Source organism: Bradyrhizobium sp. 18BD (genome assembly GCF_054185225.1).
In genome coordinates, this window is record NZ_JAVAYL010000022.1 from 1 (window position 1) to 57,473 (window position 57,473).

49 protein-coding genes (1 of these 49 running past the window's edge) are annotated in these 57,473 nt (G+C 64.9%); 23 read left to right on the forward strand and 26 right to left on the reverse strand.

Features of this window, described 5'->3' with window-relative positions; all coding sequences use genetic code 11:
- The 6 genes from RAD16_RS32065 to RAD16_RS32090 form a co-directional block, all read left to right on the forward strand.
- Positions 1–1,739 (forward strand): hybrid sensor histidine kinase/response regulator (locus RAD16_RS32065; protein WP_458161829.1); only part of this gene is annotated, 1,739 nt, incomplete at its 5' end.
- Positions 1,740–1,760: 21 nt separating this feature from the next.
- Complete coding sequence (locus RAD16_RS32070) at positions 1,761–2,234, forward strand: chemotaxis protein CheW (protein WP_458161830.1); 474 nt, start codon at positions 1,761–1,763, stop codon at positions 2,232–2,234.
- 31 nt (positions 2,235–2,265) lie between these two features.
- Complete coding sequence (locus RAD16_RS32075) at positions 2,266–2,652, forward strand: response regulator (RefSeq protein ID WP_326896592.1); 387 nt, start codon at positions 2,266–2,268, stop codon at positions 2,650–2,652.
- Positions 2,653–2,713: 61 nt separating this feature from the next.
- The gene (locus RAD16_RS32080) at positions 2,714–3,595 is read left to right on the forward strand and encodes a CheR family methyltransferase (RefSeq protein ID WP_458161831.1); all 882 of its coding nucleotides are present in this window, start codon (positions 2,714–2,716) and stop codon (positions 3,593–3,595) included.
- Positions 3,596–3,597: 2 nt separating this feature from the next.
- Positions 3,598–3,915 (forward strand): PilZ domain-containing protein, encoded by a 318-nt coding sequence (locus tag RAD16_RS32085; protein WP_326896590.1) that lies wholly within the window; start codon positions 3,598–3,600, stop codon positions 3,913–3,915.
- 127 nt (positions 3,916–4,042) lie between these two features.
- Complete coding sequence (locus RAD16_RS32090) at positions 4,043–4,546, forward strand: response regulator (protein ID WP_458161832.1); 504 nt, start codon at positions 4,043–4,045, stop codon at positions 4,544–4,546.
- A 54-nt stretch (positions 4,547–4,600) separates the two neighbouring features.
- On the opposite strand, the gene RAD16_RS32095 is transcribed toward RAD16_RS32090, so the two are convergent.
- Positions 4,601–4,930 carry a hypothetical protein gene (locus RAD16_RS32095; protein WP_458161833.1) on the reverse strand — a complete coding sequence of 110 codons (330 nt, stop codon included), beginning with the start codon at positions 4,928–4,930 and terminating at the stop codon, positions 4,601–4,603.
- A gap of 149 nt (positions 4,931–5,079) precedes the next feature.
- Between RAD16_RS32095 and RAD16_RS32100 the strand changes: the two genes are divergently transcribed.
- Entirely contained in the window at positions 5,080–5,715 is a 636-nt protein-coding gene (locus RAD16_RS32100) for a response regulator transcription factor (protein ID WP_458161834.1), read from the forward strand.
- A gap of 97 nt (positions 5,716–5,812) precedes the next feature.
- Here the strand turns inward: RAD16_RS32100 and RAD16_RS32105 are convergent, their stop codons facing one another.
- The 3 genes from RAD16_RS32105 to RAD16_RS32115 form a co-directional block, all read right to left on the reverse strand.
- A complete protein-coding gene (locus tag RAD16_RS32105) occupies positions 5,813–9,313 on the reverse strand; it encodes a PAS domain S-box protein (protein ID WP_458161835.1) in 3,501 nt (1,166 codons plus the stop codon).
- A gap of 67 nt (positions 9,314–9,380) precedes the next feature.
- A complete protein-coding gene (locus RAD16_RS32110; protein ID WP_458161836.1) occupies positions 9,381–9,809 on the reverse strand; it encodes a response regulator in 429 nt (142 codons plus the stop codon).
- 206 nt (positions 9,810–10,015) lie between these two features.
- Positions 10,016–10,732 carry a GntR family transcriptional regulator gene (locus RAD16_RS32115; RefSeq protein WP_458161837.1) on the reverse strand — a complete coding sequence of 239 codons (717 nt, stop codon included), beginning with the start codon at positions 10,730–10,732 and terminating at the stop codon, positions 10,016–10,018.
- 90 nt (positions 10,733–10,822) lie between these two features.
- Here RAD16_RS32115 and RAD16_RS32120 point away from each other — a divergent pair, with 90 nt between their 5' ends.
- From RAD16_RS32120 to RAD16_RS32145, 6 genes are all read left to right on the forward strand, one after another.
- Positions 10,823–11,842: an ABC transporter substrate-binding protein gene (locus RAD16_RS32120; RefSeq protein ID WP_458161838.1), complete on the forward strand. Its 1,020-nt coding sequence runs from the start codon at positions 10,823–10,825 to the stop codon at positions 11,840–11,842.
- Positions 11,842–12,603: an ABC transporter ATP-binding protein gene (locus RAD16_RS32125; protein ID WP_458161840.1), complete on the forward strand. Its 762-nt coding sequence runs from the start codon at positions 11,842–11,844 to the stop codon at positions 12,601–12,603. Before RAD16_RS32120 ends, RAD16_RS32125 begins: the two co-directional genes overlap by 1 nt.
- 11 nt (positions 12,604–12,614) lie before the next feature.
- Entirely contained in the window at positions 12,615–13,475 is an 861-nt protein-coding gene (locus tag RAD16_RS32130; protein WP_458161841.1) for an ABC transporter permease, read from the forward strand.
- Positions 13,472–15,208 (forward strand): L-arabinonate dehydratase, encoded by a 1,737-nt coding sequence (araD, locus tag RAD16_RS32135; protein WP_458161842.1) that lies wholly within the window; start codon positions 13,472–13,474, stop codon positions 15,206–15,208. Before RAD16_RS32130 ends, araD begins: the two co-directional genes overlap by 4 nt.
- A 144-nt stretch (positions 15,209–15,352) precedes the next feature.
- Positions 15,353–16,072 carry a ribonuclease activity regulator RraA gene (locus RAD16_RS32140; RefSeq protein WP_458161843.1) on the forward strand — a complete coding sequence of 240 codons (720 nt, stop codon included), beginning with the start codon at positions 15,353–15,355 and terminating at the stop codon, positions 16,070–16,072.
- A gap of 75 nt (positions 16,073–16,147) precedes the next feature.
- Positions 16,148–17,239 carry an SMP-30/gluconolactonase/LRE family protein gene (locus tag RAD16_RS32145; RefSeq protein WP_458161844.1) on the forward strand — a complete coding sequence of 364 codons (1,092 nt, stop codon included), beginning with the start codon at positions 16,148–16,150 and terminating at the stop codon, positions 17,237–17,239.
- A 211-nt stretch (positions 17,240–17,450) separates the two neighbouring features.
- On the opposite strand, the gene RAD16_RS32150 is transcribed toward RAD16_RS32145, so the two are convergent.
- Positions 17,451–19,556 carry a S9 family peptidase gene (locus RAD16_RS32150; protein ID WP_458161845.1) on the reverse strand — a complete coding sequence of 702 codons (2,106 nt, stop codon included), beginning with the start codon at positions 19,554–19,556 and terminating at the stop codon, positions 17,451–17,453.
- A gap of 354 nt (positions 19,557–19,910) precedes the next feature.
- Between RAD16_RS32150 and RAD16_RS32155 the strand changes: the two genes are divergently transcribed.
- Together RAD16_RS32155 and RAD16_RS32160 are read left to right on the forward strand one after the other, a co-directional pair.
- Positions 19,911–21,347, forward strand: coding sequence for an MBOAT family O-acyltransferase (locus RAD16_RS32155; RefSeq protein WP_458161846.1), 1,437 nt, complete (start codon positions 19,911–19,913; stop codon positions 21,345–21,347).
- Complete coding sequence (locus tag RAD16_RS32160) at positions 21,347–22,459, forward strand: hypothetical protein (protein ID WP_458161847.1); 1,113 nt, start codon at positions 21,347–21,349, stop codon at positions 22,457–22,459. The genes RAD16_RS32155 and RAD16_RS32160 overlap by 1 nt, the downstream gene beginning before the upstream one ends.
- A 103-nt stretch (positions 22,460–22,562) precedes the next feature.
- Here the strand turns inward: RAD16_RS32160 and RAD16_RS32165 are convergent, their stop codons facing one another.
- The 3 genes from RAD16_RS32165 to RAD16_RS32175 form a co-directional block, all read right to left on the reverse strand.
- Positions 22,563–23,750, reverse strand: a complete 1,188-nt coding sequence (locus RAD16_RS32165; RefSeq protein WP_458161848.1) for a pyridoxal-phosphate-dependent aminotransferase family protein — start codon at positions 23,748–23,750, stop codon at positions 22,563–22,565.
- 107 nt (positions 23,751–23,857) lie between these two features.
- Positions 23,858–24,598 (reverse strand): thermonuclease family protein, encoded by a 741-nt coding sequence (locus RAD16_RS32170; RefSeq protein ID WP_458161849.1) that lies wholly within the window; start codon positions 24,596–24,598, stop codon positions 23,858–23,860.
- Positions 24,599–24,759: 161 nt separating this feature from the next.
- Entirely contained in the window at positions 24,760–26,490 is a 1,731-nt protein-coding gene (locus RAD16_RS32175) for a hypothetical protein (RefSeq protein WP_458161850.1), read from the reverse strand.
- Between the two features lie 423 nt (positions 26,491–26,913).
- Between RAD16_RS32175 and RAD16_RS32180 the strand changes: the two genes are divergently transcribed.
- Positions 26,914–27,762, forward strand: a complete 849-nt coding sequence (locus RAD16_RS32180; RefSeq protein WP_458161851.1) for a caspase family protein — start codon at positions 26,914–26,916, stop codon at positions 27,760–27,762.
- Positions 27,763–28,016: 254 nt separating this feature from the next.
- On the opposite strand, the gene RAD16_RS32185 is transcribed toward RAD16_RS32180, so the two are convergent.
- The 3 genes from RAD16_RS32185 to RAD16_RS32195 form a co-directional block, all read right to left on the reverse strand.
- Positions 28,017–28,901 carry an efflux RND transporter periplasmic adaptor subunit gene (locus RAD16_RS32185; protein WP_458161852.1) on the reverse strand — a complete coding sequence of 295 codons (885 nt, stop codon included), beginning with the start codon at positions 28,899–28,901 and terminating at the stop codon, positions 28,017–28,019.
- 187 nt (positions 28,902–29,088) lie between these two features.
- Entirely contained in the window at positions 29,089–30,204 is a 1,116-nt protein-coding gene (locus RAD16_RS32190; protein WP_458161853.1) for a lactonase family protein, read from the reverse strand.
- Positions 30,205–30,349: 145 nt separating this feature from the next.
- Positions 30,350–30,487, reverse strand: a complete 138-nt coding sequence (locus tag RAD16_RS32195) for a hypothetical protein (protein WP_458161854.1) — start codon at positions 30,485–30,487, stop codon at positions 30,350–30,352.
- 289 nt (positions 30,488–30,776) lie between these two features.
- Between RAD16_RS32195 and RAD16_RS32200 the strand changes: the two genes are divergently transcribed.
- Positions 30,777–30,899 carry a hypothetical protein gene (locus tag RAD16_RS32200; RefSeq protein ID WP_326896569.1) on the forward strand — a complete coding sequence of 41 codons (123 nt, stop codon included), beginning with the start codon at positions 30,777–30,779 and terminating at the stop codon, positions 30,897–30,899.
- A gap of 144 nt (positions 30,900–31,043) precedes the next feature.
- Here RAD16_RS32200 and RAD16_RS32205 read toward each other — a convergent pair whose 3' ends face one another.
- A complete protein-coding gene (locus RAD16_RS32205) occupies positions 31,044–32,741 on the reverse strand; it encodes a GMC family oxidoreductase (protein ID WP_458161855.1) in 1,698 nt (565 codons plus the stop codon).
- A 194-nt stretch (positions 32,742–32,935) separates the two neighbouring features.
- Complete coding sequence (locus RAD16_RS32210; RefSeq protein ID WP_458161856.1) at positions 32,936–33,817, reverse strand: SDR family oxidoreductase; 882 nt, start codon at positions 33,815–33,817, stop codon at positions 32,936–32,938.
- Positions 33,818–33,920: 103 nt separating this feature from the next.
- Here RAD16_RS32210 and RAD16_RS32215 point away from each other — a divergent pair, with 103 nt between their 5' ends.
- Positions 33,921–34,811, forward strand: a complete 891-nt coding sequence (locus RAD16_RS32215; protein ID WP_458161857.1) for a LysR family transcriptional regulator — start codon at positions 33,921–33,923, stop codon at positions 34,809–34,811.
- Between the two features lie 37 nt (positions 34,812–34,848).
- On the opposite strand, the gene RAD16_RS32220 is transcribed toward RAD16_RS32215, so the two are convergent.
- Together RAD16_RS32220 and RAD16_RS32225 are read right to left on the reverse strand one after the other, a co-directional pair.
- Positions 34,849–35,172 carry a hypothetical protein gene (locus RAD16_RS32220; RefSeq protein WP_458161859.1) on the reverse strand — a complete coding sequence of 108 codons (324 nt, stop codon included), beginning with the start codon at positions 35,170–35,172 and terminating at the stop codon, positions 34,849–34,851.
- 25 nt (positions 35,173–35,197) lie between these two features.
- Positions 35,198–35,428: a hypothetical protein gene (locus RAD16_RS32225; protein ID WP_458161860.1), complete on the reverse strand. Its 231-nt coding sequence runs from the start codon at positions 35,426–35,428 to the stop codon at positions 35,198–35,200.
- Between the two features lie 224 nt (positions 35,429–35,652).
- On the opposite strand from RAD16_RS32225, the gene RAD16_RS32230 reads away from it, so the two are divergent.
- Positions 35,653–36,183: an N-acetyltransferase family protein gene (locus RAD16_RS32230; protein WP_458161960.1), complete on the forward strand. Its 531-nt coding sequence runs from the start codon at positions 35,653–35,655 to the stop codon at positions 36,181–36,183.
- Positions 36,184–36,196: 13 nt separating this feature from the next.
- Here RAD16_RS32230 and RAD16_RS32235 read toward each other — a convergent pair whose 3' ends face one another.
- Both RAD16_RS32235 and RAD16_RS32240 read right to left on the reverse strand, forming a co-directional pair.
- On the reverse strand, positions 36,197–38,860 hold the full coding sequence (locus tag RAD16_RS32235) for a bifunctional diguanylate cyclase/phosphodiesterase (RefSeq protein WP_458161861.1): 2,664 nt from the start codon (positions 38,858–38,860) through the stop codon (positions 36,197–36,199).
- Positions 38,861–39,123: 263 nt separating this feature from the next.
- Positions 39,124–39,819, reverse strand: coding sequence for a hypothetical protein (locus tag RAD16_RS32240; RefSeq protein WP_458161862.1), 696 nt, complete (start codon positions 39,817–39,819; stop codon positions 39,124–39,126).
- A 192-nt stretch (positions 39,820–40,011) separates the two neighbouring features.
- Here RAD16_RS32240 and RAD16_RS32245 point away from each other — a divergent pair, with 192 nt between their 5' ends.
- Complete coding sequence (locus tag RAD16_RS32245; RefSeq protein WP_458161863.1) at positions 40,012–41,052, forward strand: LysM peptidoglycan-binding domain-containing protein; 1,041 nt, start codon at positions 40,012–40,014, stop codon at positions 41,050–41,052.
- Between the two features lie 154 nt (positions 41,053–41,206).
- A complete protein-coding gene (locus tag RAD16_RS32250; RefSeq protein ID WP_458161962.1) occupies positions 41,207–42,460 on the forward strand; it encodes a Spy/CpxP family protein refolding chaperone in 1,254 nt (417 codons plus the stop codon).
- Here RAD16_RS32250 and RAD16_RS32255 read toward each other — a convergent pair whose 3' ends face one another.
- The 3 genes from RAD16_RS32255 to RAD16_RS32265 form a co-directional block, all read right to left on the reverse strand.
- Positions 42,461–43,288, reverse strand: a complete 828-nt coding sequence (locus RAD16_RS32255; protein ID WP_458161864.1) for a hypothetical protein — start codon at positions 43,286–43,288, stop codon at positions 42,461–42,463.
- 250 nt (positions 43,289–43,538) lie between these two features.
- Positions 43,539–45,986: an adenylate/guanylate cyclase domain-containing protein gene (locus tag RAD16_RS32260; RefSeq protein ID WP_458161865.1), complete on the reverse strand. Its 2,448-nt coding sequence runs from the start codon at positions 45,984–45,986 to the stop codon at positions 43,539–43,541.
- Between the two features lie 237 nt (positions 45,987–46,223).
- Complete coding sequence (locus RAD16_RS32265) at positions 46,224–48,272, reverse strand: AsmA family protein (protein ID WP_458161866.1); 2,049 nt, start codon at positions 48,270–48,272, stop codon at positions 46,224–46,226.
- A gap of 235 nt (positions 48,273–48,507) precedes the next feature.
- Between RAD16_RS32265 and RAD16_RS32270 the strand changes: the two genes are divergently transcribed.
- The gene (locus tag RAD16_RS32270; RefSeq protein ID WP_458161868.1) at positions 48,508–49,182 is read left to right on the forward strand and encodes a Crp/Fnr family transcriptional regulator; all 675 of its coding nucleotides are present in this window, start codon (positions 48,508–48,510) and stop codon (positions 49,180–49,182) included.
- A 5-nt stretch (positions 49,183–49,187) separates the two neighbouring features.
- On the opposite strand, the gene RAD16_RS32275 is transcribed toward RAD16_RS32270, so the two are convergent.
- The 6 genes from RAD16_RS32275 to RAD16_RS32300 all read right to left on the reverse strand — a co-directional run bounded on the left by RAD16_RS32275 (position 49,188) and on the right by RAD16_RS32300 (position 56,384).
- Positions 49,188–49,460 (reverse strand): type II toxin-antitoxin system RelE/ParE family toxin, encoded by a 273-nt coding sequence (locus RAD16_RS32275; protein WP_458161869.1) that lies wholly within the window; start codon positions 49,458–49,460, stop codon positions 49,188–49,190.
- Positions 49,457–49,744 (reverse strand): hypothetical protein, encoded by a 288-nt coding sequence (locus RAD16_RS32280; protein WP_458161963.1) that lies wholly within the window; start codon positions 49,742–49,744, stop codon positions 49,457–49,459. The genes RAD16_RS32275 and RAD16_RS32280 overlap by 4 nt, the downstream gene beginning before the upstream one ends.
- 58 nt (positions 49,745–49,802) lie before the next feature.
- A complete protein-coding gene (locus RAD16_RS32285) occupies positions 49,803–52,949 on the reverse strand; it encodes an efflux RND transporter permease subunit (protein WP_458161870.1) in 3,147 nt (1,048 codons plus the stop codon).
- Entirely contained in the window at positions 52,949–53,878 is a 930-nt protein-coding gene (locus RAD16_RS32290; protein WP_458161871.1) for an efflux RND transporter periplasmic adaptor subunit, read from the reverse strand. The genes RAD16_RS32285 and RAD16_RS32290 overlap by 1 nt, the downstream gene beginning before the upstream one ends.
- 158 nt (positions 53,879–54,036) lie before the next feature.
- Complete coding sequence (locus RAD16_RS32295; RefSeq protein ID WP_458161872.1) at positions 54,037–54,708, reverse strand: OmpA family protein; 672 nt, start codon at positions 54,706–54,708, stop codon at positions 54,037–54,039.
- A 146-nt stretch (positions 54,709–54,854) separates the two neighbouring features.
- Positions 54,855–56,384 carry a caspase family protein gene (locus RAD16_RS32300; protein WP_458161873.1) on the reverse strand — a complete coding sequence of 510 codons (1,530 nt, stop codon included), beginning with the start codon at positions 56,382–56,384 and terminating at the stop codon, positions 54,855–54,857.
- A 366-nt stretch (positions 56,385–56,750) separates the two neighbouring features.
- Between RAD16_RS32300 and RAD16_RS32305 the strand changes: the two genes are divergently transcribed.
- On the forward strand, positions 56,751–57,473 hold the 5' portion of the coding sequence (locus RAD16_RS32305; protein ID WP_458161874.1) for an N-acyl homoserine lactonase family protein. The gene runs 84 nt beyond the window's last position; the window shows 723 of its 807 coding nt (coding positions 1–723); the start codon lies at positions 56,751–56,753; its stop codon lies beyond the right edge, outside the window.

A 57,473-nucleotide genomic window follows, 5' to 3' on the forward strand; every position in this document is an offset into this window, starting at 1 on the left:
TGATCAAGGACCCGCTCACCCACATGGTGCGCAACTCCGCCGATCATGGCCTCGAGACCCCCGCCGAGCGCGTCGCGTCCGGCAAGGGCGAGCAGGGCACCATTCGCCTCTCCGCCTATCACGAGGGCGGCCACATCATCATCTGCATCGCCGACAACGGCCGCGGCCTCAACACCGAGAGGATCAAGGCCAAGGCGATCTCCTCAGGTCTCGCCACCGAGGCCGAGCTCGAGAAGATGAGCGAAGCCCAGATCCACAAGTTCATCTTCGCGCCGGGCTTCTCGACCGCGGCCGCCATCACCTCGGTCTCCGGCCGCGGCGTCGGCATGGACGTGGTGCGCACCAATATCGACCAGATCGGCGGCACCATCGACATCAAGTCGGTGGCCGGTGAAGGCTCCTCCGTCACCATCAAGATCCCGCTGACCTTGGCCATCGTCTCGGCGCTGATCGTCGAAGCCGCCGGTGACCGCTTCGCGATCCCGCAGCTCTCGGTGGTCGAGCTGGTCCGTGCCCGCGCCAACAGCGAGCACCGCATCGAGCGCATCAAGGACACCGCGGTCCTGCGCCTGCGCAACAAGCTGCTGCCGCTGATCCACCTGAAGAAGCTCCTGAAGATCGACGACGGCGCGGCGAGCGATCCCGAGAACGGCTTCATCGTGGTCACCCAGGTCGGCAGCCAGACCTTCGGTATCGTCGTCGACGGCGTCTTCCATACGGAAGAGATCGTCGTGAAGCCGATGTCGACAAAACTCCGTCACATCGACATGTTCTCCGGCAACACCATTCTGGGCGATGGCGCGGTCATCATGATCATCGACCCCAACGGCATTGCCAAGGCACTCGGCGCCGCCGGTTCCTCGGCCCATGACATGGGCGACGACAACGGCGCGCACCATATCGGTTCGGGCGAGCAGACCACCTCGCTGCTGGTGTTCCGCGCCGGCTCGTCGCAGCCCAAGGCGGTCCCGCTTGGCCTCGTCACGCGCCTGGAAGAGCTCCCGGCCGACAAGATCGAGTTCAGTAACGGCCGCTACATGGTGCAGTACCGCGAGCAGCTGATGCCGCTGGTGGCCATGGACGGCGTCACCATCGCGAGCCAGGGCGCCCAGCCGATCCTGGTGTTCGCCGATGACGGCCGCTCCATGGGCCTCGTCGTCGACGAGATCATCGACATCGTCGAGGAACGCCTCAACATCGAGGTCGGCGGCTCCGCCTCCGGCATTCTCGGCTCGGCCGTGATCAAGGGCCAGGCGACCGAGGTGATCGACGTCGGCCACTTCCTGCCGATGGCGTTCGCCGACTGGTTCACCCGCAAGGAGATGAAGCCGTCGATGCACTCGCAGTCGGTGCTGCTGGTCGACGACTCTGCGTTCTTCCGCAACATGCTGGCTCCGGTGCTCAAGGCCGCCGGCTATCGCGTCCGCACCGCACCGACCGCGCAGGAGGGCCTCGCGGCGCTCCGTGCCCAGAGCTTCGACGTGGTCCTGACCGACATCGAGATGCCCGACATGAACGGGTTCGAGTTCGCGGAAGTGATCCGCTCCGACAGCAATCTCGGCGCGATGCCGATCATCGGCCTGTCGGCGCTGGTGTCGCCGGCGGCGATCGAGCGCGGCCGTCAGGCCGGCTTCCACGACTATGTCGCCAAGTTCGACCGTCCCGGTCTGATCGCAGCGCTGAAGGAGCAGACCGCGGGCGCCGCCGGCGCCTCCGAGCTGAGCCGGGCCGCGGCGTAAAGGGGACGAGGAGATAAATCGATGAGCAACAAGACGCAGTCCACCGAAGGCGCCATGGTCGAATACGTCACCGCGATGATCGGTGGCCAGCTGTTCGGCCTGCCGATCTCCCGCGTCCAGGACGTGTTCATGCCCGAGCGCGTCACCCGCGTGCCGCTGTCCTCGCGCGAGATCGCGGGCGTGCTGAACCTGCGCGGCCGCATCGTCACCGTGATCGACATGCGCGCGCGTCTCGGCCTGCCCAAGGCCGAGGACGGCAAGGCGCCGATGGCGGTCGGAGTCGACCTGCGCGGCGAATCCTATGGCCTGTTGATCGACCAGATCGGCGAGGTGCTGCGCCTGCCCGAGGCCGGCATGGAAGAGAACCCGGTCAACCTCGATCCCCGCATGGCCAAGCTCGCCGGCGGCGTCCACCGTCTCGACGGCCAGCTCATGGTCGTCCTCGACGTCGATCGCGTGCTCGAACTGAAGACCGAAGTGCAAATGGCTGCGTGAGCCAACGAAACATCGAAGCCGGAGAGCCAAAATGAAGACATGTTTGGTCGTCGATGATTCCAGCGTCGTGCGCAAGATCGCACGCCGGATTCTGGAAGGTTTGGAATTCCAGGTCACCGAGGCCGAGGACGGCTCGAAGGCGCTCGAGATCTGCCAGCGGCAGTTGCCCGATGCGGTGCTGCTCGACTGGAACATGCCCGTGATGGACGGCTTCGAGTTCATGGGCCATATGCGCCGCCTGCCCGGCGGCGACCAGCCGAAGGTGGTGTTCTGCACCACCGAGAACAACGTGGCTCATATTGCTCAGGCGCTCAGCGGCGGCGCTAACGAGTACATCATGAAGCCTTTCGACAAAGACATCATCGCCGACAAGTTTGCTGAAGTCGGCTTGCTCCCGGTCGGACAAGCCTTGGTCTGAGTGTGTCTGGCCGAACTGTTTTGGCCAGAGTGTTTCCAGTACAGCTCCCAAGAGGCTCTCCGTGACCCCGACCGAGTACGAGTATCTGCGTAAGTTTCTCAAGGACAATTCCGGTCTCGACCTCTCCGCAGACAAGCAATATCTGATCGAAAGCCGCCTGCTTCCGCTCGCGCGCAAGGCCGGGCTCTCCGGCATCACCGAGCTCGTGCAGAAGCTGCAAGGCGGCTCGCGCACGCTGATCACCGACGTGGTCGAAGCCATGACCACGAACGAGACCTTCTTCTTCCGCGACAAGGTCCCGTTCGATCATTTCCGCGACCACATCATGCCGGAGGTCATCAAGGCGCGTGCCGCCCGCCGCAGCGTGCGGATCTGGTGCGCCGCCGGCTCGACCGGGCAGGAACCCTATTCGCTGGCGATGTGCCTGAAGGAGATGGGCGCGGCGCTCACCGGCTGGCGCGTCGAGATCATCGCGACCGACCTGTCGCAGGAAGTGCTGGAGAAGGCCAAGGCCGGCGTCTACAGCCAGTTCGAGGTGCAGCGCGGCCTGCCGATCCAGATGCTGGTCAAATATTTCAAGCAGATCGGCGAGACCTGGCAGATCAATCCCGAATTGCGGGCGATGATCCAGCACCGCCAGCTCAACCTGCTGCACGATTTCGCCCAGCTCGGCACCTTCGACGTCATCTTCTGCCGCAACGTGCTGATCTATTTCGACCAGGACACCAAGATCAACATCTTCAACCGCCTGGCGCGCCAGATCGAGCCCGACGGCTTCCTGGTGCTGGGCGCAGCCGAAACCGTGGTCGGTCTGACCGATACGTTCCGCCCGATTCCGGAGCGTCGCGGCCTCTACAAGCCGAACGATCTGCGTGCAGCCGCGGCCAAGCCGGCCGGTATCGCCAGCGCGCTGCCGCGCATGGCGGTGATGGCGGGACGATAAGCATGGCAGAGGATGGAAAAGGCGCGGAGCGCGTCACGTTCAGCCGGGGCTATGATGTCTGCATCATGGCCATCGACGGGACGTGGCGGCGCGACTGCACGCTCAATGCGATTTCCGATACGGACGCCATTCTGACGGTCGAAGGCTCGATCCAGGGTTTGAACCTGAAGGAGTTCTTCCTGCTGCTGTCGTCCACTGGCCTTGCCTATCGCCGCTGCGAGCTGGTGCGCGTCAACGGCGCCGAGATGGACATCCAGTTCCTGCGCGGCAAGAACCGCAAGAAGCGCGGTGCCGCCGGCGGCCGCGACGAGGCGGCCTGAACGGCACTCTTTTCGCCGGGTTGCTTTATATTTGCTGAAACATCCGAGTGAATTTGCCGGCGCGGCTTTACGTCGCCTAAGCGCGAGCCGTGTATCAATTGCACGTCTCAATCCTCAGGATACGGCAATGCCCAGAAGTTCCCTCTCCCCCATCCCGTCAAACCTGCCCGACGTCGCCGAGCGGCGCGCGCTTCAGCTTCTGGTCGTCGACGACGACGCGACGCAGCGCAGCCTGATCGCGGTCGCCGCCAAGCAGGCCGGCCACGAAGTCACCGTGGCGCCGTCGGTGGCGGAAGCGATCGAGAAGCTCCGCGCCGCGCGCTTCGATTGCGTGACGCTCGATCTCGTGCTCGAGGATGGCGACGGCATCGATGTGCTGCGCGAGATGGCGGAGGCGAAATTCGCCGGTGCGGTGATCGTCATCAGCGGCATGGACGGCAAGCGCCGCAGCGCCGCGCGCAGCTTCGCCCGCTCGGTCGGGATCGAGCTCCAGAGCCTGCCCAAGCCGCTCGATCTCGCGGCCCTGCGCATCAGCCTCGCCAATCTCGGCAAGACCGCGATGGGACTGCCGGCGATTCACACCTGGGGTGGTGTCGCCACCGACGCAATCGTGGAACGGCATCGCACCTGAGGCGCGGAGCTGCCATGCAATCGGCCGCGGCAGATCAGCCGCGCCGATCGCTGCCTACACCGGGCTGCCGGGTTCCGACAATTGCTGCAGAGCGTGTCCGAGCTCCGCCCGGCAGGTGTTGAGGGCGGCGCTCGCCGTGGCATAACAGGGCGTGACGTCGTCGAGCACGACAATCTCGGTGGAACCCAAGTCGGCACTCAAGTCGGCACTCAAGATAGCGCTATCGTCTTCCAGCTCCAGATCGTCCGAGATCATGGCCGCGTCGATCAGACGCATACTGATCTCGATGCGCGCGATCAGAGAGCGAAGTTCGGCTGCAATCAACTGACGGCCGTCGGTGTCAGCCATCGCGGCGAGCGGGGGTGTGCCTGCGTAATTTAGCATGGATATTCTCCGTCTCCCGCAATAAGGCACCCAGCCGCTACTTGTGCGTTAAGTCCATGTCCCGTACAAATACGGGTGGGCCGAATCCGCGCCGAACGCCATAACAGTTGGCGCGGACGCGAGTCCTTCATGCCAACCGGACGTGGCACATGGCCGAACAAAGCTCTCGCGGTGAAATCTTCGCAGTCGACGACGACCCCGCCGTTCGCGACACCTTGTCGATGGTGTTGAAGGCGGCAGGTTATGAGGTGATCTGTTTCGCTGACGGCGCAGCGCTGCTGTCTGTCGCGCGCAATCGCACGCCGGCTGCGATCCTGCTCGACGTCCACATTCCCGGAAAGTCGGGTCTCGACATTCTGAGGGAGCTGCACGGCGAGGATTACCCGGCGCCGATCTTCATGATCTCCGGACAAGGCGACATCGCGATGGCGGTGAGCGCCATCAAGAATGGTGCGCTCGACTTCATCGAGAAGCCGTTCCGCGGCAGCGAGATCGTCGGCCGGCTCGACGAGGCGATCGGTGCCTATGCACGCCGACAGGCAGAGAGCGCGTCGCCGAAATTCGGCTCGCTGCACTTCCCCGGTCGCGAGCCGTTGACGCGCAGGGAGCGCGAGGTGCTCGAGCAGTTCGCCTCCGGTGCGTCCAACAAGGAAGCCGGCCGCACCCTCGGCATCAGCCCGCGCACCATCGAGGACCACCGCGCCAACATCATGAAGAAGCTCGGCGCGCGCAACGCGGCCGACCTGATCCGCATCGTGATGACCGCGGCCCAGCGGGCGTCGTAAGGCGTTCTTGTAGCCCGGGTGAGCGAAGCGACGCCCGGGTACGCTGCCGCGAAGTCCCGGATGTCGCTTCGCTCATCCGGGCTACGCGAGCTTCCTCTCAAGCATTCAGCGCCTTGCGGATGATCCGCGCCAGATCCGATTTGCGATAGGGCTTGGCCAGCAGTAGCACGCCCGAATCCAGCCGGCCGTGATGGATGATCGCGTTCTCGGTATAGCCTGATGTGTAGACCACCCTGAGATCGGGACGCGTCTTCAGCAGCTCGTCGGCAAGCTGCCGTCCGTTCATCTTGCCGGGCATGATGACGTCGGTGAACAGCAGGTCGAACGGCTTTCCGCTGGCGACGATGGCGACGGCCTCCGCGGCATTCGCTGCCTGCAAGGTGACGTAGCCGAGCGCATGCAGTTGCGCCAATACGTAGTCGCGCACCAGGCGATCGTCCTCGACCACCAGGATGGTCTCGTGTCCGCCCTCGATCGTCGCAGGCGTCACGCCCTCGCCCACCGGCGTCGCCGTCTTGCCGGGCGGCAGGTACATCTTGATCGTAGTGCCATGGCCTTCCTCGCTGTAGATCTTGATGTGTCCTGCGGACTGCTTGATGAAGCCGTAGACCATGGAGAGGCCGAGGCCGGTGCCCTTGCCCGGTCCCTTCGAGGTGAAGAACGGGTCGAACACCCTGGCCAGCATGTTGGACGGAATGCCGGTGCCGGTGTCGCTCACGGCGATCAGCACGTAATGGCCGGGCCGGATATCGTTGACGCTGGCATAGACCTCGTCGAGATAGGCGGCGCCCGTCTCGACGATCAGCTTGCCGCCACCGGGCATGGCATCGCGGGCATTGAGCGCGAGATTGAGGATCGCGGTGGTGAGCTGGTTGGGATCGACGATCGCAACGCAGTTCTCGTCCTCGAACACCGATTCGATCTGGATCTGCTCGCCGAGCGTCGGCCGCAGCAGCTTCGCGGTGTCGATGATCAGCGAGTTGATGTCGATCTCGCGCGGCTGCAGCGGCTGCTTGCGGGCAAAGGCGAGCAGATGCTGGGTCAGCTCGGCGCCGCGCCCGGCGGCCTCGTCGATCATCTTGGTGATCGCCGCAAGCTCCGGCTCCCTGGCGACTGCGTCCGCGAGGATCTCGATTGTTCCGGTGATGACGGTGAGGATGTTGTTGAAGTCGTGCGCCACGCCGCCGGTGAGCTGGCCGACCGCCTCCATCTTTTCGGCGTGGCGGATGCGCTCCTCCGACGCGATCTTGTCGGTGAGGTCGCGGTAGAACACGTTGAACAGGATACCCCCGCGGCGCCTCAGCGCCGTGACGCTCAGCTCGGCCTTGAACTCCTTGCCGTCGCGGCGCCGGACCATGAGCTCGCGGCGGCGGTTGAGCGTCTGGCCGTTCTGGGACACGAGGAAACGCTCGAGCCCGGCCTTGACCCTGTCGCGCTCGGCTTCGGCAACGATCAGGTCGATGGCGTTTCGGCCCAGCGCCTCCTCGCGTCGCCAGCCGAACAGCTCTTCGGCCCGCGAGCTCCAGTTCAGGATGATGCTGCGGTCGTCGGTCTGGACGAAGGCGTCGAGTGCGGTCTCGACGATGTTGCGCGCGAGCTGCTCGCTGTCGCGAAGCGATTCCGCCGCCAAGCGTGCCTCGGTCATGTCGCGGCCGACGAAGAAGAAGCGCTTGGCCTGATCGGACCAGTTGCCGAGCCATGACAGCCAGACTTCGCGGCCGTCCTTGTGGAGGCAGCGCGTGTCGGCGAGCTTGGGGTGCCCGCCGCGCCGGAGTGCGCGCATCTCCTCGCGGGATTGCTCGAGATGGGCGGGGTGGATGAAATCGACGCCGCTGCGGCCGATCATCTCCTCGGGACGGTAGCCGAGAATGACCTCGCTGCTCGGGCTGATCTGGACGATATGGCCGCGCGAATCCATGATCATGATCAGGTCTTCGGAGGCATCGAACAGCTGCCGTCGCTCCTCGAGTTGCTGCTGCAGCGCGCGCTCGGTTCGTCGTGCGTCGGTCAGCACCCGTGCCGTGCCGGACGCGCCGATGATCTCGCCCGCGGGGCCCCGGATCGGCGACAGGCTCACCGAGATCTCGATGGGAGTACCATCCTTGTGCAGCCGCACCGTCTCGAAGCGTTCGATCCGCTCACCCCTTGCAATCAGCGCAAGATAGCCCTTGCCTTCTTCGCGCCGATCGGGCGGCAGGATGATGGAGGCGGGTTGTCCGACCGCTTCTTCGGCGGAATAGCCATAAAGGCGCTCGGCCGCCGCATTCCACCCGATGATGATGCCCTCGAGCGTCTGCATGACGATCGAATCGTCGGACGACTCGACCGCTGCGCTGAACAGGCGCTCGCGGACCGCGAGTTGGTCGCGCGCGGCCTCGGTGCGACGGTGCTCCTCGACCTCGCGTTCGAGTGCCGATGTCTTTGCCTTGGTCTCCTCGACCATGCGGGCGAAGGCCCGTGCCAGCATGCCGGTCTCGCCGGATGCGTCGGTCGGGATGTCCGCAGGCTTGCCGCGTCCGATCGCCTCGACCGCCGCGGTGAGCCGTCCGATCGGACGGGTCAGCGACTGCGCCAGCAGCACCGCAAGCACGGCCGCGACCAGCACTGCGATGATGCCGATCGTGACGGTGTTCTTTTCGATGGCGACGGCCGGCGCCATGAACACGGCATTGGGAACAACGCGGATGATGGCGACCCACTGGCCCTCGGCCAGGATCGCGGGCGAGATCGCGGTGCCGCTCGGCTTGTCGTCGCTGCCCGGGACGACCCGGCTTGCACCCAGGGTCGATCCGGTCACGGCCGCAAAATACGGGAAGTCGTCCTGCCAGCGCGTCGGCGTCCCCAGTTGCGAGCCGAACTCGCGGGTGCGATCCGGATGCACGAGATAATCACCGTTGCGGCCGACGACATAGACCTGTTCGCCGCGCCGGCTCGTGATCCTGATGCGGTCGAACACCTGACGCAGGTCGACATTGATGACGACGATGCCGAACAGCCGGTGATCGGATCCGAATAGCGGTGCCGCGACGCGCAACGTCGGAACATAGGGCATCTGGATCACGCCCTCGTCGACGTTCAAATCGACCGGAGAGACGTAGACCTGATCTTCGGACAGCTTGATCGCATCCAGGAAAAAGCCGCGCTCGTCCTTGGTCTGCAGGACGCTGTCGGGAACGACGCGCACCGATCCGGTCGGGCCGGATCGGTCGACGCGCAGATATTCGCGGCCGTCGGCGTCGATGATGCGAAATTTCGCGTAGGTCGGATTGGCCCCGACATTGGCCAGGAGATACCCCTGCAGCCGCTCGCGCCAGGCTGTCTCGGACAGGTGGTCGGTTGGATCGACGCCGTTGTTGAAATGCGCATCGATCATGCCGCGCACGGCGGCATGGGCGCGGAACGTCACGATGTCGGCGCGCGCACCGTCGGTCTGGGTTTCGAGCTGGGACGCCAGCAGCCGCGATTGGGTCTCGATGCGCTCGAGCACGCGCGGCAGGAAGGCCTGCTCCAGGCTGTAATGGCTCAGCCATCCGACGGCGGAGACCGCACCCGCGACCAGCAGGATCATCGCGATGGCTAGCCGGGTTGCCAGCGTCATGTGGGCCCTGGCGCCGCGCCGAGGGCGGTCTCGAATGTCCTGCTACGCTGCAACATGAATTGCCCCGTCATCGGCCGCCGGCGCGGGCATCGGGTCGCGGCACGGATGATGATTGCGCCGATTTCAGGCAGCCGTCGACCGCGGCGAGCAGCGCCTCGGGGCCGAACGGCTTCTGCAGACTGGCGACCGCGCCGAGCTTGGTCGCCATCTTCAGGAAATCCGGCTCCGCGTAGGCGTCCGGCGTGATCGAGCGGCCGGAGATGACGATGATCGGAATGGCCGGGGCCAGCACCCGGATGTGGCGCATCGTTTCCAGCCCGTCCATGCCGGGCATGAAGATGTCGAGGAACAGCAGGTCGAATCGGCTGGTCTCGAACAGCGCCAGTCCCTGGCGGCCATCGCCTCCGACGGTGATGTGATGACCGGCCCGCTCCAGAATCAGCCGGATCGTGATCTGCACGGCCGGGTCGTCATCCACGATCAGGATGTTGGCCACGTGAAAAATCCTCCGGGTCGGATGGGATGTCCCGCAACCCAAATCAAAGACTGAAATGCGAAATTGTTGCGCGGATTCCGGCCTGCCCGCAAGCACTTCGCGTTTGACGCGATTGCCTTTTTCGGCCGAAGGGCGGATGGCGCGCTGCGACCATGGTTAAGCACGCTGGCGTGCACAAGGACGGGTGGGGCCGGTACCGGATGGGGCTAGTCGGTCAGGTATTCCGGGTGGTGGCTCCGGATCGCGTCCAGCTCGCTCAGGGTTCCGGACAGATGCTTGCGCAGATGCTGTTGTGCAGCATCGGCGTCTCCAGACTCGATCGCGCGCGTGATCAGCTTGTGGTGGCGCACGATGTTTTGGGCCTTGCCGGGTGAGGGGAGATGCAGCCGGCGCAGCCGGTCGATATGCCCGCTGCGGCTGCGCACCAGCGCCCAGAGCTCCTGCTTGCCGGCCGCCGCGTAGAGCTGGGCGTGGAAGTCGTTGTCGCCGGCCATGAAGGCTTCGAACTCGCCGGCTTTCGCGAATTGCTGCTGAAGGGCGATGGCGTGGTCGAGGCGGATGATCAGGGCTGCATCATGCTGTTCGGCGAGCAGCCGGACGATCTCCAGCTCCAGCGCCTGACGCAGGAAATGCGCCTGCTGCGCGCGGCTGATGTCGATCCGGCTGACCACGGTCGCATGCTGCGGAAAGACGTCGACCAGGCCCTCTTCCTCGAGCCGCATCAATGCATCGCGCACCGGTGTCGAGCTGATTCCGAACTGGCCGGCGAGCTCGGCGCGCGACAGCGGCGCGCCCGGCGGCAGCTCCAGGGCGATGATCGCATTGCGCAGGCGCTCGAACACCTGCGGCGCGGCCTGCCGGGCGCGATCGAGCCGTGATGCCGTTTTTGCGGGTGCACGTGGCGCGGAGGTGGCTGCTTCCATGTCGGGTCCCGCTTGCCTTTGATGCACTAATATATTAGTGCATCAGCTGGGTCAACGCAGCTCGACGCTGGCCGGAGGAAACACACAACAATGATCAAGCATCTTCGAAGCCGGCTCGCGGCTGCCACCCTGATCGCCGCAACCGCTCTCTCGGTCTCCGCCGCGCAGGCGCAGCAAAAGTCCGAGATCTCGCTGTCGCGCCAGCCCGGCATTTTCTACATGCCGAGCCACATCATGGAAAAGCAGAAGCTGATCGAGAAGCATGCAGCTTGCCTCGGCGTTCCCGGTGTCACCACCAAATGGGTCACCTTCTCCGGCGGCGGTGCGCAGACCGATGCACTGCTCGCGGGCGGCGTCGACATCCTCAACACCGGCACCGGCAATCTTCTTTTGCTGTGGGATCGCACCCGCGGCGGCGTGAAGGGTATCGTCGCGACCTCGGCGCAGCCGATGACGCTGATCAGCCGCGATGCCGACATCAAGTCCATTAGGGATTTCGGCCCCAGCGACAAGATCGCGGTGCCGACCGTGAAGGTCTCCACCCAGGCGATCGTGCTGCAGATCGCGGCCGCCGAGGCCTTCGGCGCCGATCAATGGTCGAAGCTCGATGCCAACACCGTGCAGCTCGGCCATCCCGACGCCTATGCGGCGCTCGCCAATTCCAAGCACGAGGTGCACAATCATTTCTCGATCCCGCCCTATACGTTCCTCGAATTGAAGAACGTGCCGGGCGCGCATGTCGTGCTGAATTCGCCCGATGTGATGGGCGGTCCGCTCAGCCAGGCGCAGTTCTTCACCACGACGAAATTCGCCGACGCCAATCCCAAGATCATCCAGGCCGTGCGCGATGCCACCAAGGAAGCGCAGGACCTGATCCGCAGCGACACCAAGCAGGCGGTCGAGATCTACAAGGAGATCACCGGCGACAAGACCTCGGTGGAGGAGCTGCTCGATCTCCTGAAAGAGCCCGGCATGATGGAATGGAATCTCGAGCCGCAGGGGACGATGAAGTTCGCCGCGCATCTGTTCAAGACCGGCACGCTGAAGAACCAGCCCAAGGCCTGGACCGATTACTATCTCCCCGTCGCGCACGACCTGAAGGGCAACTGATGGCGCTGCTCGACGTCAACGGCGTGACGCTGCGCTACAAGACCTCCAGCGCAGTCGTCACCGCCACCGAGAGAGTGAGTTTTACGGTCGACAAGTCCGACCGCTTCGTGTTGCTCGGCCCGTCCGGCTGCGGCAAGTCCACGCTGCTCAAGGCCGTCGGCGGGTACATGACCCCGAGCGAGGGGCGCATGACCATCGGCGATCGCGAGATCCACGGTCCCGGCGCCGATCGCATGATGATCTTCCAGGAGTTCGACCAGCTCCTGCCCTGGAAGAGCGTGCTCGCCAACGTGATGTTTCCGCTGCTGACTGCGCGAAAGCTGTCGCGCAAGGACGCGGAAATGCGAGCGCGATCCTATATAGAGAAGGTCGGCCTCACCCGCGTGGTCGACGCCTATCCGCATACGCTCTCCGGCGGCATGAAGCAGCGCGTCGCGATCGCGCGCGGCATGGCGATGGAGCCGGACATCCTGCTGATGGACGAGCCGTTCGCCGCGCTCGACGCGCTGACGCGCCGGACCTGCCAGGACGAGCTGCTCCAGCTCTGGAGCGAGACCAAGTTCACCGTGCTGTTCGTGACGCATTCGATCGCGGAGGCGATCCGCATCGGCAATCGCATCCTGCTGCTGTCGCCGCATCCCGGCCGGGTCAAGGCCGAGGTGATCGACGTCGACAAGGTCGGCAACGACGACGGCAGCGCCGGCCGGCTGGAGAAGGAGATCCACGATCTCCTGTTCGCCGGCGAAGCCACGGCGCATTGAGGGAAGATCTGATGGGCGAAGCAAGAATATTGCTGCGTGACGCGCCGGTCGCCGCGACCGGTGCGAGCGAAGTCGAGCGCAAGCTGAGCGTGCTTGAGCTGTTGTGGAACGACGGCTTTGTCCGCAAGGCCGTCATCATCCTGTTCCTCGCAGCGGTTTGGGAAGCCTACGGCGTCTATCTCGACAATCCCCTGCTGTTTCCGACCCTGCACGATACGATCGCGACGCTGTACGACCGCGTGAAGGACGGCACGATCCCGATGCGCGCCTGGACCTCGCTGAAAGTCTTGTTGATGGGCTATTCGGCCGGCATCGTGCTCGCCGCGATCTTCACCGTGCTCGCCATCTCCACCCGGATCGGCACCGATTTCCTCGAGACGGTGACAGCAATGTTCAACCCGCTGCCGGCCATCGCGCTGCTGCCGCTGGCGCTGATCTGGTTCGGGCTCGGCAACGGCAGTCTCGTTTTCGTGCTGATCCATTCGGTGTTGTGGCCGGTCGCGCTCAACACCCATTCCGGCTTCAAGAGCGTCTCCAACACGCTACGCATGGTCGGGCGCAATTACGGCCTGCGCGGGCTACCTTATGTGGCGAAAATCCTCATCCCCGCGGCGTTCGGCTCGATCCTCACGGGCCTCAAGATCGGCTGGGCCTTCGCCTGGCGCACCCTGATCGCGGCCGAGCTGGTGTTCGGCGTGTCCTCGGGGCAGGGTGGGCTCGGCTGGTTCATCTTCGAGAACCGCAATCTCCTCGACATACCCGCAGTGTTCGCAGGCCTCTTGACGGTGATTATCATCGGGCTCTTTGTCGAGAACCTGATCTTCCGCGCCATCGAGCGGAATACGGTCCAGAAATGGGGCACCCAATCATGACCAAGAAGAAAACACCCGACCAGCTTCGCAGCGCACGCTGGTTTGCGCCCGACGATCTCCGCTCGTTCGGTCACCGCTCGCGCACCATGCAGATGGGCTACGCGCCGGAGGAGTGGAAGGACCGCCCGATCATCGCGATCCTCAACACCTGGTCGGACGCCCAGCCCTGCCACATGCACTTCAAGTCGCGCGTCGAGGACGTCAAGCGCGGCATCCTGATGGCCGGCGGCCTGCCGCTGGAGCTGCCCGCGCTGTCGCTGTCGGAATCGCTGCTCAAGCCGACCACCATGCTCTACCGCAATCTGCTGGCGATGGACGCCGAGGAGCTGCTGCGTAGCCATCCGGTCGATGGCGTGGTGCTGATGGGCGGCTGCGACAAGACCACGCCAGCGCTGCTGCTGGGCGCGACCTCGATGAACATCCCCGCGATCTATCTGCCGGCGGGCCCGATGCTGCGCGGCAACTGGAAGGGCAAGACGCTCGGCTCCGGCTCCGACGGCTGGAAATATTGGGACGAGCGCCGCGCCGGAAAAATCTCCGACAAGGACTGGCTCGACATCGAAGCCGGCATCGCCCGCAGCTACGGCACCTGCATGACCATGGGCACGGCCTCGACCATGACCGCGATCGCTGAAGCGATCGGCATGACGCTGCCGGGCGCCTCCTCGATTCCGGCCGCCGACGCCAACCACATCCGCATGGCCTCTGAATGCGGCCGCCGCATCGTCGAGATGGTGTGGGAGGACCTGACGCCGAAGACGATCCAGACCCGCAAGGCGTTCGAGAACGCGATCGCCGTCGCGATGGCGATGGGCTGCTCGACCAACGCTATCATCCATCTGATCGCGCAGGCCCGCCGCGCCGGCCTCGACATCGGCCTCGACGATTTCGAGAAGGCGAGCCGCAAGGTGCCCGTGATCGCCAACGTCCGTCCGAGCGGCGATGCTTATCTGATGGAAGACTTCTTCTATGCCGGTGGCCTGCCGGCGCTGATGGGCCAGATCAAGCCGCATCTGCATCTCGACTGCATCACCGTCACCGGCCAGACGCTGGGCGAGAACATCGCCCATGCCGAAGTGCACAATGACGACGTGATCCGCTCGATCGACAATCCCATCTACAAGGAAGGCGCGCTCGCCGTGCTCAAGGGCAATCTCGCGCCCGACGGCAGCGTCATCAAGCCCTCCGCCTGCGCGCCGCGCTTCCTCAAGCACACCGGCCCCGCGCTGGTGTTCGACGATTATCCCTCGATGAAGAAGGCGGTCGACGATCCCAATCTCGACGTGACCGAAGACCACATCCTCATCCTGCGCAATGCCGGGCCGCAAGGCGGACCGGGCATGCCGGAATGGGGCATGCTGCCGATCCCGACCAAGCTCGTGAAGCAGGGCGTGCGCGACATGGTGCGCATCTCGGATGCGCGCATGAGCGGCACCAGCTACGGCGCCTGCATTCTGCACGTCTCGCCGGAGTCCTATATCGGCGGCCCGCTGGCGCTGGTGCAGAACGGCGATCGCATCACGCTCGACGTCGCCGCGCGCACCATCAATCTCGACGTCCCCGAGGCCGAGCTCGCAAAGCGCCGCGCCGCCTGGAAGCAGCCCGAGCGCCGCTTCGAGCGCGGCTATGGCTGGATGTTCACCAAGCACATCAAGCAGGCCAATGACGGCTGCGACTTCGACTTCCTCGAGACTGATTTCGGTGCGCCGATCGGCGAGCCGTCCATCTACTAACCGTCGTTCCGGGGCGCGCGCAGCGCGAGCCCGGAACCCATTTCACCGCGGTGCGTGCGGCCCGATGGATTCTCTGGTGCGCAATTGCGCACCATAGCCCATCGCTTCGCGATGCCCCGGAATGACGACAAGAGAGAGCACACGATGTCCAAACTTTCCGAAGCCACCCGCAACAAGCTCAAATCCGTCTCCACCGCCACCGTTGCCACCGCGCTGTTCAAGCGCGGCCTGCGCATCCAGATGATCCAGGATGTGCACCCACTCGGCGCGGACCAGCCGACCATGGTCGGCGAGGCCTTCACGCTGCGCTACATGCCGGCGCGCGAGGACCTCAACACCATCGACGTCTTCAAGGACCGCACGCATCCGCAGCGTAAGGCGGTCGAGGATTGCCCCGCAGGCGCCGTGCTGGTGATGGACAGTCGCAAGGACGCGCGCGCGGCCTCGGCCGGTGCGATCCTGGTGACGCGCCTGATGAAGCGCGGCGTCGCCGGCGTCGTCACCGACGGCGGTTTTCGCGATTCCGCCGAGATCGCCAAGCTCGGCATTCCCGCCTACCATCATCGCCCCTCGGCGCCGACCAATCTGACGCTGCATCAGGCGATCGAGATCAACGTGCCGATCGGCTGCGGCGATGCGCCGGTGTTTCCCGGCGATATCATCCTCGGCGATGCCGACGGCGTCATCGTCATCCCCGCGCATCTCGCCGATGAGATCGCCAACGAAACCTTCGAGATGACCGCGTTCGAGGACTTCGTCACTGAGGAGGTCGGCAAGGGCCGCGGCATTTTCGGACTCTATCCCGCCACCGATCCGCAGACGCTGACTGACTTCGCGGAATGGCGGAAGAAGAACGGCCGTTAAGGCTGAGACTAACGCACGTCAAGAGACGAGCCGGCGCATCAAGCGCCGGCCTTTTATCAAGCAGGGAGGACTACAATGAACTTCACGCGACGTAACCTCATGGCCGGCGCCGGCGCGGCGGCGGCTTCCGCGCTTCTTGCCCGCGCGGCCGGCGCCCAGTCGTTTCCGTTCACGCCCAACCAGCGCTATCCCGATCCCGCCGTCCAGATCCTCGATCCGAGCTTTGGCAAATACCGGCTCTATTCCTCGACGGTCGAGCAGGTCGCAACCGGCATGCGCTGGGCCGAAGGCCCCGCTTATTTCCCGGAAGGCGGCTACCTGCTGTTCTCCGACATTCCCAACAACCGGATCATGAAGTTCGACGAGAAGACCGGTCAGACCAGCGTGTTCCGCGCCAACGCCAACTACGCCAACGGCAATGCGCGCGACCGCCAGGGCCGCCTCGTCACCTGCGAGCATTCCGTCACCCGTCGCATCACCCGCACCGAGAAGGACGGCAAGATCACCGTGCTCGCCGACAAGTTCGAGGGCAAGCGGCTGAATGCGCCGAACGACATCGTGGTGAAGTCGGACGACAGCATCTGGTTCACCGATCCGCTGTTCGGCATCAATGGCGAGTGGGAAGGCAAGAAGGAGAAGGCCGAGCAGGCCACCACCAACGTCTACCGCATCGCCAAGGACGGCAAGATCAGCACCGTCCTCACCGATCTCGTCAATCCGAACGGCCTTGCCTTCTCGCCCGACGAGAAGAAGCTCTACATTGTCGAATGGAAGGGCACGCCCAACCGCAGCATCTGGAGCTACAATGTCGGCGACGACGGCTCGCTCAGCGGCAAGACCAAGCTGATCGACGCCGCCGACCAGGCCTCGCTCGACGGTTTCCGCGTCGACCGCGACGGCAATCTCTGGTGCGGCTGGGGCTCCAACGGCGCGCTGCAATCCGAGCCCACCGATGTCGGCGGCCGCAAGGTCTATCAGCTCAAGGGCAAGTCCGAGGATCTCGATGGCGTGATGGTGTTCAACGCCGACGGCAAGCCGCTCGCCTTCATCAAGCTGCCCGAGCGCTGCGCCAATCTCTGCTTCGGTGGCCCGAAGAACAACCGGCTCTACATGGCGAGCAGCCATTCGGTCTATGCGCTGTATGTGGAGGCGCACGGGGCGGTGTGAGGTGGGGCGATGCGTTGTGGGACGGTAACTCGTCCCACAACCTCCCCTGTCGTCCCGGACAAGCGAAGCGCAGATCCGGGACCCATAACCACAGGGAGGAGTTTGGCGAAGACCCGTAGTCAAGGAGTCCGCCGGTACTGCTCCCGCCTTTCACCGATAAATCACGCGGTATGGGTCCCTGCGTTCGCAGGGACGACAGCGGTGAGTGCCGCTACACCCCGGCCTCCGCCATCCCGGCCGCCCACAGCGCGAACGCGTAGACGATCGCGACTTCATCGAGCCGGTCGAACCGGCCCGATGCGCCGCCATGGCCCGCGCCCATGTTGGTGCGCAGCAGGACCGGGCCGCCGCCCTTCATGGTGGCGCGCAGGCGCGCGATCCACTTTGCCGGTTCCCAATATGTCACGCGCGGATCGGTCAATCCGCCCATCGCCAGGATCGCCGGATACGCCTTCGCTGCGACGTTGTCGTAGGGCGAGTAGGACAGGATGGTGCGAAAATCCCTCTCGCTCTCGATCGGGTTGCCCCATTCGGGCCATTCCGGCGGCGTCAGCGGCAGCGTGTCATCGAGCATGGTGTTGAGCACGTCGACGAACGGCACCTCGGCGACGATGCCGGCGAACAATTCGCCGGCGCGGTTCGCCACCGCACCCATCAGCATGCCGCCGGCCGAGCCGCCATGGCCGACGATGCGCTTGGCGCTGGTGTACTTCGCATCGATCAGCGCACGGGCGCTGGCCGAGAAATCATCGAACGAGTTCGTCTTCTTCTCGCGCTTGCCGTCGAGATACCAACCCCAGCCCTTGTCAGCGCCGCCGCGGATATGGGCGATGGCGTAGACAAAACCGCGGTCGACCAGCGACAGGCGGTTGGCGCTGAACGAAGCCGGCATCGCCATCCCGTAGGAGCCGTAGCCGTAGAGCAGCAGCGGGGCCGAACCATCGAGCTTGAGGCCGCGACGATAGAGGATCGATACCGGCACCTCGGCGCCGTCATGGGCCTTCGCCATGATGCGCGTGGTGACGTAGTCGGCGGCGTTGTGACCGGAGGGAATCTCCTGGCGCTTGCGCAGGGTGCGCGAGCGCTTGACCATGTCGTAGTCGTAGACTTCCGACGGCGTCGTCATCGACGAATAGGCAAAGCGCAGATTCGTCGTCTCGAATTCGTAGGAGCCCATCGTGTCCAGCGAATAGGCGGCCTCGTCGAAGGCGATGGCGTGTTCCTCTTTCGTCGTCAGGTCACGGATCACGATCGACGGCAGCGCATTGGCGCGCTCCAGCCGCACCAGATGGCCGGCATAGAGATCGAGGTCGATGATGTAGATGCCCGCGCGATACGGGATCAAATCGCGCCAGTTCTTGCGCTCGGGCGAGGCGAGCGGCGCGGTGACGATCTTGAAGTCGATGGCGTCATCGGCATTGGTGAGGATGAACAGCTCGTCGCCGCGGTCGGCGAGCGAGTATTGCACACCCTCTTCGCGCGCCGCGACCAGGCGCGGCGGCGCCTCGGGGTCGGCGAGGTCGATCAGCCTCTGCTCGCTCGTCTCATGGTCGCCGCCCGCGATCACGCAGAAGCGGCCGCTGGTGCTCTCATGCAGATGGGTGAACCAGCCGGAATCCTGCTCCTCATAGACCAGCGTGTCGTCGGCCTGTTTGGTGCCGAGCCTGTGCCGCCACACCTGCATCGGGCGGTGATTGTCGTCGAGCTTCACATAGAAGAAGGACTTGGCATCCGCGCTCCAGACCACGCCGCCGTCTGTCTCCTCGACGAGATCGTCGAGATCCTTGGCCGTCGCCCAGTCGCGGACGCGGATCGAAAAATATTCGGAGCCCTTGGTGTCGGCACTCCAGGCCTGCAGCTTGTGATCGTTCGAGTGGCGGCTGCCGCCGAACTTGAAATATTTGTGGTCCTTGGCGAGTTCGTCGCCGTCGAGCACGATATGTTCGTTGCCGCCATCGCGCGGCATGCGGCCGAACAGCTCGTGCTGGCCGCCCTCGCGAAACCGGCGGAAATAGGCGAACGGGCCGTCCGGTGACGGCACGCTGGAATCGTCCTCCTTGATCCGCCCGCGCATCTCGCGCACCAGCGTCTTCTGCAGGGCAGAGGTGTGGCCGAGCAGGCTCTCGGTGTAGACGTTCTCCTCGTCGAGATATTTGCGGATATCAGGATCGAGTATCTTGGGGTCGCGCAGCACCTCCTGCCATTTCTCGTCCTTCAGCCAGGCATAGTCGTCGGTCACGGTGATCCCGTGCCGCGTGAAGGAATGCGGCCGGCGCGGGGCGACGGGGGGCTGGGAAGCTATCTTGGCCTGGGTCACTCGATCCTCATCGTCTCTCATTCGCGCGGCGCCTTTTCCTTACCTCGCCCCGCCTGCGGGGAGAGGTCGGTTTGCATCGAAGATGCAATCCGGGTGAGGGGGTACAGGTCCCTCCACGATCTCATTCGCGGAGAGATGCCCCTCACCCCAACCCTCTCAGGACGAGCGTAGCTCGTCCCGGCCCCGTAAGAACGGGGAGAGGGAGAAGGCGCGTTCCCTTATATCGTCCCGATTTCGCGAATTGCCAGCGCCTCTGCGCCAAGGAGTGCGCAAAGGACTGCGCCAAGTCGCCGGGTTGTTGATCCGCCCCTTCTATGCTTTGAGGGGCGATACTCCCGCCGCCGGTCCAGCCTGATGCTGTTCAATTCCTATCCGTTCATCCTGCTGTTCCTGCCGGTCGCACTCGCCGGCTATTTCTGGCTGGGGCGGCGCAGCAATCTGACCCCGGTGATCTGGCTGGCGCTGGCCTCGATCGCCTTCTACGCGATCGGGAGCTGGCAGTTCGTGGCGCTGCTGCTGCTCTCGATCGCGTTCAACTATGGCGTCGGTCATCTCCTCATCGTGGCGGAACTCGCCCCAATGCAACGCAAGGCGGCGCTCGCGCTTGGCGTCGCCGGCGATCTCCTCGTGCTCGGCATCTTCAAATATGCCGGCTTCGCCACCGAGAACATCAACGCGCTGCTCGGCACGCATTTCGCGGTCCACATCCTGCTGCCGGTCGGCATCTCATTCTACACCTTCACGCAGATCGCGTTCCTGGTGGATGCCTATCGCGGCCAGGTCGCGGCCTATGCGCTGCCGCATTACGCGCTGTTCGTGACCTACTTCCCGCACCTGATCGCCGGGCCGATCCTCCACCACAAGGACATGATCCCGCAATTCGAGCACGAGGAGTCCAAGCGTCCGGATGCGCATCTCATTCTCTGCGGTGTCATCATCTTCGCCATCGGCCTGTTCAAGAAGACCTGCCTTGCCGACGGCATCCAGCCGCTGGTCGCGCTCGCCTTCGATGCGCGCTCGCCGAGCTTCGATCAGGCCTGGCTCGGCGCGCTCGCCTACACCTTCCAGCTCTATTTCGACTTCTCGGGCTATTCGGACATGGCGATCGGAATCTCGCTGATGTTCGGCATCTTCCTGCCGGTCAATTTCAACTCACCCTACAAGGCGACCAGCATCGTCGATTTCTGGCGCCGCTGGCACATGACGCTGTCGCAATTCCTGCGCGACTATCTCTACATCCCGCTCGGCGGTAACAGGCGCGGCCGCGTGCTGCGCTACGTCAATTTGCTGATCACGATGCTGCTCGGCGGCCTCTGGCACGGCGCAGCCTGGACGTTTGTCGTGTGGGGCGCGCTGCATGGCGCCTATCTCTGCGTCAACCACGCCTTCAATGCGCTGGTGCCTGATGTTCCGACGATGCTGGCGCGTCCGGCCCGCATCGCCGGCGCCGTGCTGACGTTTCTCGCCGTCGCTGTCGCCTGGGTGTTCTTCCGCGCCGAGAGCGTTGCGTGGGCGCTGCGGGTGCTCCATGCGATGGTTGATCCTTCGAACATCGTCCTCGGCCGCGAGGAGATCGCGGCGCTGGTGCTGGTTGCCATCTACGGCGCGCTGGTGTGGCTGGCGCCGAACACGCAAGCGATCATGGGATACGACCATGGCAATCGCCGGGTCGGCGAAGCCATGCGGGCGGGACGCATGCGGCCGCTGGTCCTCTATGCTGCGTCGCTGGTGCTCGCGTTCGGCATTCTGGGTATCCAGAGCCACAGCGAATTCATCTATTTCCGGTTCTGATGCCAGGCAGCTTCACACATCTGAAGCGTCTTCTGCTCGCGTGCATCGCCTGCGTGCTGGGCGCGGCCGCGCTCACCTATCTCGTCGATCCCCTGCAACTGTTTCGTCCCTCGCGCCTCGCCTTCTATTCCGACGACACGCGCGTGCAGAATGCCGGGCTGATCCGCAGCCAGTCGTTCGACACCGCCTTCATGGGTACCTCGCTCGCGATCCACTTTCGCCAGAGCGACATCGACCGCGCGCTTGGCGTCCGTTCGCTGAAGCTGGCGATGACCGGCTCCAACTCGCGGCAGCAAAGTTTCGTGCTGGAGCAGGCGATCGACCGCGGCGCCCGGCGCGTGATCTGGGAGATGGACGATTTCATCTTCGTCGATGCCGCCGGCATCGAGGCCGATCCGTATATGTCCGTCGATCTCTATCGCAGGACGACGAAAGGCGTCGCGTCCTATCTGTTCAGCGCGGCGATGGCGAAGGAGTCCTTGTTCGCGCTGTTGCGGTCGACCCCACCGCTGCGGGAGCCGCTGACGCGTGCGGCGCCTTATCTGCCCGTCAAATTCGCGCTGGCCGACGTCGACGACATCTACGCGCTGCCGCGGGATTTCGACGTCGCGCGCGATTACAACGCGAAGAAGACGCTGGCCTCCTTCGCCTGCATCACGAGCCCCGTGCGCAGCCGCTTTCTCGGCGAGGGCTATGGCTATGACGCCATGGTCCGGCATTTCGAGCAGGACGCCGTCGGCCTCATCACGCGCCATCCGGACGTGAGCTTCGACATCTACTTCCCGCCCTATTCGATCCTGCAATTCGTGGCGATGCGCGATGCCTCGCCGGAGACGTTGAAGATCGTCACCGATCTCACGGCAGTCATTGCGCGGCGGCTGACGCAACTTCCCAACGTGCGCTTGCACGATTTCCGCGCGATCAAGGCGGTAACGCACGACCTCGGCAATTACGGCGACGTCATCCACCACTCGCCGGTGATTGATGCGAGGGTCTTGCAGTGGCTGGCGAGCGGGGTCTATCGCGTCGATCCCAGCAACCCGCTTGTATCGCTGGATCAGCTGAAAGCGCAGGTCGAAGCCTATCGCGTCGAGCGACCGGCGCTGCCGTAGCCCGCATGAGCGAAGCGATATGCGGGGAGCTTGCAAAGGTCCCGGGTGTCGCTTCGCCCACCCGAGCTACAAGACTTTCGCAGGGACGACAGTGGCGGCGGCCTTAAACCGCCACCTCTTCACCAAGATACGACACCGCCGCTTCGAGCCCGCCCTTGCCATGCGGGATCTTCAGCGCGTTGAGCCCCACCTCGATCACGCCGAGCGTACCCAGCAGCATCGGCGCATTGACATGGCCCATATGGGCGATGCGGAAGGCTTGTCCCGAGAGGTCGCCGATGCCGGTGCCGAGCACGACGCCGCATTTGTCCTTGCAAAAGCGTTGCAGCACCGCCGGATCATGGCCGTTGCTCATGGTTACCGTGGTCACGGTGTTTGATCGCTCGTTGGCCTCCGCGACATTGAAGCCGAGCACCTGGCCTTCCGTCCATGCGGAGACCGCACGGCGTGTGGCTTCGCCGAGCAGGCTGTGGCGGCGGAAGGCGTTCTCCAGCCCTTCCTCGTGCAGCATGTCGATCGCCTTGCGCAGCGCGAACAGCAGATGCACCGGCGCGGTGCCGGCATATTTGCGATAGTTCTCGGTGCCTTCGCGCTCGCTCCAGCTCCAATAAGGCGTCGACATGTTCGCCTTCTTGTGCACCTCGAGCGCACGTGCATTGGCGGAGACGAAGCCGAGGCCGGGCGGCGTCATCAGGCCCTTCTGCGAGCCGGACATCGCAACGTCCACGCCCCATTTGTCCATCTCGAACGGCATGCAGCCGAGCGAGGCCACGGTGTCCACCATGTACAGTGCGGGATGGCCGGCCGCCTTGATCGCCTTGCCGATCGCCTCGATGTCGTTCTGCACGCCGGAGGCCGTGTCGACCTGGACGACGACGACGGCCTTGATGCTGTGCTCCTTGTCGCGGCGCAGGCGCTCCTCGACCTCGTGCGGCCGCACCGCGCGGCGCCAGTCGCCCTTGAGCACCTCGACCTCGGCGCCCATCAGCGCCGCGGCATTGCCCCAGCCGATCGCGAAGCGCCCGCTCTCCAGCACCAGCACCTTGTCGCCGCGCGACAAAACGTTGCTCAAAGCGGCTTCCCAGGCGCCATGACCGTTGGCGATGTAGATGTAGGACTTGCCCTTGGTCGCAAACAGCTTCGAGATGTCGGCGAGCAGGGTGTCGGTCAGCTCGTGCATCTCCTTGGAGTAGATGTCGATCGCCGGACGGTGCATCGCCCGAAGCACCTCGTCAGGCATCGTGGTGGGCCCGGGGATGGCCAGAAATTCCCGGCCCGCGCGAACGGTCATTGCTGTTGGTCCTTGTTGTTGGAGGACAGGCTGGTGGGTCGCTGAATCATAGTTTTACGCGCCGCGAGGGCGCTAGAAAAGCGCCCAAAACGCAGCCCTGACGGCCCCTATCGTTTGGTCTCGCGGCACCCGGCGGCCTCGGCTTCCTCGACCGAGCAGAACCAGCGGGTGCCCTTGCTGATCTTCATCTTGATCTGGGTGTACCAGCGGCTGGTCGGCTGGTGGTAGATGCACTCGCCGGCGCTGTTGACGTTGCCCTTGATGGTGCAGTCGGGCGAGGGGGCGACCGGCCCCGAGGCCGAGGCGAGCAGCACGGCATGCGCACCCTCCGGGGGCTTGGTGGCGCCCAGGATCTGCGTCTTCTTGTTGCGGACGCGCCAGTCCCAGGGCGCGATGAAGGCGCCCTGCCACATTCCGGCTTTTGCCTCACGCGCGGCAGCCTCGTCCAGCTCGTAGTCGTGCGAGATGCGGGTGTAGGCCAGTGCCCAGCCGCTGCGCACCAGCCATTTCTGGATGTCCTCGCCGGCGACCTCGCAGCGCGCCACGGTGCGGCCGCGCCGGTCGATCGCGCGGGTATGACAGACCCAGTTCTTGCCCTCGGTGTATTTGGCGAGCTCGTCGCGGGCCGCGACGCCGCAGGTCCAGCGCTCGGTCTTGGTGTTGAGGCAGAGCTGGTCGACCGCGGGCGCGTCGATGCCGCCGAGCCGGATGCGCGTGTTGCCGATCACGACGGAATCGCCGGCGCGAACCTTCGCCGTGCCGGTGATGTCGGCGGCCTCAGCCGGTGCAGGCAAGGCGAACTGAGACAAGCCGAGCAGTGACAGCGCAATCAGGAGTTTTCGCAACATGCCAGTCCGCGTGTGATGAAAATAGCGATACAGCCCGCAATTGTGGTCGGCTTTTGGCCTCGCGGCCAGCATATGCCTAACGGATAGGCTTTCAACTTCCCGTCATTATGGGGCGAGTGGCGAGTAGGGAGTGGCGAATAGTGCGCGCAGGGCACCATTCGCTATTCGCCATTCACAATTCGCTTGCGCGCCACCGCCAGCCCCATCAGCACGAAGGCCGACGTCACCTCGGGTCCACCGACCAGAATCCGCGTCGGCGTCTTCATCTTGTTCCACTCATAGGCGCGGAACGGGCCGCGGCGGCCGCCCTCGCCAAGACTTGCGACGATGACGTTCAGCGCCGGTGCAAAGGCGCGCGGGTCGGCGCCGAGATGGCCGAGCGCGATCAGCGCCAGCGCGGCGTCGAACACGTTCATCTCCGCAGCCATCAGCTCGCCCTTGACGTAGGAGAGCACGCGGTGGCGGATGAAATCGAAATCGCCGTCGGGATCGATCACCGCCTGCGCCGCCAGCGGCAGTGCCAGGAAGGCGGCGTAGCAGCGGCCGAAATAGGCGCTGTAGAGCTCCGGCAGATAATAGATGTGCGAGCGCGGATTGGCGAAGGCGCCGCTGGCCGCCAGCCGCTTCTGGAAGCCGATGATCCGGTGCACGGTCGCAAGCCGCGACGGCGTCTCCAGGATTTTCCAGCGCGCCAGGTTGCGGAAGCTCACCTCGAGAATGTCGAGATTGAGCGTCGGATCGAGATCGTTGCCGTAGGGGCGCTCGCCTTTGAGGTTATCGATCCAGGTCGCAACGCCGCCCTCATAGTCGATATTGTCGTTGAGCGGCACGGTCACGCGCGGCTCGTTGACGCCGGCGCGCACCTGATAGCCGCTGTAGAAGTCGAGCAACGGCTGGTCGATGATCGGATTGGTGCAGCCGGCCTGCGTCGCTGCGGAGATCGAGCACGCCGTGGTGTCGCAATCCGGCACGTAGACGCCGAAGCCGAGATCCTGCTTGATCTGCGCGAAATAGCGCGAGAAGCGCGGATGCGGCGCGGGCGCGAGCGCCGTGATGACATTGAACCGCGCGCCGTCGCTGCCCTCGACTTCCTCGCGGCTGATATTGACGCAGAAATCGACCATGTCGGCGACCGCGCGCTCCGCTTCCATTTTGTCGGTCGGCGAGGCGAGCCCGGTCTCGACATAGCTGAGCAGCGCCTCGATGAAGAACGCGTCGTAATAGGCCGAGCGGTGGCGGATCTGCACCGGCTCCCACATCGGCTCGGCAATGCCGGTCCAGGGCGGGTTGACCACGGCACGGGCGTGCGAGCGTGCGATGAAGACGCGGGCGAGGTTGAACAGCAGCGAGGAATTCTTGTAGCCGCGCGCGTTCAACCCTGTCAGCGCCATGATCAGCTCGCGGCCGCGAAAATCAGGATCGCCGATCAGATTGAAGGCGGCATAGGTCGGCAGGAAACCGTTTCGGCGGTACGAGCCGAGCAGATGCTGCGCGCAGTCGCGGATCACGCCGTCGATCTGCGCCTGCGGTGGCGCCGAGCCGGTGAACAGCGCCGGCGGCGGTTTGGGATGATCGAGCGTGATGCTGTCGACGAGATCGGCGACGGGCTGGCCGACCGCGGTCCAGTCGGGCTCGGCATCGTCGCGGGCGCGGGCAAGTGCCGCGCGCAGCCGGCTCAGCTTCGTCTCGTTACGCAGCTCGGGCAGGCCCGCGCGTCGCAGCAGGATCCGCAGCGCGGGATTGCCGAGCGCGGTCTTGTAGAAATTGGCCAGATGCGGATCGCCGCTGGCGGGGCCCGACAATACGGGATCGCAGACGTCATAAAGCGAGGGGCCGTCCTTGCGCGCCGTCAGCGCCCGGCAGGCGGCACCGGCAAAATAATGAAAGCTCATGAAATACCTGGTCGCGGGGCCTTGCCCGGGACCGGCGAGCGCGCACCCGTCCGCACACCACCCCCTGCAAGTCTTTGAAAAAGCTACCCGGATTCGCGGGAAAAACAAATGTGATGACCGTCACGGAAAAACCCGGCACGAGGGCTGCATCATTAGACTCAGGAAGGCTACGGGGACGCAAAAAATCCACATCTTGGGCCTGGAGAATTAACCAATACAATCAGCGACTTAGTTCAATTTTTGGGCAATCTATTGCCCGCAGCCCTATATCCGGTTAAGGGTTTGTTTGGTGCGGCGCCGCAAATTGCGCGCAATTCGGGGGCACTTCCCCGGCCAATCCCTCAAACCTAAAGCCGCTATCGCGCTACTCAAACAGTGTGCGCGCGCTTGGCCGGTCTTTGGCACTGACAGGAATGAAGCGAGATGAATGTAAGGCAGCTCGACATTTCCCGACGTACGATCGCGCTGGCCGCAGCCCTCATCGGCACGGTCTCGCTCGTCATCGGTGCCCACGCTGCCCTCAACATGCGCGCGCTCGATGCCGCCAAGGCGGTCTCGACCGACCAGGTCACCGGCTCGATCGGCCAGACCTCGCGCCTTGCCCTCGTCATCGGCAATGGACATTACCCCGACGCCAACGCGCCGCTGACGCAGTCGATCAACGACGCCCGCGCGCTGTCCTCGACCCTGCGCAAGAGCGGCTTTGACGTCGACATGGTGGAAGACGCGACCAAGGACGACATGGTCCGCGCCGTCAACCGCCTGAAGTCGCGGATCAAGCACGACACCGTCGTGATGCTGTTCTTCGGCGGCTTCGGCGTCCAGGCCGGCCGCGAGAGCTACATGCTGCCGGTCGATGCCGCGATCTGGAAGGAAAGCGACGTTCGCCGTCAGGGCATCTCCATCGAGGGCGTGCTCAACATGATGAAGGAGCAGGGCGCCAAGGCCAAGCTCGTCGTCGTCGATGCATCCCGCCGCAATCCCTATGAGCGCCGCTTCCGTTCCTACAGCCACGGCCTCGCGCCGATCAGCGCGCCCGACAATGCGCTGATCCTCTCCTCGGCCTCGCCCGGCAAGGTCGTCGACGACGGCAAGGGCGAGCACAGCGTGCTGGTCAGCGAGTTGCTCGGCAACCTCGATGCCCAGGGCAGCGCCGAAAGCGTCTTCAACAAGACCCGCGTCGCCATCTCCCGCGCCTCCGAAGGCGACCAGGTCCCGACCGTGTCGTCGTCCTTGCTCGAGGACGTGCATTTCGACCAGGCCGGCGGCTAGTTTTTCTCAGGGCTCGCGAGCTCTCGTAGGGTGGGCGAAGGCGCAAAGCGCCGTGCCCACCGACTTTATCGTTCCAACATTGCGATAGAAGACGTGGGCACGCTTCGCTTTGCCCACCCTGCGGCATGCGTGTGTAGCGCACGACTGCCTCTCCATCGTCATTGCGAGCGCAGCGAAGCAATCCAGGATCTTTCCGCGGAAAGACTCTGGATTGCTTCGTCGCTACGCTCCTCGCAATGACGGCTGGCGAAATCCTACTTCGACGCTTCCGCGGCCATCACCGGGCGCACCGGATCGCCTTCGCGCAATAGCGCACCGGCGCGGGCGACGACGACGTCGCCTTCGTTGAGGCCGTCGCGGACCTCGATATTGCCGCCCGACATCAATCCGATCTCGACGCGCTTGGTCTCGACGCGGTTGCGGCGGATGACCTGCACCACGGTGCCGGCAGATGAATATTGCACCGCCGTCAGCGGCACCGCGACGTTGCAGCTCTGGCCGGTCTTGATCAGCGCGCGCCCGCTCGCATTCAGCAGCAGCCGTTTCGGCGAGGAGATGCCGATATAGACCATGCCCTGCTGGATGTTCGGCTCGACCGTCGACCCGATGCGGCGCACCTTGCCATCCATGTCGCCGGCGCCGGCGATGCGCACCGTCGCCTGCTGGTTGACCGCGACCTTGCGCATATCGGTGGTCGCGACGAGAGCGACCAGATCGTATTCGCTGCGCGCCACGATCGTGAACAGCGCCTCACCCTTGGCCGAAGCGAGATTGCCGATCTGCGCGGTTGACGTGGCGATCACGCCCGCGACCGGCGCCGTCACCTGAAGTGTGCCGCCTTCGGGCAGCGAAAGGCGCGCCAGCACCTGGCCGGCCGTGGTGGTGTCGCCGGCTTCCGCCAGCACCTCCGTCACCTTCAGGCCGGGACGTTCGGGCCGCACCGAGGTCTCCTCGCGCGCGATGATCGTGCCGGTGGCCTCGACGATGTCGGAGAAGCAGGACTTTGCGACCTTCAGCACCGTGACCGCCGGCCCCTTGGGCGCGTCGTCATCGGCGGCAAGCGCGAACGGCGCGGACAGCAGCAGTCCGGTGAGAGCAGCGAATTTGAGCGAAAAGGAACGCGCAGGCAATGGACGCATCGGTCATTCCGGTTGGGGCCCTGACGGCCTCATCGATAGCAGAAGCGCTAGCGGTGGGCCATGGTCCGGCCGGATGAGAATACCGCAGCGCAGGCGGCGCGATGCCGCCTGTTCAATTAGTCTTTGGGAGACGCGCTAAGGTTCGGCGTCGCTGACCCTCCGCTGGAGGGAAGGTCAGAAAGTGCCCTCACGGCAGGGTCAAGAACTCCACCCAGTTCGGCTTCTTGCCGGTCGGATAGGATTTTTGCTTGGTAAGCGCCCCGCTGCTCTGGTCGATCGCGTAGACGGTCATGCCGTCGGAGAGCTCGCCGACCGCGGCGAGGTAGCGGCCGGAGGGATCGATGTTGAAGCCGCGCGGCTGCTTCTCGGTCGGCACGCTGCCGATCGTGGTCAGCTTGCCGCTTGTCGCGTCGACCTTGTAGGCGGTGAGCGTGTTGGTGGTGCGCTCGGAGGCGTAGAGGAAGCGGCCGTCCGGCGTGATGTGGATGTCGGCGGCCCACGGCTTTCCGTTAAAACCTTCGGGCAGCGCGGTGGTGCGCTGGATCTCGTCCCATGCGCCGCTCTTGGCCTCGTAGGCGAACGCCGCGAGGTCGCCGTTCAGCTCGTGGATGAGATAGACGAACTTGCCATTGGGGTGGAACACAAAGTGCCGCGGCCCAGACTTCTCCGGCACCTTGATCATTGGCGGATCGCTCGGCGTCAGGGTGCCCGCCGCGGCATCGAAGGCGAAGCTCAGCACCTGGTCCGAGCCGAGATTGGTGGCGAACACGAAACGGTTGTCAGGCGCGGGCAGGAAGGCGTGGGCGTTCAGCCCGGTCGGAATCACCTGCTTCGGCTCGGCCACGACGCCGTTCGCGGCAAGCGGATTCAGCGCGACCTTGTTGCCGCCATAGGAGGCGCTGAACAGCACCTTGCCGCCGCGGTCGGTCGCGATGTTCGCCATGCTGTCGGCGAGCGGTCCATTGCCGATATGGCTGAGCTGTCCGGTTTTGGGATCGATCGCGAAGCTCACGGCAAGGAACGGCTGCGAGCGCACGCCGGCAATCAGCACGCGGTGATCGGGCGTGATCGCGAGCGGCGTCGAGGCGCCGGCCTTTTCGACGCCGGTGAAGGCTGCGGTCTGCACCGGCGTCATCTCGCCGCTGTCGGCCAGCTTGAACACGCTGATGTCGTTGCTGTCGGCATTGCCGACATAGGCGAAGGTCTCGGCCATGCCGGCGCGGACTCCCGGAATGAGGGTGAGGAAAGCGAGGGTGGTGGCGATCGCAGCGTGGCGCGCGCTGCGATGTGTCGGTCTCAACATGGGCTCCTCCTTGGCCGTCCTTGGGCCGTGCGGCATTGTCATTTTGTCGCAGAGGATAGCGCCAGGCGCGTCACCGCACCAAATTCCAATTAAGATCGATCGATGCTGAAATTGTATCGGTTGCCAAAGGCGTCGAAGCAATGATTTATCGCACCGCCGCCGTCAGGTCGCGGGAGGGCAGATGCGGCCCGGCCGGGTGGTCCGGCGGTCCGAGCACGGTCCACACGGCGACGGCCAGCAGCGCGCAGGTCAAAATGGTCCAGGCGATGAGTCGTTTCCGCATCAGGGCAAATCCGTCCGTCCAATGAATGCGCCGGTGCGCGGCAACCATCGTGCACTGCAACCGGCGGCGTTTCTATGAACTCGTTCACAGGCAAGGGGATGAGGATGTCGTGGCAAAGCGCCACACCGGTTAAACCGATTGCAAGGTCTCGCTGACAAACTTGATTAGCGTTGCGCTTCGCCTGCTCAAATCGCAGGCCCCGGTCACAGGATCGCTCGGGAACGGCAAGCCTTCTTTCGCCGTTATCTCAGCTCTTGCGGGCGGAGGACACCGAAACGGAGGCTGGTACGTGTTTTGGATTTATTGGAACACCGCCTGGTCGCTCATCATCAGCGGCATCATGTTCGCCACCATCGTCACGCATCCCGACGCCGAGTTCGTCGAGATCCAGGCGGCGAAACAGGTGAAATGAGTCTGCATCTTGCTGGCGCGCCGTAGGTCTGAGATCCGTAGGGTGGGTTAGCCCACGGCTGCGCGAAGCGCAGTCCGCCGGCCAATGTTCGTCTCCGCGAGGACAGAAGTGGTGGATTACGCTTCGCTAATCCACCCTACGAAGTTACTGCACCATCGCCGCTGCGATCTTCTCCGCCGACATCAGCACCGGAAAATTGGTGTTGGCGCACGGCACAACCGGGAAGATCGAGGCGTCGACGACGCGTAGGCCTTGGATGCCCTTGACGCGGCCCTGGTTGTCCACCACCGCCATCGGATCGTCGGCTCGGCCCATGCGGCATGAGCAGGAGGCGTGCCACACGCCGATGGTCGCCTTGCGCACGAAGGCTTCCAGCGCCTCGTCGTCGTTGATCACCTGGTCGAAGGTGAAGCCTTCGACCACGAAATTGTCGATCATGTAGTGGCGCAGCGCCGCCGGCCCGTCCATCAGCGTCGCGGCGATCTTGGTCAGGATTCTGTTCCTGGTGTTGACCACGCCGATCTTGCGGACCTTGTCGGTATAGGCGGCCGGGAACGGCTTGTCCGTCACCTTCTTCACGATGTCGCTCATCTGAATGGCCGCCATCTTGCGGAAGCCGCTCATCAGCCGCTCGAGATCGCGCCGGTCGGACAACAGGTTGAACTCGACGATCGGTTCGGCTGTGGGATCGCGCGATGCAAGCTTGACCTGTCCGGTCTCCGAGTAGGTCTTGTTGACGAAGGTCAGCAGCGAGCCGATCTGCTCCCCGACCGCATGCCAGGCGGATTTGCTGAGCAGCACGACGAACATGTCGCCCTTCGGCACGCCTGACAGCCCCGAGGAGTAGCGAAGGCCAAGCTGCATGTGACGCCTGGTGTGCTCGTTCATCCGCGCACCGCGGCGGACAAAGGATGACAGCGAGATCGAGGGATGGTCCATCAGGCGCTGGCCGACGCCCGGCAGCCCCATCCGGACCGGGATACCTATGTCCTTGAGATGGCCGACCGGACCGATGCCGGCGCGCAGCAGATGCGCCGGCGAATGGATGGCGCCGCTGGAGAGAATGATCTCGCGCCCGCGGAATTCCTGCTCGCGCCCGTCGACGACAGCTTTCACGCCGACGCATTGCGTGCCTTCGAACAGCAGCTCTCTCACCTGCGTGCCGGTGGAGATCGTCAGGTTCGCGCGCTTGCGCGTGTCGCGGTCGAGATAGCCCATCGCGGCCGAGACACGTTGCTCGGCCTGGTTGGAATGCGTCACCGGGAAAAAGCCGTCGACGAATTCGCCGTTCTGGTCCGGCAGGAATGGATGGCCGGCCTGCTGGAAGGCATCGGCAAACGCCTGCGAGTGCCGCGTCCAGTGCTCTCGCGGAATTCTGCGCACCGGAATTTTGCCGTCCTTGCCGTGATACGGCCCGTCGAAATCGAGGTCGCGCTCGACCTTCTTGAAGAACGGCAGCACGTCGTTCCAGGTCCAGCCCTCGGCGCCGCGGGCGTCCCATTCATCGTAATCGGTCGGCGCGCCGCGATTGGCCATCTGGCCGTTGATCGACGAGCCGCCGCCCAGCACGCGCGCCTGCTCGTATTTGCGCAAAGGCGGACGCGCTTCGTTCGGATTGTTGTGGCTGACGACCTGCGTCGTGACCTTGAGCTCGGTCCAGTGGAAGCGCGGATCGAAATAGGCCGTGCCCGGATAGCTGTCCCTGATCTCGGCCGGCTCGTTGCCGGGTGGCGTGTCCTGTCCGGCTTCGCACAGCAGGACCTTGTTGGCACTCTTCGCGGAGAGTCGGTGGGCCAGCACGGACCCTGCCGAGCCGCCGCCCACGATAATGTAGTCGTACACGATTGGCGCTTCCTCTTGTTCTTGTCGGAGGAGCGTAGCGTGGATTTATTGAGAGGTCACGCGTCGGTGCGTTGCTGGCGATCTGCAGCAGCGTCATGACGCAAGTGAGATTATGCACGCGCAAAATTCCCCGGACGCTGCGTCGTGGCGGCGGCCGGGGTTGGTTCAAAGCATCGTCGTGTTTGGCGCCGACGTCAGGCTGGATTTGCGGCGGTCGCCGCGATCTGTGTCGCGAAGCTGCGGTAGGAGTGCGGCGCACGGCCCAGGATCCTGGTCAGGCGCGCGACGTCGCCGTCCTCGGGGATCATTCCGTCGCTGACATAGCGTTCGGCCATCAGGCGCATTTCGTAGGCCATCCACTTCGGCAGGAAGCCCGCCAGATTCTGCTCGAAGCCGGTGGGATCATCGCCGCCATAGACGACCGGGCGTTTCAGGATGTCCGACCAGATCCTGGCGACGTCCGAACCGGTCAGCGTATCGGGGCCGACCAGGTTGATGGTTTCGAGAGGCAGCTTACCCGGAGCGCGCTCGCGCCGGATCAACTCGATCGCCGCGACTTCGCCGATGTCGCGCGTGTCGACCATGGCGACACCCTTGCTGCCGATCGGCATCGGATAGACGCCGTGGTTGAGGATGACATCCTTGATCATGAGCTCGTTGTCGATGAAGTAGGACGGACGCAGGATCGTGGCGCTGAAGCCCATCTGTTCGATCATCCGCTCGGCGCCTGATTTCACCGCGAAGTGCGGCACGTTCACGAAGCGGTCGGCGTGGATCACCGACAGATAGACGAGCCGATCGACGCCGGACTCGCGGGCGATGTTCAGGGTGATGAGCGCCTGGGTGAATTCGTCGCCGGTCACCGCATTGAGCAGGAACAGCGTGCTGACGCCGCTGAACGCGGTGCGCAGCGAGTCGATATCGAGCAGATCGCCTTTCACGACCGTCACGCCGGCCGGAAATTCGGCCTTCGCAGGATCGCGGGACAGCACGCGCACGTCGGCGCCGCGCTTGACGAGTTGTTGGACAACGTGGCGGCCGACACGGCCGGTGGCGCCGGTCACGAGGATGGTCATGGGGGTCACTCCTGTTTGGGTTGAGAAGACACCCGCAAATTAGTGATCCACATTCGAGCCGATAGACGCTAATTATAGACCTAGTGTCTCATTGGTGGAACGGATGGACCTGCTTGCACTCGCTGACTTCAATCTGGTCGCCCGGCACGGAGGCTTTGGCCGGGCCGCTCGCGCCTCCGGTCGTCCGAAAGCGACGTTGTCCCGGCGGGTCTCGGAGCTGGAGAGCAGCCTCGACCTGCGCTTGTTCGAGCGCGGCGCGCGCGACCTGAAACTGACGCAGGAGGGGCGGGCACTCTACGAGCGGACGGCGCGGCTGCTCGCTGAACTCGACGAGACGGCAACAGCCATCGCCTCCGGCGGCGACAGGCCGCGCGGCAGGCTGCGGATCAGCGTGCCGCTGCTGTTCTCGCAGACCGCAATGGGAAAGCTGGCCGCCCTGTTCGCGCTTAGATATTCGGAGGTCCGGCTTGAGGTCACGACGGAAGATCGCGCCGTCGACATGATCGAGGAAGGCTATGACCTCGTGATCCGCGTCAATCCGGACCCGGACGAAACGCTGGTCGGACGAATCTTTCTGCGCGATCGGCTGGTGGTCGTGGCGGGTCCGACCCTCGCTCGCCATGCCGGCGATCGTGCCGTGCCGGCCGTGGTGCGCGAGACCGGCGATGTGACGCCAGGCTGGGATGTGGCCACGACAGGCGGACACCAGCGTATCGCGGTCGAACCGGTGCTTCGCCTGTCATCGCTCATCATGATCCGCGATGCCGTCCGAGCGGGTGTCGGCGCTGCGCGGCTCCCCGTCTCGCTGGTGAGTCGCGACCTGACGGCCGGCAGGCTGGTGCATTGGGGGGATGTCGACGGGCCCGAGATCGCTCTCTGGACGCTCTATCCATCGCGCCGGTTGCTGAGCGCGCGCGTCTCCGCGTTCCTCGACTGCCTCAAGGAAGCGTTTCCGTCGGGCGCGCCCGAGGAGCTTGCAGCATTCGTTGACTGAGTGAAGCAGCAGTCGGCCGGGTTATTGAAACCGGGCCCTACTGCAAAACCTTCGGCATCACGACAACGACGTCGACCTGCTTGCCCAGCACCCGCGACGCGACTGCAGCGATGACAGGCGAGTAGCTGTCCTCGATGTCGGAGGCGACGTCCTCGTTCCTGGCGAAGGCGTAGAGCATCGTGCCCTCGACCTCGTCGAAGCGGATGCCCGCGAAGACGCGATCGAATGTCTCGGCGCCGACGGCGCCCGCGACGAGCGCCTGGATGGCGTGATCCTGAACGAGTGTGAGCTTCATCATGCCGATGAGATATGGAACAGCCGCGCGAATGCAAGATGCGCGCGGCAATGTCTTGTCGTTCATTCAGGATTGCGGAATCTCGGACTGGTCAATAGTGGTGATGACGCCAATTGCCGCGCCCACGGTACCAGCCGTAGTGATGCCCGCGATTGCCATGCCAGCCGTGATGACCGTGGCCATGGCCGCCGCGGACCTGGATCACGGCATCGTCCTGCGCGGCGGCCGGCGGCGCCATGCCCAGCCGGGCCGAAGCCGGCGAGGATGAACCCATCGTTGCGATCAGTGCGACGGTCGCGGCCAGTCCGAAAAGCTTCGTCATCGTTCTCTCTCATTGCTCGTCTGATCCCGGCTCGCATCGCGACACGCGGGGCGCCGGGTCGCCTGCGCGGCTTCAACGGGAAAAACCGGCAATCGTTCCCACCGCGCCGGCCTGAGGCGGAACGTCCTTGATCCGGCCGTGAGGTCATTCCCCGCCAGACTTGATTCAAATCAAGCGGTGCCAGCGACAGATGGGCCTGATCCACCGAAACGGACCGGCTCATGATGGATGCTGCAAACTACACTTGCCGCGAGGAACTGCGTGACGGCACGCCTGTCGAGATTCGCTCGCTTCGGCCGGATGACGAGGGCGGCATGCTGGCCGCGCTCGATCAGGTGAGCGCGCGAACGCTGCTGACGCGCTTCTTCGCGCCGAAGCGCCATATCTCCGACAAGGAGCGTGCCTACTTCATGCAGATCGATTTCAAAAGCCACGTGGCGCTGGTTGCTTGCGCGCCGCATGAGGGCCGCGCCGCCATCATTGGCGGCGGCCGCTACATCATGTCGGAGCCCAACTCCGAGTCCATGTCCGCAGAAATGGCCTTTGTCGTCATCGATGCCTGGCAGGGGCGCGGCATCGGCTCGCTGCTGGCGAAGCACCTCATCGTGCTCGCGCGCGAGGCCGGCCTGAAAGAACTGACCGCGGAGGTGTTGCCGGAGAACGCGGCGATGCGCCGTGTCTTCGATCGGCTCGGCTTTCGTCGGGCGGCAACCCGGGATCCGCAGGTCATTCATCTGGCGCTGGCGCTCGGCTGATCGCGATCGGCCGCTAAGCCGCCACCGGCTGCTTCGACAGCAATTGCTTCAGCTTCGCCGCCGGCACCGCCGGGCTGAACAGCCAGCCCTGCATCTGGCTGCATCCGAGCTGGCGCAGCACCTCGCGCTGGGCTTCGGTCTCGACGCCTTCGGCCGTCGTCGCCATGTGGCGGGCGGCGGCCATGTGCACCACGGCCTGCACGATCGGCGAGGAGTCTTCGGACTGGCCGATATCGCTGATGAAGCTGCGGTCGATCTTGATCTTGTCGAACGGGAAGCGGTGCAGATAGCTCAGCGACGAATAGCCGGTGCCGAAATCGTCGAGCGCGATGCGCACGCCGAGGTCGCGGAGCTGCTGGAGGATCGTCAGCGCCTCATCGTCGTCGCGGATCAGGACGGTTTCGGTGATCTCGAGCTCGAGCCGCCCGGGCGCGAGGCCCGACTCGGCGAGCGCGGCTGCGATCTTTAGGGCCAGCGACCGCGACCGGAATTGCACCGGCGAGACGTTGACGGCGATGTGGATGTTGCCGGGCCAGGAGGCGGCTTCGTGACAAGCCTGCTTCAGCACCCATTCGCCGATCTCGCCGATCAGGCCGGTGTCTTCCGCGACCGGGATGAAGTCGGCGGGCGAGACCATGCCGCGCTCGCGATGACGCCAGCGCAGCAGCGCCTCGCAGCCGGTGACGACATTGGCCGCGAGATCGACCAGCGGCTGGTAGTGCACCTCGAACTCGCCGCGCGCGAGCGCCTGGCGCAGATCGAGCTCGAGCTGGCGGCGCTGCCGCGCCTTGGCGTCGTATTCGGGCACGAAGATACGGAAGGTGCCGCGCCCTTCCGTTTTCGCGGCGTACATCGCGAGATCCGCGCGCTTGAGCAGATCGTCGAGATTGTCGCCGTGTTCGGGCGCGATCGCGATGCCGATGCTGGCATCGGTCGGGATTTCCTGACCCTTGCAGTTCACGGGCGTGCGCAGCGCCTTGAGGATGTTGTCCGCCAGCGCTGCGAGTTCGGCCTGGTCGCTTGTACCCGCCTTGATGATGGCGAATTCGTCGCCGCCGAGCCGCGCCACCAGATCGTTGCCGCTGACGCAGGCGCGCAGACGATTGGCAACCTGGCGCAGCAGCTCGTCGCCGACCTCGTGGCCGAGTGAATCGTTGACGCCCTTGAATTCGTCGACGTCGATATAGAGGATCGCGAACGGCTTGCCCTCGGCGAGCTCCGCGACGCGGCGCTCCAGATGGCTGCGCATCAGCACGCGGTTGGGCAGGTCGGTCAGCGCGTCGTAATGCGCCATATGCGCGATGCGCTCGTCGGCACGGATGCGCGCGGTGACATCGTCATGGGTGGCGAGCCAGCCGCCGGCGGTGGCGGGCTGGTTCTTGATCTCGATCAGGCGGCCGTCGGCGGTCTCGACGATCGCGCTGTGGGTCTGGTCGACGCTGGCAAGGATGCCGTCGCAATAGGCGTCGACATCGCCCTCGAACGAGCCGGCGTCGTAACGATGCTGGATCACGTTGCGGAAATAGGCGCCGGGCTTCACGATGTCGGTGGAGAGGCGGTACATCTCGATGTAGCGGCGATTGCAGACGATCAGGCGCTCGTCCTGATCGAACATCAGGAGGCCCTGCGTCATCGTGTTCATCGCGGTGTCGAGCCGCTGCTTCTCCACCGAGAGCCGGTGCGTCATCTGGCGGAAGATCAGGAACAGCGTCAGCACCAGAAGGCCGATCGACAGCACGGCGACGGTGACGAAGAATTTCGTCTGCGTGCGCCAGGTGGCGAGCGTCGCGTCCAGCGATCTCGTCGCGACCACGACCAGCGGCACGCCGGTCAGCAGGCGCGAGGCGACGATGCGGTCCTTGCCGTCGATCGGGCTCGCGAGCTTGGTCGTGACGAAGGTGCGCTCGAACACGGCGATCTGCTCGGGCGAGCCGGTGCGGTAGTTGCGCCCGATCATCTCGTCGACATGCGGGATGCGCGCGAGCAGCTGGCCGTTCTGGTGGTGCATCGCGATCGAGGATTCCTCGCCGAGCCCGGTCGAGGCAAAGAAGGATTCGAGCTGTTCGGGTGCGATGGCGCGCGACACCATGCCGAGGAATTCGCCGTGCGGGCCGGAGATGCGCCGCGCAAGCACGATGGCAGGGCCGTTGCCCAACCGGCTTGGCACGACCTCGATCTCTTCCTGCGAAGCCGGGTCGTTCCGGAGGTGGTTGAAATAGCCGCGGTCGGCGACCGAGATGTCGGCGACTGGCCAGCGCCGCGACGAATTGATCAGCACGCCATTGGAATCGAACACGTTGGCGCCGGCGACGTCGGACCAGCCGCTGGCCTTTGCGCGCAGCACCTCATGCATCGCAAGGGTGCCCATCTCGCTGCGGAACATATCGGCTGAGGTGATGCCGTGGCTTTCGAGTTCCGCGATGACGCTCTTCTGCAGCACCGCGAAATCCTCGAACTCGCGGTCGAAATGACGGGCCAGCAGGCGGACGGCGCTTTCAAGGGTGTCGCGGCCGCTTTCGATTGCATTCTGGCGGAAGCGATCGACCGTGAGTGCGGTCCCGATGGCAGTCGCGGCCATCAGCACGAAGCCGCCGACGATCAGCCATGTCAGCGGTGCCCCGCGCCAACGGCGAAGCAACGCGCGCAGTCGCGCGGTCCATCGGATCGATGCGCCCATACAGCCCTCCCGTGGGATGCAAGATGCAGCAAAACCGACAAGAGCCCGTTACCAGCAAGGGTTAGGAAAATATGAATCGGTGCGGAATCAGGGGGGTGGTTCCGTGGGGTTGATTAGCCCGCGGAGAGGTGCAGTCCCGTAAGGTGGGCAAAGGCGCGAAGGCGGCCCACGATCTGTCTGCGTTGGATAGAGGTCGTGGGCACGTTTCCGCCTTCGCCCTTCGAGCTACGGCTGACAAGCCGCTTTGCTCACCCTACGAAGCTTCACCGCTTGATCTCCCAGGTCAACGCCTCCGAATTGCCCTTGGCGAACATCTCCGGCACGTCGAACTTGCCGGTCTTGAGGTCATAGCGGCATGTCCAGTCCGCCAGGCCCTTCACGGCGACGTTCTTGGGATGCTTGTCCATCGCACCCGACAGCGAGATCAGGAGGTAGCGGTTGTTCGGCCAGTCGACGCCGAGCCAGCGATAAGCATCCTCGGTGCCTTTCATCAGATTGGCCGAGATGTGGTAGTTGAGCTTCATCCTCTTCGTGTCGGGCCGTCTGTGGAAATAGTCCCAGGCGAGATCGCTGAGCGACTTCTTCGTTGCGTTGACGAAGGCGCCGTTCTCGACATGGTAGAGAAACAGGTCCTGCGAGCCCGAGCCGGTCTTCTGCATCCGCACCAGCCACTGCGAGTCGCTGGTGAAGCGGAAGCCGGCGCCATAGCCCTGCTCCGGCTTCAGCTCCGTCATCTGATCGCCGCGTCGCGCCCAGACCTGCCATTTGACCTCGAAAAGGTCTTCACTGTCCTTCATGTACTGCTCGAGCTTGGTGGCACCGTCGGGCGAGGTGAAGGCGAGGTCGGCATTGTCGCTGAGGACGAAACCCGGCGGCGGGCCGGACGCGGCAAGCGCGTGGGAGGCGGCGAAGGTCAAGGCGAGCGCCAGCCATGGCGCGGTGCGGGAAAAGGAGGTCACGGGAAAATCCTTAAAATACACGTGCCGAGCTGCGGCTTCGATCATTTGACGCGCACGGGGCCTCGTCGGTTCATCCGCGGCGTGCGGCGGCAAAACGGGATGATCATCCCATCGGCCGTCTTGCTGCCGTGGCCAAAACGGCGCAATTTGCCGGAGTTGATTTGCGACTTAGACTTAAGGGTTCGGCGACCGATGATCACTGCATCCAAGGCCTTCATTGCATTCTGTCTGCTCGCAGTGGTCGGCACCGTTCTGGTGATCGGGCCAACCGAGTTACGCCGTCTACTGCCGGGCGGGACGGGCACCGAGGTCGCGGTCGTCGCCAAGCCTGAGCTGAAAGCCGAGCCCAAAGCCGCGGCCGAACTCAAGGTCGAACCCAAGAAGGCCGAAGAGCCGAAGCTCGCCGCGGTTGCACCACCTACGCCGTCCGCCTCGCCGGCGGCGCCCGACGCGCCGAAGACGGGCGCCCTGGGGGAGACCCAGAAGCAGGTCGCAGCGCTCGCCGATATCGCGCCGGCCAAGCCGGAGCCGACCGTTGCGGACACCGGTCCGCGTTTCGACGTCGCGCGCGTCGACGATCATGGCGAGGCGGCCGTGATCGCGGGCCGGGCTGTGCCGGGTTCGAAGGTCGAACTGCTGCGCGACGGCAAGCCGCTGGACAGTGTGGTGGCCGATGCGTCGGGCCAGTTCGTCATGACCCCGCCGCAGCTTCCTGCCGGCTCCTATGAATTGACGCTGCGCGCGAAGGCACCTGACGGCACCGTCACGCAGTCCAGCCGCACCATGCCGGTGACGATCGCCGAAGCCGCACCGCCCACGGCGCGCGTGGCTCTGCCCGCCGCCAAGCAAGAGTTGAAGCAGGCCGAGAAGCCGGACGAGAAATCGGATATTGTGGCGTCCTTGCCGGCGCCGCGCCTGGCTTCGGTGCCTGAAAGGTCTGCGGCCCGGCCGAGAATGATGGCGGCACCGAAGCCGAGGAGCATGGCGCGCGCGCCCGCCGCCACGACGGTCGCATCGGCCTCTCCGGCCGACGCGCTCACCATGGCACCACCGGCGGAGGCGGGCGGAAGCCGGGTGATCTCCCGCGGCGACAGCCTCTGGGCCCTCAGCCGCCTCGCCTATGGCGATGGCAATCGCTACGCGGTGATCTACAACGCCAACCGCGACAAGATCCACAACCCGAACCTGATCTATCCCGGCCAGACCTTCGTGCTGCCACGGAAGATGCAGTGACATCGCAATCGGCCGTGCGAGTTGCGGGTTGCGACGTTTTGCTGTGTTCCCAGGGAACATTTGGTTCCTCCGCGCGTCTTCGTGATGCGAGGTGCTGCGCGCTTGGCGCTGGAGGAGGGCCAAGGTGGACAGGTCAGCGGTCATTCCGGGACGCATGGGACTGGCATTGGCCGGTGCGGCTCTCGTGATTGCGGCAGTGCTGTTGCCTGACAACGCCGAGGCGCAATTCGGGATCCGCGGCGGGCCGCTCGGTGTCGCGCGATTTGCCGTCGGCCACGTGATCGGTATGTCGCGATTGCGTCATGCCCGCATGGCGGTGCGGGGCGGCCGCTACCGTTCGGCGGCGTTGCGATCGCAGGACCCCCGCGGCGCCGGCCGCGAGCAGCAATCCAATCCCTACATCCTGCGCGCGGCGCTCTCGGCGCAGGCAGCGCTGTCGGGCTGGCGCGGCGGCCGCCATCCGCAGGGCTGGTGGCGCCATCCCGACGGCAGCTACGGCTGGGCCGGCCCGGTATTCTGGCCGTTCGCCCACGACGATCTCACCAATTCCGTCATCTTCGCCGATACGACCAGCCTCTCGCTCTACGGCTATGGTGACATCTACGCCGCAATCTTCGCGCCTTATGCGGCGACCGAGCTCGCCGCCTACACGGCGCCGCAAGGCCGGCGCGCGCGCAAGGTGCCGTCGGCGCAGAACATCTGCGATGCCGGCGACCCCGCTGGCTTCCCCGCGGACCGTATCACTGCTGCCGTGCAGCCGAACGAATTGCAGCGTACCGCGCTCGACCAACTCGTGGCCGCCTGGACGACTGCTCAGGACAGCATTCGCGCGGCCTGCCCGGCACAGGTGCCCGCGACCGCAGCGGAGCGTCTCGGACTGATGCAGGCCCGGCTCGAGGCCATGATCAAGGCAACCGACACGATCGCGCCGCCGCTCGCGAAATTCGAGGGCCTCCTCGACGACAACCAGAAGGCAAAACTCGACGGGCTGGCCAAGGAGCGCCGCGCCGCGCTTGCGGCGGGCCAGCCCAAGGACGCGCAGACGCCGGCCGCCTGCGAGGCCGGTTATGATCCGCGCTACGATGTGCAGGCCCAGCGCCAATATGAGCAGCTCATTCAGCAGCAATGGCCCGCTGACATCGCGTCCACGCTCAAGCTCGACGACACCGCCCGTGCCCGCCTCGACGTGCTCCAGGACACCACGCTGCGCACGATGGAGACACTGAGCGCCTGCCCCACCAAATCCGCCGCGACACCGCAGGCCCGCCTCACCGCCGTGAAGGCACGGCTGGAAACGATGCTGCAATCGGTCAAGGGCGTCAGCGACGCGCTCGATGATTTCGAGGCGGACTTAAGCGACGAGCAGAAGGCCGGCTTCGAGGCGATGGGGCCGAAGCGCGGGGCGTGATCACCCACACGCCCAGTCGAACTTCATATCCCTGAAATCAAGCTGCGCATTGCCGCCACCAAAATTGTAGCCGCCAAAATATTCCTCGAACTCGATATAGAACGGGCTCATCTCCGGCACGGCCTGGCAGGGCCGCATGGTGCCGCCGAGATGGTTGTGCGCGTGGTCCTGGCCCCATTCGTGCAGGCGGAAATTGTCGCGGCTCGGGACACCGCCGACATAGTAGTAATAGGGCTGATAGCCAGTCGGTGAATTCCGCCGCGTGTGCTCGTCCTGCGGGCCCTTGCCGGCATTGGGATCGGTCGCGCGCGGTGTCAGCGCGATCGCGCGGGTCTCGCCGAGATCGTTGCGCGGCGGCGCGGCGAACATCTTCTTGGCGTAAGGCGCTGCGGCCTCGAAGAACGCACTGGCGCCGCCGACGTCGAGCCAGCGCGGCCGGTCGGCTGTCGCGAGCGCAAGCGGCGCTGGCGGCGTTGCGAACGCGCCTTCGTATTCGCGGCTGGTCAGCAGCAGCGCGGCATATTCGTAGTCGAGAATGTCGGTCATCCGCGACAGCCGCGGATGCGAGGCACGCGCCATCACGGCTTCGCGGATCTCGGGATCATCGGGCGCACCGCCGTCATTGTGATCGGGCGCCGTGGCGAAGAACGACACCGCGACGATGTCCTCGCCATGTACGCGATAATCCTCCGGCAGTTTTAGCGTAAAGCCGTGCATCAGCGGAAAGCCGGTGATGGGATCGAGCGGCCATTGCTCGCTGCTGATGCCCGGCGGCAGACCATAGACCCAGCCCTGGTCGCGCTCGCGATCGGCGGGACGGTCCAGCATCTGCAAATCATACGCGCGCGAAGGCAAGGCAAACGCCACAGCTCTCTCCCATCCGAATCCGGCCTCGTCGTTGAGGCGATGGTTAGTCGCTGGGAGCAGCGATGTGGTTCGTGCGGGGAGGGCGGGAGATCATGCCATTCTGCCGGTGTTTTGCCCGACGAGTCAAACCGCGCCACCACCCGCGCAAGTCATTGATTCCAAAGACCCTGTCTACTGTGCATGGGGTTGTTTTCGCACTTTTTGTTTCTGGCTACCCCAGCCGCCTTGCCGCGGAGGTATCCATAACGGTCTCCGCTTCGTCGTGCCAGCTCAAGATCTCCATCGCGAGCACGGGGTGATTGAAACCCTTGAGCTGGAGATCGTCGAGGGCGCGGGCTTCGACGAAGGGCTCGACGATGCCGTAGACGCGGCGGCTGGCCACGATCTGGTTGGGCTTGGCTTCGCTGCAGAGGCGGGAGGCGAGGTTGGTGACGCTGCCGATCGCGGCATATTCCAGCCGCTGCTCGAAGCCGACCTGGCCGAGCGTGGCATAACCGAGCGCGATGCCGATGCCGAAGCCGAGGCTGTGGCCGCGGTTGCGCCAGCGCTCGGTCAGCGGGCCGATCGTGTCGCGCATCTCCACCGCCATCTTCACGGCGCGCTGGGTGTGGTCCTCGAACTGGATCGGCGCGTTGAACAGGATCATCACGCCGTCGCCGGCATATTTGTCGAGCGTGCCCTCATATTTGAAGATCAGCTTGCCGAGGGCGGCGTGATATTCGCGCAGCACGTTCATCGCCTCTTCCGGCTCGGTCGCTTCCGTGAATGCGGTGAAGCCGCGCAGGTCACAGAACACCACCGTCACCTCGCGGCGCTGGCTGGTGAGCAAGCCCTCGGGGCTGTCGGAGGAGGCGATCAGCTGCGCCACCTGCGGCGCCAGGAAACGTTCGAGCTTGCGGATGCGCTCGATCTCGCCGAGCTGGGTCGCGACGCGCTCCTCCAGCGATTTGTTCCAGTCCTTGAGCTGCTCGGTCTGCTCGCGCAGCTTGTCGGCCTGGGCGCGCACGGTCTCGTTCGCGGCCTCCAGCGCGTGGCTCTTGTGGTCCACTTCGGTGAACAGCCGCGCATTGCGCATCGCCAGCACCGCCTGGTTAGCGAAGGTGCGCATCAACCCGATGAGGCTGCCTGCGAACTCGCCGCTGGCGCGGCGCAGCACCACCAGCGAGCCCAGCGTGCCCTGCTGGTCGACCAGCGGCACCACCAGCACCGAGTGGAAGCCGGCATTGACGGCGACATCGCGCAGCGGCTGCTCGGCGGCATGGTCGAGGTCGGCAATCGCGATCGGCTCGCAGCGAGCGGCCGCATCGCTCAGAATGTTCTCGCCTTCGCCGATCGTGACATGCGCACCCTCGGCCGATTTGTCGATGCCGTTGGATTCGACCAGGTTGAAGCGGCGCGCCTCGGCGTCGTAGCCGTAGATCAGCACCGCGTCGGCGTGGGTGATCTCGATCGCGCGCGCGGCGATGGTCGGCAGCACGGCGTTGAGATCGAGCGAGGAGGCGACGGCGCGGCCGACCTCTTCCAGCACCTTCAATTCGTTGATCGACTGCGCGAGATCGCGGGTGCGTTCGTCCACCTTGGTCTCGAGATTGGAATAGGTCTCCTGGAGTTGGCCGGCCATGCGGTTGAACTGGCCGGCGAGATCCTCCAGCTCGTCGGAGGTGTGAACGTCGATGCGATGGTTGAAATCGCCTTCGCCGAGCTTGTGCGCGCCGTCGCGCAGCGCCGTGATCGGAATGATCATGCGGCGGGCGAGCAGCGTGCCGGCGAGGATCGCGACCAGCAGGCCCATGCCGATCAGCAGCGCGATGCGCACGAGCTGGTCGCGGATCGGCGTCAGCGCCTGCGTGGTCGGCTGCTCGAATAGCACGCTCCAGCCGAGCTTCGGCACGGTGCTCGCGGCCGTCAGCACCGAATGGCCGTTGAAATCGGTGCCCGACGTGTCGGGCTCGCGGCCGGGCGAAATCACGGCCGCCACCTGCGGCAGCTTCGACAAATCCTTGCCGACATCGGGGCCCTTCGACGATGTCGCCAGCACGCGGCCGCGCGGATCGACCACATAGGCGAAGGCCGCCTTGCCGACCTGGGTGTCGGACAGGAAGTCGGAGAGGAAGCTGAGATCGAGCTCGGCGACCGTGACACCGGCATTGAAGCCGGAATGCGCCACCGAGATCGACATGAACGGCGTGCGGTCGACGAACCAGGCCGGCGCGTAGCTGACGCCGCGCGCGACGGTGTCGGTGAAGCGCACGTCGCGGGAGAGGTCGGCATTGCTGCCTGTGGTGGTCGACTGGCGCGAGACGCGCAGCACCTCGCGGCCGTCGCCGTTGAGCTGGAACAGCTGGTGGACGACCGAGACCTGGTGCAGGAGTTGGGCGTAGTCGGCGCGGCGCTTCTCGAGCGTGTCCTGGCTCGCCCGCGTCACCCAGGAGATCTGGCGCTCGAGCTCGGAGATCGACTGTTCCATCCGCCGGGCCGCGGCCTGCGCCTTGTCCTCCAGCCCGCCGGTCAGCGATGTCTTGGTCGCGCGATAGGAGATCCACGTCTCCATCGCGCCGTTGACGGCGAGCACGAACACGACGAGGCCGACGAGGGAGACGACGTATTTGGCGAACAGGCCCTCGCGCAGAAACCGTGTCTTGTCGTTCGCTCCTGCCATACCCATCCTCTTGCGCCGCCATCGACGCCGGCGCTACGGGCCGTACGAGCCCAGCCGTCCTTCTACCACAATTTGGGACGGGGGACGGGTGGACCGGCGGCGTGGTTACCCGCCGTCAGCGTCACGTCCGGTGCGGCAGGGTGCTGAATTGTCGCAGCCTCATCCGTTCGGAGGAAGCCGCGGGCGGGACGGCCGATGTAAGGGATTGGCGTGGAGTCCAGAGCGTTGGTCCGCCCATCATCGATTGAAAAGCTGCCGCAGCACGTCGTTCATCGGCTGACTGTCTTGCTGCGCCGTCGGCGGGTCCGTCTGGGCCGGGGGCGCGGGCGAGGCCTGTGGCCCCGGTGTCGATGGTGCAGCCGGCAGGCTGCGGCTGCGGCCGGTGCCCGTGCCGGTCGCCGCGCCGCTCGAAAGCCCCTGCTGGATCAGATTGCCGATCGCCTCGCCCAGCTGTCCGCCGAGCGGATTGTTCTGCCCCGGCTGCTGGTCTTGCGGATTGGCATTGCCGGCCGCATTGCCGCCCGGCGCGGTCGCGCCGCCGAGCCCGAGGTTACCGAGGCTGCCCAAAATGTTGCCAAGCCCGGCGCCGTCAGGTCCGAACAGGCCTTTGCCCATCTCGCGCAGCTTGGCATAGGCGGCATCGGGGTTGTCGAGCATGCCGGCCATGTCAGGGTAGATCCGCGGCTGCGACCAGCTGCCCTGGATCATCACGGGGATGCCGAAGCCGACAGGATCGGAGGTGCGGCCCTGGCCTTCGGTCGTCATCACCAGCTTGGGCTCGACGCGAAAGCCCATCATCTTGGTGTCGAGCGCGATCGTGCCCGCGCCCGTCACACGCACCAGCGGGCCGATCAGATTGAGATCGGTCGTCACCGCCTGGCCCTTGTCGATCCGGAACGAGGCCGAGAGCTGCGACAGATCGGTGCTCTGCTCCTGGCTCTCCTGCCAGCCGGACAGCGTGCCCGAGGTCAACGAGCGGATCATCTGCGCGACATTGATGCCGCGGATGGCGCCGTCCTGGAACGTGACGAAGGCCGTCCCCTGCATGTTCGCCATCAGTGCGCGCTGGCTGGTGCCGGCGCTGCGCAGCGCGAGCTTGGCCTGCAGCTTGCCGTCGATGCGGTCGAATTCGGCGAGGCCCTGCAGCAGCGGCAGCGCGCGCACATTGACGAGGTCGGAATGCATCGCAAAGCTCGGCGCGCCGGTGGTCGCATCCAGAATCACCTCGCCCGAAACCTGGCCGCCATAGGCGCCGAGATTGGCCGTGCCGGCCTTCAGCACGCCGCCGGCGAGTTTTGCATCGAGCGCGAGCGGCGCAAGACGTGCATCGCCGATCACAGCCTCGTTCGCGGAGAGCCTGATCTGTGCATCGACGTAATTGAGTCCGGAGACGTCGATCGGCGCATCGCTCCAGGGCTGTCCAGACGCGCCCTGCGGCGATTTCGCCAAGGGGATCGCGAGCCGCTGGAAGTCGAGATCGACCTTGACCAGAGGCTTGCTCGCGATGTCGACCGAGGCCCAGCCGTTGAACGCGCCATCGCCGAGCGTGCCGTTCACGCCGTTGATCATCACGAGATCGCCATTGAGCCGCATCTCGGCATGACCTGCGAGCTGGGACTTCAGCACGTCGGGCATGTCGATGGCGAAATCAACCGGGATCGTCGGCCGATCAGTTGGTGGCGCCGGCGCCGCCGCCTTGATGTCGAACTTGGTCGGGTGCTCACCGACGCGCGCGGTGCCGGTGATGTTGACCTTCCGATCCCGGCCAACAACGGCATCGGCGTTGATGGCGCTGATGCGGCCCTCGACGCGATCGCGCAGCCGCGAGAAGGCGACCTCGCCGTCGGTGATCTTGACGCGGTCGATGGTCGCTCCGCCCGCATCGAGCGCGAGCGGCTTCGACGAGGCGCCGGCATTCGGCAGGCGCTCACGCAGCAGCGGCTGGTAGAGCACCGGATGGGTGACGACGAGCTCGCTAATCTTCGGGCTGCCCGACCACACGCTCGAGAGCGACATGTCGGCCTGCACGCTGTCGATCGTGAGGCGCGTGATGCCGCTGCGGTCCTTGGGGTCGGCAAGGACGAGATCGTTCAGCGTGACGTTCAATGTCGGCCACAGGCTGATCTTGGTGGTGCCGTCGATCGACAGGCGATAGCCGGTCGCGCTCTCGACGCGCGAGGCAATTGTCGAGGTCAGGAAGCCCGATGGGATCCCGACCACGAGCAGAAGCGCGATCACGACAATGATGGCGGCGAACACGGCGCCGACGAATTTCACTGCTCTCATCTCTACTTTCCAACGGCGGACGAACCGCGCCGAACCCGGCCGCCCGCCCGCTTGTTGCGCGTGAGTTTATCCCGGGACGGCAAGCCCCTCCAAGCGGTCAAAAATAGTCAGGGGGTGCTGCAAAGTTATGTGACTTATGACACACTTCTCCGGCGCGGTTTTACGCGATTCTGACGCTGATGGTTCCAAACGATTTGCCGCCGAAATTGACAGGAAAGTTCACAAGGAAGTTGAAATGAGCAAGCAGGCCGAATTTGCGGTCATCCTGAAGATGAACCCGATGTTCGCCGATCTCGGCGCAGACGAGCTCCAGCGGCTGTCCAACCTTTGCCACACCCAGCATCTTGGGAATGGCGAGGTGCTGTTCCAGAAGGGCGATGCCGGGGACGCGCTGTTCGGCGTGCGGCGCGGCCAGGTCCGCATCGAAACCGGCGCCTCCGACGGCAGCCGGCTGACGCTGAATTTCATGGGCCCGGGTGACCTGTTCGGCGAGGTCGCGGTGCTGGACGGCCAGAGCCGTACGGCGGATGCGACCGCGGGCGAAGTCAGCGAGCTGTTCGTGCTGCGGCGCGAGGATTTCCTCGGCTTTCTCGAGCGCGAGCCGAAGGTCGCGATCAAGATCATCGCGCTGTTGTGCCAGCGCATCCGCTGGCAGAGCGAGCGCATGGAAGAATCCATGCTGCAGCCGCTGCCGGTGCGCCTGGCGCGACGGCTCTGCGCACTCGCCGCCGATTTCGGCTCCGAGGTGCACATCTCGCAGGAGCAGCTCGGCATCTTCGTCGGCGCTGCCCGCGAGAGCGTCAACCGCCAGCTTCAGGCCTGGCGCAAGGAAGCGATCCTGGATCTCCAGCGCGGGCGGATCCTGCTGAGGAACATGACCAAGCTGACCGCGATCGCGCGGAACGAGTAGGGACGTCAGGTGCGTTCCTCACGACCGTGCCAGAGCCGCGTGATGAGAATATCACCCGTCTCGGCAACGATGACGTAACCGGATGAACCGAACCGGATAACAATCTGGCGGATGCCGTCCTCTTCCGCTGGTTTGCCAAGGGACGGAATTTCCGACAGCCGATCGATGGCCTTCCAGATCAACCGCAGGGCACGTGTGGTGGTGTCGGGACTAACTGCGTCAAGGAAGCTTCGCAGCCGCTCCATATCGTCCAGAGCGGCGGGCGAAAGCAGGATCATCTGATCTTGCGTGGTTGTGGCCGAGGAAGCTCGTTGGCCGAGCCCCAGCTCGCCGCCCATGCCTTGACGTCGTCGATGGGGACGGCAAGTCTGGTGCGTTTGAATTCCTCATAGCGATCGCGATCCTCTGCGAGATCCGGACCTGAGAGGTCGATGACCGAATCCAGCAGCGCGACGGCCTCGGCGAGCACCGTTGCAACATCCTTACCACGCTCAGAGGCAATCTCCCTGAGACGGGCATCAGTGTCGGCGTCGAGTTCCAGCGTGCGGCTTACGAGGTTCATGCTCAAAAGATAACACTTAACCTGCGCATGTCGAGCCCGCGATCGGGAGGGGAAACATCTACTCCGCCGCGGGGTGCACCATGTTCTTCGGCCTCGGCGCTGGCGCATCCGAAGCGTCGTGATGGCTGGCCGCCTCGGTATCCTCGCTGTGCACGATCAGCCGCTTGCCGAAGCGCCAGATCAGGGCGCCGAGATCGTCCATCACCATGAACATCGCGGGCACGAACACCAGCGACAGGATGGTCGAGAAGATCAGGCCGCCGATCACTGCGAGCGCCATCGGCGAGCGGAACTCGCCGCCGGCGCCAACCGCGAGCGCGCTCGGCATCATGCCGGCCGCCATCGCGATCGTGGTCATCACGATCGGGCGGGCGCGCTTCATGCCGGCATCGATCATGGCTTCGTCGCGCGGCTTGCCGGCGTGAATGGCTTCGATGGCGAACTCCACCAGCATGATCGCGTTCTTGGTGACGATGCCCATCAGCATCAGGATGCCGATCCAGACTGGCGTGGTGAGCTGCTTGCCGGTGATGAGCAGGGCCGCGATCGCGCCGCCGATCGAGAGCGGCAGCGAGAACAGGATGGTGATCGGCTGCAGGAAGGTGCCGAACAGCAGCACCAGCACCGCGTAGACCATCATCAGGCCCGCCGTGATCGCGGTGGCGAAGCCGTCGGACAGCTCGTTCAGGCTTTCGGCGTCGCCGGAGGGTGAGACCTTCACGCTCTTCGGCAAGGTCTTCATCACAGGCAGGTCGTAGATCTTCTTGGTGGCGTCGCCGAGCGCGGCCGACCCGACGAGGTCGGCGGCGACGGTGGCCTGCCGCTCGCGGTCGTAGCGGTTGATGCTGGTCGGGCCCTGGTCGAGCTTGACGTCGGCGATGACTGACAGCGGCACGCCGCCCTTCTCGCCGTGCTCGCCGAGCGGCACGCGCAACTGCTCGAGTGTCTTCAGATTGCCGCGCGCGGCATCCTCGAGCTGGACGCGGACCGGGACCAGGCGGTCGCCGACGTCGAATTTGGCGAGCGCGGGGCCGACGTCGCCGATGGTGGCGACGCGGATGGTCTGCGACAGGCTCTCGGTGGAGACGCCGAGGCGCGCGGCGAGATCGGCGCGCGGCTCGACGCGCAATTCGGGCCGCTCCAGCGTGGTTTCCGAGATCACGTTGGAGATGGTCGGAATTCGCTTCATCTGCGTCGCGAGCTCACTGGCGACGTTGTTGACGATGTTGGCGTCGACGCCTGTCACGACGAGCGAGATGGCGCGCAGGCCATTCTCGTCGAGGAACCAGAAGCGGATGTCCGGAATGTTCTCCAGCTCCTGGCTGATCGAGAACTCCAGCTCGCGCTGGGTGATGTCGCGGTCGGCCTTGGGCGTGTAATTGATGATCAGGGCGGCGCGGCGGACTTCCTGCGTGCCCGGTGGAACGCGTCCGCCGTCAACGAAGATGCTCTTCACTTCGGGCCGCTTGCGCAGCCGCGCGACGATGTCCTCGGTGACCTTTTCGGTGTAGGCGAGCTGGGTACCCGGCGGCAGTTCGAGCGCGAGCAGCGAGCGCGCGCTGTCCTGCGCCGGCAGGAAGCCCTGCGGCAGCAGCGTGATGCTCCAGATCGAGGCGGCGAAGATGCCGAAGCCGATCAGCACCGTGATGAAATAGTGCTTCACCGACCAGGCCACGATCCGGTGATAGGACCGCAGCACGCGCCCGGGCGGCGGCTCCTCGTGATTGCCATGCTTGAGGAAGTAGGCGGCAAGCACCGGCGTGACGAAGCGCGCCGCGAGCAGCGAGAAGAACACCTGCACCGAGACGGTGATGCCAAACTGCTTGAAGAACTGTCCGGCGATGCCTGACATGAAGCTTGCCGGCGCGAAGATCGCGATGATGGTGAGCGAGATCGCGATCACCGCAAGGCCGATCTCGTCGGCGGCTTCCAGCGCGGCACGATAGGGCGATTTGCCCATGTTCATGTGCCGGACGATGTTCTCGATCTCGACAATGGCGTCGTCGACGAGAATACCTGTCGAGAGCGTGATGGCGAGGAAGCTGACGAGGTTCAGCGAGAAACCGAGCAGGTCCATCGCCCAGAACGCCGGGAAGATCGACAAGGGCAACGAGATCGCGGCGATGATGGTGGCGCGCAGATCGCGCAGGAACAGCAGCACGATCACGACGGCCAGGATGGCGCCCTCGAACAGGGTCGAGATCGCCGCTTCGTAGTTGCCGTTGGTGTATTCGACCGAGGTGTCGATCAGCTTGAGGTCGACGTCGGGATAGGCTGCCTTGAGCGCATTGATGCGCTTCTGCACGGCATCGGCGACCTTCACATCGCTCGCGCCCTTGGAGCGCTTGATGCCGAGCGCGACCACCGGCTCGCCGTTGAAGCGGGCGAAGGTGCGGCGGTCGGCGATGGTGTCGGTGACGGTGCCGAGGTCATCGAGCCGCACCTCGCCGCCGCCGAACAGCGGAACCATGGTACCGGCAAGGTCGCTCAGCGTCTTGGCGCCGGCCAGTGTGCGGATCGCCTGGTCGTTCTTGCCGATTTCGGCGCGGCCACCGGCGACGTCGACATTGGTGCCACGCAGGCTCTGGCTGACATTGACGGCGGTGAGCCCCATTGCCTGCAAACGGTCGGGATCGAGCGAGACCAGGATCTCGCGCTCGACACCACCGATGCGCTCGACCTGGGCGACGCCGCGCACGCCCTGCAGTGCGCGCTTGACCACGTCGTCGACGAAATAAGAGAGCTGCTCTGGTGTCTTGCCGGGCGAGATCGCGGCATAGGTGACGATCGGCAGGCCGATCACGTCGACACGCTGGATCAACGGCTCGGTGACGTTCTGCGGCAGGTTCGAGCGCACGCGCGTCACCGCGTCCTTGACGTCGTTGAGCGCGCGGTCGGTGTTGGTCTCCAGTGCGAACTGGATGGTGGTCACCGACAGGCCGTCGGTGATGGAGGAGGTGATGTGCCGCACGCCCTCGACGCCGGAGACGGCGTCTTCAACCGTCTTGGTGACTTGGGATTCGAGTTCGGCGGGCGCCGCGCCGAACTGCGACACCGCGACCGAGATCACGGGAATGTCGGCCGACGGCAGCCGCGTCACCGCGAGCTTGACGAAGGAGGTCCAGCCGAGGACCAGGAGGATGATCGAAAAGACGACCGACGGCAGCGGATGACGAATCGACCATGCCGAAATATTGAGAGCCATCAGCGTACCCGCGTGCGATCGAGTTCATCGGCGAACATGGTCTTGATCTGGTCGCCGTCATGGAGCGAAGAGCCGGCGTCGGCCACGACGATTTCGCCGACGTCGAGGCCTTCCAGGATTTCCGTCGCGGTATCGGACGACAGTCCGACCCGCACCTTGCGCGTCTCGACAATGTTGCCTTTGACGACCTGCACGGTGAGATGGTCGATCGCGGTCTTGGGAACCGCGACGCCGCAGCTTCGCTTAGCGTCGATCGACGCGCGGGCGAAGACGCCAACCTTCAGCGAAGGATTGTTGGTGACGCTGATGCGGACGCGGCCGAGCTGTGTGGTGCGGTCGATTTCGGGTGCGACCAGCCGGACCCGGCCGATCAGATCGGGCGCATCGTCGCGGCTGATGCGTACGGTCGCGCCGGCGCTGAGCTTGGGCATGTGCACTGCCGGAACCTGCGCGTCGAGCTCGATCTCGTTGTTGACGGCGATGCGGAACATCGGGCCGGCCTGCGGCGAGGCGGGGGCGCCGACGATGGTGCGGACTTCCGTCACGAGGCCGGGGGCGGGCGCCTTCAGCGAGATCGGGCCTTGCGGACCGGGCCGCTGCGGCTGGCCAGGAATCTGCGGCGGCGGCGTGAGGCGCGCCAGCTCCTGATTTTCGGTGACCATGGTGCCTTCGGTGACGAAGACGTCGGTGACCTTGGAGCCTTCCTGGTCGGCGATCACCACCGCCTCGCGGCGCGGCACAAAGAAGCCGGTCACACGCACGAGGTCGGAGAAGCAGGCATTGGTCGACTTCGTCACGATGACGAGCGCCTCGCTCGGCGTCTCCTTCACCTCGGGGCGGCGCCGATGCTCGAACAGATAATAGCCGACGCCGAGGACGACGACGAAGAGCACGGTTCCGGCCGGCTTGAGATATTCGGAGAGGTTCATCGCCGGATCATCCTGGCCTGGCTCACGGCCGTCCGTACGAGGCCCGCTGAGAGCATTTCCCTGAAATAAAGCAGCGTCCCGCAAGGCTGCGGGACGCGCTTTGGCAGCATGACTTTACACCACATCACGACGGGTCACTTCAAAGGATTACGTCGTGATTACTTCGATGCGGTGGTCTTGTTTTCCATGTTGACGACCTGCACGCGGCGATTGACCTCGGCCATCGGCTGCGCCGGATCCTTCAGCTTGCTCTTGCCGTAGCCGACCGTGACGAGGTCGGTTGCCGAGATGCTGTACTTCTCGACGAGGTAGCGCTTGATCGAATCCGCGCGGCGCTCCGACAGGTCCTGGTTGTAGGACTCGCCGCCGGCGGCGTCGGTGTGGCCGGCTACCACGAAGGTCGAACCCTTCAGGTCCGGGCTGGTCAGCGCACGGCCGAGCGCCTGCACCGAGGGCATCGACTTGGCGCTGATATTGGCCGAGTTGTAGTCGAAGGTGATCTCGAGATCGATGTTCGGCTTGTCCTTGGCGGCAGACGCGATCTCCTCGCGCTCGGTCGACGACAGCGAACGGGTCGAGCGGCCGCGCACGGACTGGATCAGCTTGGTCTCTGCCGCGTTCGGCACGGGATCGGCCTGCGGGGCGATCGAGAGGCCACGGGTCAGCGGCTTCTTCGGCGGCGGCGCCAGCGCGCGGACGATTTCGTCTTCGGTGACGTTCTTGCTGTTGCCGTCGTCGCCGGCGAATGCGAGCGGGGTCGTCAGCGACAGAGCGGCGCCGATCGTGACGATGGACAGGATCGCGGTAAATCTTTTTGCAGCCAATCTCATTGCCAGTCCCTCCTGCGCAGTCAGCCTGCGCGGTTCCAAAATTTCTGCGAGAGGCCCCCGGGCAAGGCCGCCTGCGGCATCCGTCCATTGGTCTGTTCTGGGCCGCCGAGGGTTCGAGGCGCGTGTGGCCTCAACTCAAAAAAATACTAGCGTACTCCGTAGCTTGCGAATTCCTGAACGATGTTCGGGTCCATCGCCTTGGCATTGGCGATGTCGAGTGCGCCTTCCTGGGCGGAGCCGTTGCGCTGCTTGGCGAGACCTCGTCCGTAGAGCGAGGAGGTCAGGCGCGGATTGATCCGCAGGGCCGCGTCGAAATCGGCGATGGCGTTCTTCACCGCGCCGGACTTCAAATTAACGAGGCCCCGGCTATCCAGCGCATCGACGAAGTTCGGCCGCAGCCGCAGCGCCTCGTTGCAATCCTTCAGCGCGGCCTGGAGGTCGCCGACCACGGTGCGGGTCCAGCAGCGGTTGTTGAGCGCCTCGACGTCCTTCGAATTGATCCGCAGCGTGTCGTCGAAATCCTTGATGGCAAGGCTGTAGGCGCCCTTGCTGGCATAGACTTGGCCGCGCCGGTACAGCGCGTTCACGTCGTCAGGATTGGCCGCGATCTTGGCGGTCAGGCCCTTGATGGTGGGATCCTCTGCCAGGACAGCCGCGCTCGGCCCGCTGTCCAGGCTCGGCCCCGGGGCGGGATCGGCCGGTTTCACCGGCGGGGGCGGCGGCGGCAGGGCGGCCTCGACCTGCGGCTTCGGCGACGGGGCCGGTGCGGGCGGAGGGGGAGGCGCCGGGGCTGCGACCGTTTCGGCCGGCTTTGTCGCCGGAGGCGGAGCTGGCGGCGCGGGTGGTGCCGGCGGCGGGTTGTTCGCGACGACAGGCGGCGCGGGAGGCGGTGGCGGCGTGTTTGCCGTCGGGCGTGATCCCGCTGCTCCCGGAATGAACGAGAAATCCTCGGCGAGTGAAGAGGATATCCACGGCACCTGCTCGCCGCGCGAGGCGCGGGTGACGCCCATCTTGGTGCGGTTCAGCGTTTCTTCCGCCATCAGGTCGGGGACGCGGATCTCTTTCAGCAGCTCCTGCACGAACAGGCTGTGCTCGCCGCCGGCATCCGAAACCACCGAGGCCAGCGCCGCCGAATACATCACCAGCGTGCCGTTCGGCGCGATGACTGGGGTCAGGCCGGCCGAGAAGCTGCGGAACCGGCGCTCGAATGGGTTGCGCCTGGAGGCATCGATCAGCGCGATCTTGACGCCGGCGCCACGGGTGTTGAGTTCGCCGAGTACCAGCTCGAGACTGAAGCCGTCGCGGCGCACGTCGGATTCGGTCCAGATCTGCGCATCGATCGGCAGCATGTAGCTCTGGCGCGCCGACTGGATGCCGAACCCGCTGAAGAACACCAGCGCCACCGAGCCGGGCTTGATCTTGCCGTAGAGCTTGTCGAAGGCGCGGCGCATGCCGTCGCCCGTCAGGTTCTCACCGATCTCGACGGAAAAGCCGTCGCGCTTGAGCTCGTCGGCGATGTCGCGCGCATCGTTGATCGGTTCCTTCAGCGGGGCGTCCGCATCCGGGTATTTCGCGTTGCCGATGATCAGCGCAAAGCGGTCGCCAGCCGCAAGCGACGGCGCGGTCGGGACGAGTGAAACGAGCAATGGGAGAAGGAACAGGAAGCGAATTTTCATAATCAGCGCGGTCCAGCCAAAAAGGCGCCGATCCCAGCTTGCGCCGCGGCGACCTTAACTTACGCTCTAGGCATTATCAAACCGGGGAAGGGGGGCGTCAACCGCTTGGAGATTCGGCGTTATCGCGGCGATTGACCGCAACGCGGGGGCGCGCCGCAAGCGGAATGAACGGGCTGTCATGGTTTTGCTCGACGCGATCCAATTGGGCATTGTGGCAGCCATGCTAGGGCAGTGATGGCGACCAAAATGTGATTGATCTCACATTGGCTCGGGTCTTCACCGGCATGCGCGGCGTTTGACCTTTTCGGCGGACAATGGCTTGGTGCGGTCGATCGTCCCCGAAGATCCAATCAGAAAAGCAAAATCATGGGAAACGTCTACGAAATCTACGCACTGCGTTACGCGACGATGTCGCCGCGCACCCCCAGCATGAACTTCCTGGCGCCCGATCCGCATGACAGCGCGGCGCAGGATCTCGACTACTTCGTTTGGCTGATCCGCGGCGGCGGCCGCGACATTCTGGTCGATACCGGCTTCAATGCCGAGGAGGCGGGGTTGCGGGCGCGCAAGCTGACGCTCAATCCAGTCGACGCGCTGGAGCGCTTTGGCGTCGCGGCGTCGAGCATTCGCGACATCATCGTCACGCATCTGCATTACGACCATGCCGGCAATCTCGACCGCTTCCCGAACGCGCGCTTCCATCTCCAGGAGCGGGAGATGGCCTACGCGACGGGGCGCTGCATGTGCAACGGACTGCTGCGACATCCGTTCTCGGTCGAGCACGTCACGCTGATGGTGCGCCATGTCTATGGCGAACGCGTCACCTTCTATTCCGGCGACGGTGAGATCGCGCCGGGTGTCACCGTGCACCGGGTCGGCGGCCATTCCGACGGCCTGCAGGTGGTCAAGGTCGAGACCGCGCGCGGGCCGGTGGTGCTGGCGTCCGATGCCGCACACTATTACGCCAATCTCCAGCGCAAGAGCCCGTTCCCGATCGTCTACAATGTCGGCGATATGGCGCAGGGCTGGGAGACCATCGAGCGCCTCGCCGGCCACCCTGATCGATTCATCCCCGGCCATGATCCGATC

Coding starts and splice junctions, on each gene's coding strand:
- RAD16_RS32100 (WP_458161834.1), top strand. CDS start 5,080: ATGGCCGAACAAAGCTCTCGCGGTGAAATCTTCGCAGTCGACGACGAC.
- RAD16_RS32075 (WP_326896592.1), top strand. CDS start 2,266: ATGAAGACATGTTTGGTCGTCGATGATTCCAGCGTCGTGCGCAAGATC.
- RAD16_RS32255 (WP_458161864.1), bottom strand. CDS start 43,288: ATGCTGGACCGTCCCGCCGATCGCGAGCGCGACCAGGGCTGGGTCTAT.
- RAD16_RS32280 (WP_458161963.1), bottom strand. CDS start 49,744: ATGAACCTCGTAAGCCGCACGCTGGAACTCGACGCCGACACTGATGCC.
- RAD16_RS32145 (WP_458161844.1), top strand. CDS start 16,148: ATGAACTTCACGCGACGTAACCTCATGGCCGGCGCCGGCGCGGCGGCG.
- RAD16_RS32160 (WP_458161847.1), top strand. CDS start 21,347: ATGCCAGGCAGCTTCACACATCTGAAGCGTCTTCTGCTCGCGTGCATC.
- RAD16_RS32195 (WP_458161854.1), bottom strand. CDS start 30,487: ATGCGGAAACGACTCATCGCCTGGACCATTTTGACCTGCGCGCTGCTG.
- RAD16_RS32140 (WP_458161843.1), top strand. CDS start 15,353: ATGTCCAAACTTTCCGAAGCCACCCGCAACAAGCTCAAATCCGTCTCC.
- RAD16_RS32180 (WP_458161851.1), top strand. CDS start 26,914: ATGAATGTAAGGCAGCTCGACATTTCCCGACGTACGATCGCGCTGGCC.
- RAD16_RS32090 (WP_458161832.1), top strand. CDS start 4,043: ATGCCCAGAAGTTCCCTCTCCCCCATCCCGTCAAACCTGCCCGACGTC.
- RAD16_RS32175 (WP_458161850.1), bottom strand. CDS start 26,490: ATGAGCTTTCATTATTTTGCCGGTGCCGCCTGCCGGGCGCTGACGGCG.
- RAD16_RS32070 (WP_458161830.1), top strand. CDS start 1,761: ATGAGCAACAAGACGCAGTCCACCGAAGGCGCCATGGTCGAATACGTC.
- RAD16_RS32185 (WP_458161852.1), bottom strand. CDS start 28,901: ATGCGTCCATTGCCTGCGCGTTCCTTTTCGCTCAAATTCGCTGCTCTC.
- RAD16_RS32190 (WP_458161853.1), bottom strand. CDS start 30,204: ATGTTGAGACCGACACATCGCAGCGCGCGCCACGCTGCGATCGCCACC.
- RAD16_RS32120 (WP_458161838.1), top strand. CDS start 10,823: ATGATCAAGCATCTTCGAAGCCGGCTCGCGGCTGCCACCCTGATCGCC.
- RAD16_RS32230 (WP_458161960.1), top strand. CDS start 35,653: ATGGATGCTGCAAACTACACTTGCCGCGAGGAACTGCGTGACGGCACG.
- RAD16_RS32095 (WP_458161833.1), bottom strand. CDS start 4,930: ATGCTAAATTACGCAGGCACACCCCCGCTCGCCGCGATGGCTGACACC.
- RAD16_RS32170 (WP_458161849.1), bottom strand. CDS start 24,598: ATGTTGCGAAAACTCCTGATTGCGCTGTCACTGCTCGGCTTGTCTCAG.
- RAD16_RS32235 (WP_458161861.1), bottom strand. CDS start 38,860: ATGGGCGCATCGATCCGATGGACCGCGCGACTGCGCGCGTTGCTTCGC.
- RAD16_RS32295 (WP_458161872.1), bottom strand. CDS start 54,708: ATGAGATTGGCTGCAAAAAGATTTACCGCGATCCTGTCCATCGTCACG.
- RAD16_RS32250 (WP_458161962.1), top strand. CDS start 41,207: ATGGGACTGGCATTGGCCGGTGCGGCTCTCGTGATTGCGGCAGTGCTG.
- araD (WP_458161842.1), top strand. CDS start 13,472: ATGACCAAGAAGAAAACACCCGACCAGCTTCGCAGCGCACGCTGGTTT.
- RAD16_RS32165 (WP_458161848.1), bottom strand. CDS start 23,750: ATGACCGTTCGCGCGGGCCGGGAATTTCTGGCCATCCCCGGGCCCACC.
- RAD16_RS32290 (WP_458161871.1), bottom strand. CDS start 53,878: ATGAACCTCTCCGAATATCTCAAGCCGGCCGGAACCGTGCTCTTCGTC.
- RAD16_RS32210 (WP_458161856.1), bottom strand. CDS start 33,817: ATGACCATCCTCGTGACCGGCGCCACCGGCCGTGTCGGCCGCCACGTT.
- RAD16_RS32105 (WP_458161835.1), bottom strand. CDS start 9,313: ATGACGCTGGCAACCCGGCTAGCCATCGCGATGATCCTGCTGGTCGCG.
- RAD16_RS32125 (WP_458161840.1), top strand. CDS start 11,842: ATGGCGCTGCTCGACGTCAACGGCGTGACGCTGCGCTACAAGACCTCC.
- RAD16_RS32300 (WP_458161873.1), bottom strand. CDS start 56,384: ATGAAAATTCGCTTCCTGTTCCTTCTCCCATTGCTCGTTTCACTCGTC.
- RAD16_RS32215 (WP_458161857.1), top strand. CDS start 33,921: ATGGACCTGCTTGCACTCGCTGACTTCAATCTGGTCGCCCGGCACGGA.
- RAD16_RS32130 (WP_458161841.1), top strand. CDS start 12,615: ATGGGCGAAGCAAGAATATTGCTGCGTGACGCGCCGGTCGCCGCGACC.
- RAD16_RS32270 (WP_458161868.1), top strand. CDS start 48,508: ATGAGCAAGCAGGCCGAATTTGCGGTCATCCTGAAGATGAACCCGATG.
- RAD16_RS32155 (WP_458161846.1), top strand. CDS start 19,911: ATGCTGTTCAATTCCTATCCGTTCATCCTGCTGTTCCTGCCGGTCGCA.
- RAD16_RS32220 (WP_458161859.1), bottom strand. CDS start 35,172: ATGAACGACAAGACATTGCCGCGCGCATCTTGCATTCGCGCGGCTGTT.
- RAD16_RS32260 (WP_458161865.1), bottom strand. CDS start 45,986: ATGGCAGGAGCGAACGACAAGACACGGTTTCTGCGCGAGGGCCTGTTC.
- RAD16_RS32265 (WP_458161866.1), bottom strand. CDS start 48,272: ATGAGAGCAGTGAAATTCGTCGGCGCCGTGTTCGCCGCCATCATTGTC.
- RAD16_RS32285 (WP_458161870.1), bottom strand. CDS start 52,949: ATGGCTCTCAATATTTCGGCATGGTCGATTCGTCATCCGCTGCCGTCG.
- RAD16_RS32245 (WP_458161863.1), top strand. CDS start 40,012: ATGATCACTGCATCCAAGGCCTTCATTGCATTCTGTCTGCTCGCAGTG.
- RAD16_RS32115 (WP_458161837.1), bottom strand. CDS start 10,732: ATGGAAGCAGCCACCTCCGCGCCACGTGCACCCGCAAAAACGGCATCA.
- RAD16_RS32085 (WP_326896590.1), top strand. CDS start 3,598: ATGGCAGAGGATGGAAAAGGCGCGGAGCGCGTCACGTTCAGCCGGGGC.
- RAD16_RS32275 (WP_458161869.1), bottom strand. CDS start 49,460: ATGATCCTGCTTTCGCCCGCCGCTCTGGACGATATGGAGCGGCTGCGA.
- RAD16_RS32225 (WP_458161860.1), bottom strand. CDS start 35,428: ATGACGAAGCTTTTCGGACTGGCCGCGACCGTCGCACTGATCGCAACG.